39 protein-coding genes are annotated in these 41,103 nt (G+C 61.6%); 22 read left to right on the forward strand and 17 right to left on the reverse strand.

Annotated features, from left to right (window positions below; genetic code table 11):
- Positions 1-244 precede the first annotated feature (244 nt).
- The 6 genes from adk (at position 245) to DTP52_RS12805 (ending at position 4,770) form a co-directional block, all read left to right on the forward strand.
- Entirely contained in the window at positions 245-892 is a 648-nt protein-coding gene (gene adk / locus DTP52_RS12780; protein ID WP_109753681.1) for an adenylate kinase, read from the forward strand.
- 93 nt (positions 893-985) lie between these two features.
- The gene (tsaB, locus tag DTP52_RS12785) at positions 986-1,663 is read left to right on the forward strand and encodes a tRNA (adenosine(37)-N6)-threonylcarbamoyltransferase complex dimerization subunit type 1 TsaB (protein ID WP_109753682.1); all 678 of its coding nucleotides are present in this window, start codon (positions 986-988) and stop codon (positions 1,661-1,663) included.
- A 370-nt stretch (positions 1,664-2,033) separates the two neighbouring features.
- Complete coding sequence (locus DTP52_RS12790; RefSeq protein ID WP_109753683.1) at positions 2,034-2,342, forward strand: hypothetical protein; 309 nt, start codon at positions 2,034-2,036, stop codon at positions 2,340-2,342.
- Entirely contained in the window at positions 2,342-3,202 is an 861-nt protein-coding gene (locus tag DTP52_RS12795; protein WP_109753684.1) for a DUF72 domain-containing protein, read from the forward strand. Before DTP52_RS12790 ends, DTP52_RS12795 begins: the two co-directional genes overlap by 1 nt.
- A gap of 31 nt (positions 3,203-3,233) precedes the next feature.
- Positions 3,234-4,055 carry an oxaloacetate decarboxylase gene (locus DTP52_RS12800; RefSeq protein ID WP_109753685.1) on the forward strand — a complete coding sequence of 274 codons (822 nt, stop codon included), beginning with the start codon at positions 3,234-3,236 and terminating at the stop codon, positions 4,053-4,055.
- Positions 4,056-4,071: 16 nt separating this feature from the next.
- Positions 4,072-4,770 carry an extensin family protein gene (locus DTP52_RS12805; RefSeq protein WP_109753686.1) on the forward strand — a complete coding sequence of 233 codons (699 nt, stop codon included), beginning with the start codon at positions 4,072-4,074 and terminating at the stop codon, positions 4,768-4,770.
- Positions 4,771-4,783: 13 nt separating this feature from the next.
- On the opposite strand, the gene DTP52_RS12810 is transcribed toward DTP52_RS12805, so the two are convergent.
- Positions 4,784-5,404 carry an energy transducer TonB gene (locus DTP52_RS12810; protein ID WP_109753687.1) on the reverse strand — a complete coding sequence of 207 codons (621 nt, stop codon included), beginning with the start codon at positions 5,402-5,404 and terminating at the stop codon, positions 4,784-4,786.
- 92 nt (positions 5,405-5,496) lie between these two features.
- Here DTP52_RS12810 and DTP52_RS12815 point away from each other — a divergent pair, with 92 nt between their 5' ends.
- Positions 5,497-6,279, forward strand: a complete 783-nt coding sequence (locus tag DTP52_RS12815) for a class I SAM-dependent methyltransferase (RefSeq protein WP_109753688.1) — start codon at positions 5,497-5,499, stop codon at positions 6,277-6,279.
- A gap of 144 nt (positions 6,280-6,423) precedes the next feature.
- Here DTP52_RS12815 and DTP52_RS12820 read toward each other — a convergent pair whose 3' ends face one another.
- Complete coding sequence (locus DTP52_RS12820) at positions 6,424-7,059, reverse strand: TetR/AcrR family transcriptional regulator (protein ID WP_109753689.1); 636 nt, start codon at positions 7,057-7,059, stop codon at positions 6,424-6,426.
- 94 nt (positions 7,060-7,153) lie between these two features.
- Between DTP52_RS12820 and DTP52_RS12825 the strand changes: the two genes are divergently transcribed.
- The gene (locus DTP52_RS12825; protein WP_109753690.1) at positions 7,154-8,254 is read left to right on the forward strand and encodes an efflux RND transporter periplasmic adaptor subunit; all 1,101 of its coding nucleotides are present in this window, start codon (positions 7,154-7,156) and stop codon (positions 8,252-8,254) included.
- 6 nt (positions 8,255-8,260) lie between these two features.
- Positions 8,261-11,326 carry an efflux RND transporter permease subunit gene (locus DTP52_RS12830; protein WP_109753691.1) on the forward strand — a complete coding sequence of 1,022 codons (3,066 nt, stop codon included), beginning with the start codon at positions 8,261-8,263 and terminating at the stop codon, positions 11,324-11,326.
- 136 nt (positions 11,327-11,462) lie between these two features.
- Here DTP52_RS12830 and DTP52_RS12835 read toward each other — a convergent pair whose 3' ends face one another.
- The 4 genes from DTP52_RS12835 to plsB all read right to left on the reverse strand — a co-directional run bounded on the left by DTP52_RS12835 (position 11,463) and on the right by plsB (position 15,742).
- Positions 11,463-12,152: a DUF4197 domain-containing protein gene (locus tag DTP52_RS12835; protein WP_109753692.1), complete on the reverse strand. Its 690-nt coding sequence runs from the start codon at positions 12,150-12,152 to the stop codon at positions 11,463-11,465.
- Between the two features lie 33 nt (positions 12,153-12,185).
- Positions 12,186-12,587 (reverse strand): YbaY family lipoprotein, encoded by a 402-nt coding sequence (locus DTP52_RS12840; RefSeq protein ID WP_109753693.1) that lies wholly within the window; start codon positions 12,585-12,587, stop codon positions 12,186-12,188.
- A gap of 93 nt (positions 12,588-12,680) precedes the next feature.
- Complete coding sequence (locus DTP52_RS12845) at positions 12,681-13,055, reverse strand: hypothetical protein (protein ID WP_109753694.1); 375 nt, start codon at positions 13,053-13,055, stop codon at positions 12,681-12,683.
- 188 nt (positions 13,056-13,243) lie between these two features.
- A complete protein-coding gene (gene plsB, locus DTP52_RS12850) occupies positions 13,244-15,742 on the reverse strand; it encodes a glycerol-3-phosphate 1-O-acyltransferase PlsB (RefSeq protein WP_109753695.1) in 2,499 nt (832 codons plus the stop codon).
- Between the two features lie 234 nt (positions 15,743-15,976).
- On the opposite strand from plsB, the gene DTP52_RS12855 reads away from it, so the two are divergent.
- Positions 15,977-16,186 (forward strand): cold shock domain-containing protein, encoded by a 210-nt coding sequence (locus DTP52_RS12855; protein WP_003198198.1) that lies wholly within the window; start codon positions 15,977-15,979, stop codon positions 16,184-16,186.
- Positions 16,187-16,334: 148 nt separating this feature from the next.
- Here the strand turns inward: DTP52_RS12855 and DTP52_RS12860 are convergent, their stop codons facing one another.
- The 3 genes from DTP52_RS12860 to dapE form a co-directional block, all read right to left on the reverse strand.
- The gene (locus DTP52_RS12860) at positions 16,335-16,712 is read right to left on the reverse strand and encodes a hypothetical protein (protein WP_109753696.1); all 378 of its coding nucleotides are present in this window, start codon (positions 16,710-16,712) and stop codon (positions 16,335-16,337) included.
- 83 nt (positions 16,713-16,795) lie between these two features.
- Complete coding sequence (locus DTP52_RS12865) at positions 16,796-17,605, reverse strand: putative RNA methyltransferase (RefSeq protein WP_109753697.1); 810 nt, start codon at positions 17,603-17,605, stop codon at positions 16,796-16,798.
- Positions 17,605-18,756, reverse strand: coding sequence for a succinyl-diaminopimelate desuccinylase (gene dapE, locus DTP52_RS12870; RefSeq protein ID WP_109753698.1), 1,152 nt, complete (start codon positions 18,754-18,756; stop codon positions 17,605-17,607). Before dapE ends, DTP52_RS12865 begins: the two co-directional genes overlap by 1 nt.
- A gap of 376 nt (positions 18,757-19,132) precedes the next feature.
- Here dapE and tcdA point away from each other — a divergent pair, with 376 nt between their 5' ends.
- On the forward strand, positions 19,133-19,945 hold the full coding sequence (gene tcdA, locus DTP52_RS12875) for a tRNA cyclic N6-threonylcarbamoyladenosine(37) synthase TcdA (RefSeq protein WP_371925588.1): 813 nt from the start codon (positions 19,133-19,135) through the stop codon (positions 19,943-19,945).
- A gap of 141 nt (positions 19,946-20,086) precedes the next feature.
- Here tcdA and DTP52_RS12880 read toward each other — a convergent pair whose 3' ends face one another.
- From DTP52_RS12880 to DTP52_RS12895, 4 genes are all read right to left on the reverse strand, one after another.
- Positions 20,087-20,491, reverse strand: coding sequence for a SufE family protein (locus tag DTP52_RS12880; RefSeq protein ID WP_109753700.1), 405 nt, complete (start codon positions 20,489-20,491; stop codon positions 20,087-20,089).
- A complete protein-coding gene (locus DTP52_RS12885; protein ID WP_109753701.1) occupies positions 20,488-21,693 on the reverse strand; it encodes an aminotransferase class V-fold PLP-dependent enzyme in 1,206 nt (401 codons plus the stop codon). Before DTP52_RS12885 ends, DTP52_RS12880 begins: the two co-directional genes overlap by 4 nt.
- 76 nt (positions 21,694-21,769) lie before the next feature.
- On the reverse strand, positions 21,770-22,804 hold the full coding sequence (gene dapD, locus DTP52_RS12890) for a 2,3,4,5-tetrahydropyridine-2,6-dicarboxylate N-succinyltransferase (protein ID WP_109753702.1): 1,035 nt from the start codon (positions 22,802-22,804) through the stop codon (positions 21,770-21,772).
- A gap of 32 nt (positions 22,805-22,836) precedes the next feature.
- Positions 22,837-23,199 (reverse strand): ArsC family reductase, encoded by a 363-nt coding sequence (locus DTP52_RS12895; protein WP_109753703.1) that lies wholly within the window; start codon positions 23,197-23,199, stop codon positions 22,837-22,839.
- Positions 23,200-23,375: 176 nt separating this feature from the next.
- Between DTP52_RS12895 and DTP52_RS12900 the strand changes: the two genes are divergently transcribed.
- A complete protein-coding gene (locus DTP52_RS12900) occupies positions 23,376-24,695 on the forward strand; it encodes a type III effector protein RopAA (RefSeq protein WP_109753704.1) in 1,320 nt (439 codons plus the stop codon).
- Between the two features lie 183 nt (positions 24,696-24,878).
- A complete protein-coding gene (locus tag DTP52_RS12905) occupies positions 24,879-26,525 on the forward strand; it encodes a Na+/H+ antiporter (RefSeq protein ID WP_109753705.1) in 1,647 nt (548 codons plus the stop codon).
- Between the two features lie 9 nt (positions 26,526-26,534).
- Here DTP52_RS12905 and DTP52_RS12910 read toward each other — a convergent pair whose 3' ends face one another.
- The 4 genes from DTP52_RS12910 to map all read right to left on the reverse strand — a co-directional run bounded on the left by DTP52_RS12910 (position 26,535) and on the right by map (position 32,498).
- Positions 26,535-26,930, reverse strand: a complete 396-nt coding sequence (locus DTP52_RS12910) for a type II toxin-antitoxin system PemK/MazF family toxin (protein ID WP_109753706.1) — start codon at positions 26,928-26,930, stop codon at positions 26,535-26,537.
- 716 nt (positions 26,931-27,646) lie between these two features.
- Complete coding sequence (dapC, locus tag DTP52_RS12915) at positions 27,647-28,846, reverse strand: succinyldiaminopimelate transaminase (protein ID WP_109753707.1); 1,200 nt, start codon at positions 28,844-28,846, stop codon at positions 27,647-27,649.
- A gap of 122 nt (positions 28,847-28,968) precedes the next feature.
- Positions 28,969-31,671: a [protein-PII] uridylyltransferase gene (locus DTP52_RS12920; RefSeq protein ID WP_109753708.1), complete on the reverse strand. Its 2,703-nt coding sequence runs from the start codon at positions 31,669-31,671 to the stop codon at positions 28,969-28,971.
- 44 nt (positions 31,672-31,715) lie between these two features.
- Complete coding sequence (gene map / locus DTP52_RS12925; protein WP_030139491.1) at positions 31,716-32,498, reverse strand: type I methionyl aminopeptidase; 783 nt, start codon at positions 32,496-32,498, stop codon at positions 31,716-31,718.
- A 375-nt stretch (positions 32,499-32,873) separates the two neighbouring features.
- Between map and rpsB the strand changes: the two genes are divergently transcribed.
- The 9 genes from rpsB to DTP52_RS12970 form a co-directional block, all read left to right on the forward strand.
- Positions 32,874-33,611, forward strand: coding sequence for a 30S ribosomal protein S2 (gene rpsB / locus DTP52_RS12930; protein WP_003198231.1), 738 nt, complete (start codon positions 32,874-32,876; stop codon positions 33,609-33,611).
- Between the two features lie 195 nt (positions 33,612-33,806).
- Positions 33,807-34,670, forward strand: coding sequence for a translation elongation factor Ts (tsf, locus tag DTP52_RS12935; protein ID WP_109753709.1), 864 nt, complete (start codon positions 33,807-33,809; stop codon positions 34,668-34,670).
- 257 nt (positions 34,671-34,927) lie between these two features.
- Positions 34,928-35,671: a UMP kinase gene (pyrH, locus tag DTP52_RS12940; RefSeq protein WP_003198235.1), complete on the forward strand. Its 744-nt coding sequence runs from the start codon at positions 34,928-34,930 to the stop codon at positions 35,669-35,671.
- Complete coding sequence (frr, locus tag DTP52_RS12945) at positions 35,668-36,225, forward strand: ribosome recycling factor (RefSeq protein ID WP_109753710.1); 558 nt, start codon at positions 35,668-35,670, stop codon at positions 36,223-36,225. The genes pyrH and frr overlap by 4 nt, the downstream gene beginning before the upstream one ends.
- A 13-nt stretch (positions 36,226-36,238) precedes the next feature.
- Positions 36,239-36,994 carry a polyprenyl diphosphate synthase gene (gene uppS, locus DTP52_RS12950; protein WP_109753711.1) on the forward strand — a complete coding sequence of 252 codons (756 nt, stop codon included), beginning with the start codon at positions 36,239-36,241 and terminating at the stop codon, positions 36,992-36,994.
- Complete coding sequence (locus DTP52_RS12955; RefSeq protein WP_109753712.1) at positions 36,994-37,800, forward strand: phosphatidate cytidylyltransferase; 807 nt, start codon at positions 36,994-36,996, stop codon at positions 37,798-37,800. The genes uppS and DTP52_RS12955 overlap by 1 nt, the downstream gene beginning before the upstream one ends.
- A complete protein-coding gene (gene ispC, locus DTP52_RS12960; RefSeq protein WP_109753713.1) occupies positions 37,797-38,987 on the forward strand; it encodes a 1-deoxy-D-xylulose-5-phosphate reductoisomerase in 1,191 nt (396 codons plus the stop codon). Before DTP52_RS12955 ends, ispC begins: the two co-directional genes overlap by 4 nt.
- A gap of 52 nt (positions 38,988-39,039) precedes the next feature.
- The gene (rseP, locus tag DTP52_RS12965) at positions 39,040-40,392 is read left to right on the forward strand and encodes a sigma E protease regulator RseP (protein WP_109753714.1); all 1,353 of its coding nucleotides are present in this window, start codon (positions 39,040-39,042) and stop codon (positions 40,390-40,392) included.
- Positions 40,393-40,466: 74 nt separating this feature from the next.
- Positions 40,467-41,103, forward strand: a 637-nt coding sequence (locus DTP52_RS12970; RefSeq protein WP_305887896.1) for a POTRA domain-containing protein, incomplete at its 3' end; no start/stop codon positions are given.

The following is a 41,103-nucleotide window of genomic DNA, read 5'->3' on the forward strand; positions in this document are numbered from 1 at the left end:
TGTCCGGTGGGGGAGGGAGCAGGTCGGCCAGGCGACAGTTTGTTGCCCGGTTGCGACTCTCGCTACCCCCTCCGAAGGTCGTATCGGGCGCGGGTTCCTCCGACTTTCGGCGGCTTGTGTGGGTCGGGCCTGCTGTGTATCTTGATCAGCCTTTGGCCGTTTGGGCGGTCACGATCCTGTTTTCCGCGATTGGCCCCACGAGGCGAATCCGAGCGTTTACATAAAAAAATTGAGGAGCACATCGATGCGCGTCATTCTGCTGGGAGCTCCCGGGGCCGGTAAAGGTACTCAGGCAAAGTTCATCACCGAGAAATTCGGTATCCCGCAAATTTCCACTGGCGACATGCTGCGTGCCGCAGTCAAGGCGGGCACCGAGCTGGGCGTCAAGGCCAAGAGCATCATGGATGCCGGCGGCCTCGTGTCGGATGACCTGATCATTGCCCTGGTCAAGGATCGCATCGCTCAGCCCGACTGCGCCAAGGGGTTCCTGTTCGACGGTTTCCCGCGCACCATTCCCCAGGCCGAAGCCCTGGTGACTGCTGGTGTCGAGCTCGATGCGGTGGTTGAAATCGCCGTCGAAGACGAGGAAATCGTCCAGCGTATCGCCGGTCGACGCGTTCATGAGCCTTCCGGTCGTGTTTATCACACCGTCTATAACCCGCCGAAAACCGAAGGCAAGGACGATGTGACGGGTGAAGACCTGGTGCAGCGCAAGGACGACACCGAAGAAACCGTGCGTCATCGCCTGTCGGTCTACCATTCCCAGACCAAGCCGCTGGTGGATTTCTACCAGAAACTGTCGGCTGCCAATGGCAAGCCGAAGTACAGCCATATCGAAGGCGTCGGTTCGGTTGAAGCGATCACTGCCAAGGTGCTTGCAGCCTTGAGCTGAAAAGTCTGATCAGTTGCACTAACTACGGCCCGCTTGCGGGCCGTAGTTGTTTATACTGGCGCACTTTTTTCCACCTGATTTACGGACACATCGATGAGTACCTTGCTGGCCCTGGACACCGCGACTGAAGCTTGCTCCGTTGCCTTGCTGCACGACGGCACGGTCACGAGCCATTACGAGGTGATCCCGCGCCTGCACGCGCAGAAGCTGTTGCCGATGATCCAGCAATTGCTCAGCGATGCCGGGACGACCTTGCAGGCCGTGGACGCGATTGCTTTTGGCCGCGGGCCGGGGGCTTTCACCGGCGTGCGCATCGCCATTGGTGTGGTGCAGGGGCTGGCGTTTGCGTTGGAGCGGCCGGTGTTGCCGGTGTCGAACCTGGCGGTGCTGGCCCAGCGTGCCTTGCGCGAACAGGGAGCGCGCCAAGTCGCGGCGGCCATCGATGCGCGCATGGACGAGGTGTATTGGGGCTGCTATCGCGAAACCGACGGTGAGATGCGCCTGGTCGGTGCTGAGGCAGTACTGCCACCCGAAGCCGCGGCTTTGCCGAGCGGGGCCGACGGTGACTGGTTCGGCGCCGGTACCGGTTGGGGTTATGGCGAGCGGATTGCCGTCAGCCTGACCGGCCAGGACGCCTCGATGCTGCCCCATGCCGAAGACCTGCTAACCCTGGCCCGCTTCGCCTGGGCGCGTGGCGAAGCCATCCGGGCTGACGATGCGCAACCGGTGTACCTGCGGGACAAGGTCGCAACGCCCAAGTCCGAGCGGTAAAAAACCTCACCCCATTTCTCAAGTGAGCACACTGTGGCGAGGGGATTTATCCCCGCTCGAGTGCGTAGCACTCGCCATGTGTGCATGGCACATAGATGTCGGGGGGGCGCTTCGCACCCAGCGGGGATAAATCCCCTCGCCACAAAGGCATTCCCCACCCTCAGCCCCCAAGTCAGTCGCCCTGCAACAAAATCATTCCGCTTAAAAAAGTCATTTCCTCACCCAAAAGTCACGCCTGATATTGCCAGTCGTCACTTTTTCAGCCCGTTTTTAAACCTTTTAGGCTTTATGTGTTCTAGTTATCACTTGCGCATTTGCGCGGCTGCGAAAGTGCCGCTAAATTGCCATCATTGATACCGAGCATTCTGTTATGCGTATAGACGGCGTTTCATCCCAGTCCTACCCCATCAAGCGCAAGCCTCGTGCAGGCAAAATCGCTGAGCAGGAGTCCTTCGATGATATCGATGGCGAACTGGAGTTTCCGTCTGAAGAGCAACTGGCCGCCCGTGCCGCCAAAGCCTCCGCGCAACGCCTGAGCAATCTTCCCGCCCGTCAGCAAGACATGCTTTATCACCGTGCGATGAGCCGCAGTGTCGCCACGGCCCTGGCCAGCTACCTGAGCACCGCCGGTTTCGTCGATTGGGATATGGAAGTGCTGGGACTCGATCTCTACATCTGATGGTATTGCCTTACTACCTGGGCTGCCCCTCCTGGAGCGAAAACGCCTGGCGCGATTATCTTTATCCCCAGGACGCCAAAAGCACCGACTTCCTGAATCTCTATTGCCAAGTGTTCAATGCCGTGGAAGGCAATACGACCTTCTACGCCAGCCCATCTGCGGCCGTCGTGCAGCGGTGGGCAGAAACCATGCCCGAGCACTTTCGCTTCACCGCCAAGTTTCCCGGTGACATCAGCCACAACGGTGATTTGCGTGAGCGCCTGACGGCCACCGAAACCTTCCTGCAACTGCTCAGCCCTTTGGGCGAGCGTGTCTCGCCGTACTGGCTGCAACTGTCCAAGGCCTTTACCCCGAATCGGTTGCCGGAACTGGCGGGGTTCATCGACGCCTTGCAGCGGCCCTTGGCCGTGGAGGTCCGTCATGATGAGTTCTTCGCCAAGGGCGATGCCGAACGACGTCTCAATCGCCTGTTGCTCGATCGCGGTGTCGAACGCATCTGCCTCGATCCCCGGGCCTTGTTCAGTTGCACTTCGCCCGATCCCGCCGTGCTCCACGCACAATCGAAAAAGCCCCGGGTACCGCCCCGGCCTGCGGCGTTCACCCAATGTCCGCAAGTGCGCTTCATCGGCCATCCGGTGCTGGAAGCCAACGAGCCGTTTCTGACGCCCTGGGTGGAAAAAATCGCCGGGTGGATCGAAGAAGGGCGCACGCCCTATATTTTCCTGCACACCGCCGACAATCTGCTGGCGGCCCGGCTCGCGCAACACTTCCACAGCCGATTGATGCGTCGATTGCCTGGCTTGCCGGCCCTGCCTGAGCTATATAGAGAGCCCGCCGCCGAGCAACTGGGTTTGCTCTGAGGCCACTTCCTCTCTGCTCAGGAGCGAACTCATGGATGCGCAAACCCGTCGAGCCCAGGCGTTCAAGGCCTTGCACGAACGCGAAGGGGCTTTTGTCATTCCCAACCCATGGGATGCCGGTTCGGCCAAAATGCTGGCCAGCCTCGGCTTTGAAGCCCTGGCGACCACCAGTGCCGGCCATGCCTTTTCCTTGGGACGGCCCGATGGTGCACTGGGCCTGGATGACACATTGGCTAACGTGCGAGCGATTGTGGCCGCTACTGATCTGCCGGTGGCCGTCGATCTGGAGAACGGTTTTGCCGATGCGCCCGAGGAGTGTGCGCGTAACTTGCTCCGTGCGGCGAAGGCCGGTGCGGTGGGTGGTTCGATCGAGGATGCCACGGGGCGCGAAGACAGCCCGATCTATTGCTTCGAACATGCCGTGGCGCGGGTCAAGGCCGCTGCCGACGCCGTACGCGGTTTGCCGTATCCCTTCCTGCTGACGGCCCGGGCGGAAAACTTCCTGCACGGCAATCCGGACCTGGATGACACCATTGGCCGCCTGAAGGCCTTCGCGGACGCGGGGGCCGACGTGTTGTACGCCCCGGGGCTGAGCAGCGCCGAACAAGTACTTGCGGTGGTGCGGGCCGTGGCGCCGAAACCGGTGAACGTGCTGATGTCCGGGGCGCTGGACCTGTCCGTCGCGCAGTTGAGCGAATTGGGCGTCAAGCGCATCAGCGTTGGATCGGCGTTGGCCCTGGCCGCGTATGGTGAGTTCTTCCGCGCCGCCGAGGAAATCCAGCAACAGGGCACGTTCACTTTCACCCGCCGCTCGATGCCGTTCAAGCAGGCCAATCAATTATTCAAGGGTTGATGCCCGAGGCATTGTCGTGCGGTTTTGGAAAGCTCTTGCGGTAGTGGCACTGATTGTTGGTTTCGCAGGGCTGGGGGTATGGCGCGGTTGGGTGGCGCTGCCGCCGCAATGGAATCCCTGGGCGCCCCTGGACGTCAATCTCGCGCCCAACCTGCTGACCCGCTTCAAGCTCATGGCCCTGCGCAACGACCCGCAGCTGTGCGATCAGGCCCTCGCCACCTCGGGGCTGCGCACCGCTCGCCAGGCGGACAGCGGCGCCAGCTCGACGTGCCCGCTGACCAATGTGCTGAGGGTGCAGGGTGGTGAGGTGGCGCTGAGCAGCAGTTTCCTCGCCAGTTGCCCGTTGGCGGTAGCGTTCGCGCTGTTCGAGCGCCATGGGTTGCAGCCGGCGGCAATGGCGGTCTACGGGCAGAAAGTGACGCGGGTCGATCACCTGGGCAGTTTCGCCTGCCGCAACATGTACGGGCGTGAGAGCGGCGCGCGCAGCCAGCATGCTACCGCCAGTGCGTTGGACATCGCCGGGTTTCGCCTGGCCGATGGCCGCACGGTCAGCGTGCTCAGGGACTGGCCCAAGGACAATGCCGATGCACGGTTTCTACGCCAGGCCCGGGACGGCGCCTGCGATATGTTCAGTGTGGTGTTGAGTCCGGATTACAACGCGGCGCACCGCAACCATTTTCATCTGGATGTGGGTCCATGGTGGATCTGCCGCTAGTGTCCTGAGCGGGTCAGGCGGCGATACGCAGGTTCTGCAGCACGATCGGGCGTGCCCAGCGGATGTCGAAGTCCAGTTGCTTCTGTTGCGCCACCAATTCCTCTTCCGGGAAGGGCGGGAACGGCTTGTCCAGCAGGTCGAGTTCGAACTCGGCAATCGGCAGGTGCAATGGGCGCGGTTGCGGTGCCGGGCCGGGTTCCGGCAGCGGTTGGCCAGCGGCGAGGACGAGTGGGCGAACCCAGTTGCTCTCGAAGGTCTGCTGTTTTTGCTGGGCAGCGATTTCTTCCTCTGGGAAGGGCGGGAAGGGCTTGTCCAGCAGGTCGAGTTCGAATTCGGCGATGGGCAGGAACAACGGCTCAGGCGGCTTGACCGGTGTTTCGGTCACTTCGCAGGTGCGTTGGCTGACGATGTGCTCCAGCAGCTCAGCGCCGAGGGTCGGTTCAACAGCCTCATCGAGGGCTACTGGCTGGTAGCTGCCAGGCGCCGGTGCGTTATCCCCCAGTTGATCGGCCAGGGCCCGGGCAAAAAAGTCCTGCCACAGGTGACTGACGCCGCTCAGCGCTTGGGTGTTACGCAGGCTGTAATCGCCGTAAGGGGAGATAACGCCTATCGATGTGGATTGAATGTCTGACATTTTTCTCGGTCGACGCTCAGCTCTGGCAAAATGCCGTTCACCTTTGTTATCGGCCATTTTTGCCGATCATTAATTTTTTGAGCGTGTTTTTCATGAGTGAGCAACCTGTGGCCTGCCGCATCCATGTCGAAGCCCTGGCCCCGGCCTTCCAGCCGCAGGCCGAGCGTTGGGCGCAGCGGCTTGGCCTGCCTTTGCAGGTGGACGATGGCGAGTTTGCCTTGCAGGTCGGCGAGCAGGGCCTGCAACTGCAGCAACTGGGCCCGGACGCGCCAGGACCGGTGCGGGTGGACTTCGTCGAGGGCGGGGCGGCTCATCGTCGGTTGTACGGCGGTGGCAGTGGTCAGATGATCGCCAAGGCCGTCGGGGTCGCCCAGGGTGTGCGCCCGCGGGTGCTGGATGCCACGGCCGGGTTGGGCAAGGACGCGTTCGTGCTGGCCAGCCTGGGCTGCGAAATGAGCCTGATCGAGCGTCAACCGCTGATCGGGGCCCTGCTGGAGGATGGCCTGGCCCGTGGGGCGGAAGACTTCGACGTGGCGCCGATCGTGGCGCGCATGCGTTTGCTCCAGGGCAACTCCATCGAAGTGATGCGCAACTGGGAAGGCGAACCGCCCCAGGTGATCTACCTGGACCCGATGTTTCCCCATCGTGAGAAAACCGCCCTGGTGAAGAAGGAAATGCGCCTGTTCCGGCCCCTGGTGGGCGATGACCCGGACGCCCCGGCACTGCTCGCCGCCGCCTTGGCGCTGGCGACTCACCGGGTGGTGGTCAAGCGTCCGCGCAAGGCCCCGTGCATCGAAGGGCCGAAGCCGAGCCATGGGCTTGATGGCAAGTCCAGTCGCTACGACATCTACCCCAAGAAAGCGCTCAAGGCCTGAGACCGCGGCGCCTGCATCGCGAGCAGGCTCGCTCCCACAGGAATCGCTGGTGAACACAGACTCTGTGAGCCTTCTCGATCAAACTGTGGGAGCGAGCCTGCTCGCGATGAGGCCCTCCCAGCTAGCGAAGGGCCATTGGTCGAGCTAAGGCCGATAAGCCCGCATAAACAACCCCACCACTTCCTGCACATGACTCTCGGCCGCTTCAGGCTCCAGTGGCGTGCCGCAGCCATACAATAGGCGAAAGTTCGCCGCGCCCTTGATCAGACAGAAGAAATGCTCGGCAGCATTGCGTGGTTTGTCGATGCTCAGGGCGCCGCTCTGGTTGACCTTGGTCAACAGGCGTTCCATGCCTGAGAGCATCCGTTGCGGGCCGGCTTCGTAGAAAATCGCCGAGAGTTTCGGATCCTGGCTACCCAGGGCCATGATCACTCGATGCAGGTTCACCGATTCCTCGCTGCTGACGAGCAGGTGAAAACCACGGGCAATGTTCAGCAACACGTGTTCGATCAGAACGCCGTCCGGCCATTCGAAAAACAGCGGCGGCACCTGTTCTTCGCACTTGGCGATCACGGCAGCGGAAAACAACGTTTCCTTATCGGTGAAGTGGCTATAGACGGTCAGCTTCGACACCCCCGCCTCGGTGGCGACGGCGTCCATGCTGGTGCTGGCGTAACCCATGCTCACGAATAGCCGCTTCGCCGCGTCGAGAATGGCCTGGCGCTTGGCCAGATCCTTCGGGCGACCGGGGCCGCTGGGGGGTGAAAGATTGTTCGACATTTCTTCGCTTTAATACTGGACTGGTGAGTTTGCTATTAATAACATACTCGTCAGTATAATTATTCCAAGCACCATTAGCGAAAGGTCACTCGCCATGTTCCGCTATGCCCTGCCCCTCGCCGTGCCAGTCACCCTGGCTTTTTTATTGTCTGCGTGTGGTCATGACGAGCCGGTGCCCGTCGCCGTGCGCCCCGCCATGGTGGTCAAGCCCGAGCCGTCGGCCCAGGCGATGGACAGTTACCCTGGCGAAGTGCGGGCCCGATTCGAGCCCGACCTGGCCTTTCGCATTGGCGGCAAGGTGAGCCGACGGCTGGTCGAAGAGGGGCAGCGGGTCAAGGCCAATCAACCGCTGGCCGAGCTCGATCCCGAGGATGTGCGCCTGCAACTGGAAGCGACCCGTGCCCAGGTCGCCGCCGCCGAGGCCAACCTGAACCTGGTCCGCGCCGAGCGTGATCGCTACAAGACCTTGATGGAGCGGCAGATGGTCAGCCGTTCCCAGTACGACAACGCCGAAAACCTTTACCGCTCAGGCACTGCGCGGCTCAAGCAGATCAAGGCCGAGTTCGATGTCGCCAACAACCAGGCCAGTTATTCGGTGCTGCGTGCGCCCCAGGATGGCGTGGTCGCCCGGCGTTCGGTGGAGGTTGGGCAGGTGGTGTCGGCCGGGCAAACCGTCTTCACCCTGGCCACCGATGGCGAGCGTGAAGTGTTGATCAGCCTCCCGGAACAGGGGTTTGGCCGGTTCAAGATCGGCCAGCCGGTTTCGGTCGAACTGTGGAGCCAGCCCAACCAGCGTTTCAGCGGACGCATTCGCGAACTGTCGCCGGCCGCCGACCCCAGGTCCCGTACCTTCGCCGCCCGGGTGGCCTTCACTGCCGGCAGTGTTCCGGCCGAGCTGGGCCAGAGTGCCCGGGTATTTATCCAGACCGCCGACAAGGTGCCGCTGTCGGTGCCGTTGTCGGCCCTGACGGCTGAAAATGGCGCGACCTATGTCTGGGTCGTCAACGCCGACAACACGCTGAAAAAGGTCCCGGTCCGAGTCGGCGCCTTCGGCGAAAAGACCGTTCCGGTGCTTGAAGGCCTCAGCCCCGATGACTGGGTGGTGGCGGCCGGCGTGCATGTGCTCCTCGACGGCCAGCAGGTGCGGCCGGTGGATCGCTCCAACCGCGTGGTCAACCTGACGGCGAAGGAGTAATCCACGATGGGTTTCAATCTTTCCGAATGGGCGCTGCGCAACCGCCAGATCGTACTGTTCCTGATGCTGTTGCTGGCCATCGTTGGCGCGCTTTCCTACACCAAGCTCGGCCAGAGCGAAGACCCGCCATTCACTTTCAAGGCCATGGTGATCCGTACCAACTGGCCGGGCGCCACGGCCGAGGAAGTCTCGCGCCAGGTCACTGAGCGCATCGAAAAGAAGCTGATGGAAACCGGCGATTACGAAAGGATCGTTTCGTTCTCCCGGCCGGGGGAGTCCCAAGTGACTTTCATGGCGCGCGACTCCCTGCATTCGGCGCAGATCCCGGAGCTGTGGTACCAGATCCGCAAGAAGATCAGTGACATCCGCCATACCTTGCCGCCGGGTATCCAGGGGCCATTTTTCAACGATGAGTTCGGGACTACCTTCGGCAATATCTACGCCTTGACCGGCGATGGTTTCGACTACGCCGTGCTCAAGGACTACGCCGATCGCATCCAGATCCAGCTGCAGCGGGTCAAGGACGTGGGCAAGGTCGAACTGATCGGTTTGCAGGACGAGAAGATCTGGATCGAGCTGTCGAACGTGAAGCTGGCGACCCTTGGCCTGCCCTTGGCGGCGGTACAGCAGGCCCTGGAGGAGCAGAATGCGGTATCGACCGCGGGCTTCTTCGAAACCGACAGCGAGCGATTGCAGCTACGGGTTTCGGGGAATTTCCAGAGCGTGGAAGAGATCCGCAACTTCCCGATCCGGGTCGCCGATCGTACGTTCCGTATCAGTGATGTGGCGGATGTGCGCCGGGGTTTCAACGACCCACCGGCGCCACGCATGCGTTTCATGGGCGAAGACGCCATCGGCCTGGCCGTGGCGATGAAGGACGGTGGTGACATCCTGGTCCTGGGCAAGGCCCTTGAGGTCGATTTTGCCCGTATCCAGGATACGCTCCCGGCCGGCATGCAATTGCGCAAGGTGTCGGACCAGCCGGCGGCGGTGAAGACCGGGGTCGGTGAGTTCGTCCAGGTGCTGGTGGAAGCGCTGACGATTGTATTGCTGGTGAGCTTCTTCTCCCTGGGCCTGCGCACCGGGATGGTGGTGGCCCTGGCGATTCCGCTGGTGCTGGCGATGACCTTCGCGGCGATGTATTACCTGGGGATCGGCCTGCACAAGATTTCCCTCGGCGCGCTGGTACTGGCGCTGGGGCTGCTGGTGGACGATGCGATCATCGCGGTGGAGATGATGGCGATCAAGATGGAGCAGGGCTTCGACCGGATCAAGGCCGCCAGTTTTGCGTGGACCAGCACGGCGTTCCCGATGCTCACCGGTACGTTGATCACGGCGGCGGGGTTCTTGCCGATCGCCACCGCGCAATCGGGCACCGGCGAGTACACCCGTTCGATTTTCCAGGTCGTGACCTTGGCATTGCTGGCGTCCTGGGTGGCTGCCGTGGTGTTTGTGCCGTACCTGGGGGAAAAACTCCTGCCGGACCTGGCGAAAATTCACGCGGCCAAACATGGCACGGCTGACGGCCAGACCGACCCTTACGGCACGCCGTTTTATCAGCGTGTCCGGCGGATGGTGGAGTGGTGCGTGCGTCGTCGCAAAACCGTCCTCACCCTGACCGTGCTGTTGTTCGTGGGCTCGGTGGTGTTGTTCCGTTTCGTGCCGCAGCAATTCTTCCCGGCGTCGGGACGGCTGGAGTTGATGGTGGACCTGAAACTGCAGGAAGGTGCCTCCCTGAGCAACACCGCCGAGCAGGTCAAGCGCCTTGAAGCGCTGCTCAAGGACCACGCCGGCATCGACAATTACGTGGCTTATGTCGGCACCGGTTCACCGCGTTTCTACCTGCCGCTGGATCAACAACTGCCAGCGTCCAGCTTCGCCCAGTTCGTGGTGCTGGCCAAGACCATCGAAGATCGCGAGCCGTTGCGCAGTTGGCTGATCACTACCCTGAACGAACAGTTCCCGACCCTGCGCTCGCGGGTCACACGCCTGGAAAACGGCCCGCCGGTCGGCTACCCGGTGCAGTTCCGCGTTACTGGTGAACACATCGAAGTGGTCCGGGCCCTGGCACGCAAAGTGGCGACGAAAGTTCGAGAAAACCCTTACGTGGCCAATGTGCATCTGGACTGGGAAGAGCCGAGCAAGGTGGTGTACCTGAACGTCGACCAGGACCGTGCCCGGGCCCTGGGTGTCAGCACCGCCAATCTGGCGAGTTTCCTGCGCAGCTCCCTCACGGGCTCCAGCGTCAGCCAGTATCGCGAAGACAATGAGCTGATCGAAATCCTGCTGCGCGGCACGGTGCATGAGCGCACCGAATTGTCATTGCTGTCGAGCCTGGCGGTGCCGACCGACAACGGCAGGAGCGTTGCCCTGTCGCAGATCGCGACCTTGGAATACGGTTTCGAAGAGGGGGTGATCTGGCACCGCAACCGTCTGCCGAGCGTGACCGTACGGGCCGATATCTATGGCAAGGAGCAACCGGCGACCCTGGTGCAGCAGATCTTTCCGACCCTGGACCCGATTCGTGCCGAACTGCCGTCCGGTTACTTGCTCGAGGTGGGCGGTACAGTAGAGGATTCGGCTCGCGGCCAGAAATCGGTGAATGCCGGTGTGCCGCTGTTCATCGTGGTGGTGTTGACGTTGCTGATGCTGCAGCTGCGCAGCTTCTCGCGCACGGCCATGGTGTTTCTCACTGCGCCCTTGGGGCTGATCGGCGTCACCCTGTTCCTGCTGGTGTTCCGCCAGCCGTTCGGTTTCGTCGCCATGCTCGGCACTATCGCGCTGTCGGGGATGATCATGCGCAACTCGGTGATCCTGGTGGACCAGATCGAACAGGACATCAAGGCGGGGCTGTCGCCCTGGCAGGCGATCATCGAAGCGACGGTCCGCCGCTTCCGCCCGATCGTACTCACCGCGCTGGCGGCGGTGCTGGCCATGATCCCGCTGTCGCGCAGCCTGTTCTTCGGGCCGATGGCCGTGGCAATCATGGGTGGCTTGATCGTGGCGACGGCGTTGACGCTGTTGTTCCTGCCGGCGTTGTATGCGGCGTGGTTCAGGGTCAAGAAGACTTGACGCGATTCGGATAACACTGAAGATCAAATGTGGGAGCGAGCCTGCTCGCGATAGCGATGTAACAGCCAACAGAGATGCTATGGCTGATACCGCAATCGCGAGCAGGCTCGCTCCCACAGGTGTTTTGCGCGCAATCCTAGAGCGTACCGAAAACCTTCTTCGCCAAACTGGTCGCTGCAGCTGCCGGGTTCTGGCGAATGGCGGCTTCCTGCTTGCCGATCATCTCGAACAATCCGTCCAGCGCCTGCTCGGTCACGTAGTTTTCGATGTTGGCGCTTTTGGTGTCGAGCACGCCGAAGGTCGCGGCCTGGCCGGCGAAGGCGTTGTACTTCTGCGCCAGGCCGACCTTGTCGGTGGCTTGCTTGACGATGGGCAGGAACTTGGCGCGGATCTGTTCGCGACTGCTCTTGTTCAGGTATTGCGTCGCCGAGTCGTTACCGCCGCTCAAGATCCCCTTGGCATCGTCCACGCTCATGTTCTTCACGGCATTGACCAGGATCGGCTGGGCCTGGACCACGGCGGCTTCGGCGGCCTGGTTCATGCTGGTTTCCAATTGATCGACCTGGTCTCCCATGCCGAAGGCTTTCATCTTGCTGGCGACTTTGCCCAGCTTGCCTGGCAGTTCGATCTTCACATCCGGGTTGTTGCTGAAGCCGCCGGGTGTACCCAGTTGCTTGACCGCAACCTGTGCGCCTTGGGTCAAGGCATCCTTGAGGCCGCCCGCGGCGTCTTTTTGCGACAGGTCGCCCAGGGACAGGGCCATGGCATTGGCGCAGATCAACAGGCCTGCGCACAGGCCGGTGAAACGGAGGGTAGAGCGAAGCATGATGGCGTCCTTGAAGAAATTTGGAAAAAGCGATCAGCGTGCGGCGTTGACGCGGACCTTCAACGGCTGCGGATCCTTGCCATCGAGTTGTACGGCGTGCTGTTCGGTAGTGATGAACATCAACTGGCCGTCCACTTCGATGCGGGCGCTCACGGCATAACGATGGCCGGGCTTGACCTGGGCGGGATCATAACTGAGGTGGAACGGCAGCGGGACCTGGCCTTTGATCGGGCCGCTCTGCTCATCGAGCACCACGGCGGGGGCGTCGGCCAGGGAAACGTCCTGCAGGCTCACGCTCAAGGTAGCGTTGGGCGGCAGGGCGATGCGTTGCAGGTAGAACACTTCGCCATCCAGGGATGCGGTGGTGGAGGGTGGCGTTGCCGATTGGCAAGCGGCCAGTAACGCCATGGATGCAAGCAGAGCTATTTTTTTCATTGGAAGCACCTTGCCCATTGACGCCAGCAACACACAGGCGTCAATGGGCATTTAGCGGGTTTGCGTCCAAGCACCCATTCGCAACGTTGCGGCTCAGGAGCCGAACGCGGGCGCTTGAACAGTTTCAGCCAGCGATGCTGGCGCCAGGCTCAGGGGGATGTCAACGTGTTGATTGCCGCCATCCCAGGTGAAGGCCTGTTCGGCCTCAAGAAAAAGAGCGGTGTCGGCTCGGTACACTCGTGCCTTTACCAGGAGCTCTTCCCCTACACGCGTCGTCTTGGAATCGACAAGAAAGCGATATTGCCAAGGCTGCTGGGCCCCCGGTTCCTTGGGTGCCACGTTGGAGCCCTGGCCGCCGCTGACGCTGATCTGCGCACCGGCTGCATTTAGAACACTGACTTCGGTGCGGCCGGCTTCGGGAAGTTGATGGCCTTCGGGCAGTTGCATGGTTAGCGTGATGATATTCATGCTGAATTCCTTTTCAGTACGTCGACATTGACGTGGCCTCATCCTAGAAGCCTGCTCCAAAGTTCTCTGTAGGTCTTTTCCTCGTTTGACGTCGCTTTAGCCGCTGCGCAGCGTCGGAGTAAGTTCCTTGATGCCCCCATCAGCTCACCGGAACCGCTCCATGGTTCTGGGTGAGTGATCGGAAAGTTTCAAACGCCAGGACTGGCGGCGACCTCCGCCGCATCTTCACTGCGATGCAGCGCCACCTGGCGGATCGACAGGCGAATTTCCGCCGGCAGCACCCGCTTGGCCGCGCCTTCGGCCAGTTCGCCCAGCAGCTCGTGGTAGCTGAGTTTGCCGGCTTCGTCGCGGCGCAGCACATCGAGGTCCAGCATCGTCTGGATGAAGTGGCGGAACAGGCTCTTGTCGAAGAACTCCGGCGCGTTCAGGCCATGCAGGATCGACAGGCGCTGGGCCATGACGGTGCAGAGGTCCTCCAGCTCTTCGGCGCTGATGGTGTTCTGGCCGCTGTTGAGCAGCAGCGAGACGGTCATGTAGAAGCGCTGCAAGGTCTGGGCGATGCTTTTGGACAGCAGGGTCAGCAGCACGAAGTGCCGTGAGCTCGGCGCTGGACGCAGGTACAGGTCATTTTCGAAACGCAACAGGCCCTGTTCGACGAACGCTTCGAGCCATTGGTCGACCACACCATCCAGTTCTTCCAACGACCAGCGAATGAACAACTCCGATTGCAGGTACGGGTACAGCGCATGGGTGTAGCGCAGGATCTGTTCGCGGCTCATGCGCGAGCTGCTCTGGAAGAAACTCGCCAGCAACGCCGGCAGGGCGAAGATGTGCAGCACGTTGTTGCGGTAGTAGGTCATCAGTACCGCGTTCTGCTCGTCCAGGTACAGAATCTTGCCCAGGGCATCACTCTGTTCCGACAGCAGGTCCATGCCCTTCACGTGCTCGATCAGCGCCTGGCCATCGCCTTCGGGCAGGGTGGTGTGGGGCGAGTACGGGACTTTTCGCAGCAGCGCCAGGTACAGGTCCAACACCCGGGCCATGGCGCGGTCGTCCAGGGCTAGGCGACTGGTTGACAGCAGCGCCAGGGCGACGAGGTTGACCGGGTTGATGGCCGCGGCCTCGTTCAGATGTCGGGCCACGCGCTCGCCGAGGCGGTGGGTGGTCGCGTTGAGCCAGGCCGGTTTGAATTGCGGGCCCAGTTCCTGTTGGCGCCAATCCGGCTGTTCGCCGTCGAGGAATTCCGCCAGCTTGATCGGTTCGCCGAAGTTCACCGCCACCTGGCCGAAGCGTTGCTTGAGGGCGCCGATGACCTTGAAGATGTCGAAGATCGATTCCTTTTTCTTGCTGGCCCCGCGCAATTCGCCCAGGTAGGTACGGCCTTCGAGTACACGCTCATAACCGATGTAGACCGGCACGAAGACGATGGGCATGCGCGAAGAGCGCAGGAAGCTGCGCAAGGTGATGGCGAGCATGCCGGTCTTGGGTTGCAGCATGCGCCCGGTGCGCGAGCGACCGCCCTCGACGAAGTACTCCACCGGGAAGCCTTTGGTGAACAGCGTGTGCAGGTATTCGTTGAACACGGCGGTGTAGAGCGGGTTGCCCTTGAAGGTGCGGCGCATGAAGAACGCCCCGCCACGGCGCAGCAGGCCGCCGATCACCGGCATGTTGAGGTTGATGCCGGCGGCGATGTGCGGTGGGGTCAGGCCGTTGCGAAACAGCAGATACGACAGCAGCAGGTAGTCGATGTGACTGCGGTGGCACGGCACGTAGATGACTTCGTGGCCCTGGGCGATGTTCTGCACGCCTTCGATGTGGTTGACCTTGATGCCGTCGTAGATTTTGTTCCAGAACCAGCTCAGCACCACTTCCAGGAACCGGATCGCGGTGTAGGTGTAGTCCGAGGCGATCTCGTTGCCGTAGCGCAGGGCCTGGGCCTTGGCTTTTTCCGCGGAGATTTTTTCCCGCTCGGCTTCCTCGGCAATCGCCTGCTTGACCAGTGGCTGGTTCAGCAGGCCCTTGACCAGGTTGCGGCGGTGGGAAATGTCCGGGCCGATGACCGCTGCTTTCAAATTGCGGAAGTGCACCCGCAGGATCCGCTGGGCCATGCGCACGGTGCGTTCGTGGCCCTTGTCGTGTTCGATCAGTTCGCGCAGATGGATCGGCGCGGAGAACTGCACGCGGGTCTTGCGTCCCAGGATCATGATGCTCAACAGGCGGCGCAGACGCCCGGTGACGGCCCAGCTGTCGGCGAACAACAGCTTCCAGGGGCTCGATTCGCTGTCGGGCGACTGTCCCCAGAACACGCTGACCGGGATGATCTGTGCATCTTCGGCGGCGTTGTGGGTCAGGGCATTGACCAGCCGCGTCAGGGTCGGTGGCGCGCCGCGCTTGTCCTGGCGCCCGATCCAGTCCGGTGCTGGCGTCAGGTAGAAAAACGCCGCCGGTTCCAGCAGGTTACCCACCGAGACTGGCAGCACCGGACGGGGCAGGCCGGCCTTGGTGCACTCGGTGTCGAGCACCGCCAGGTCGGTGAGCGAAGGATCTTGCAGGACGTAGAACACCGGACGACTGCGGTCGAGGTTGAGGGTGAAGGACGACTGGTTGATGGTCTCGGAGCGAACCCAGAGGTACAACAGTCGGCGCAGGGTGCCAAACACAAGACGGCGGAACGGGGAGCGGGTCATACGGCTTCTGCATGAGTGGATAAAACCGAGCGGCTGCTCGGGCTGGCTAGTGTGCCGGATTCATCGAAAATCGGCAAAAAAGCACCGAAGTAAAGTCAGTTGAGAGTTTTTACGTGTGTCATATACTCGGCCAGTGACTGCCACGGCCACCTTTGGACGGCTGGACGGCAGCTAACGTTCGTACGGCTTTCCTTCGAAAAGCCGACTTAAAAAATAAAAATGGGAGTGAGCATCATGGCAGCACGGGAAACCGGCAGTGTGAAGTGGTTCAACGACGCCAAGGGCTACGGCTTCATCCAGCGTGAAGGCGGTGCGGATGTGTTCGTGCATTACCGCGCCATCCGCGGTGAAGGCCACCGTTCACTGACCGAAGGCCAGCAGGTCGAGTACGCGGTTGTGGAAGGGCAGAAGGGCTTGCAGGCTGAGGATGTGGTGGGGTTGTAACCCGCCCTTGCAGTCACCATGAAGACCACTGTGGGAGCGAGCCTGCTCGCGATAGCGGTGTATCGGGCGATACCTAATCGACTGTCACACCACTATCGCGAGCAGGCTCGCTCCCACAGTTGGATCTAGGCTGAAGCTGAGACGGGCGTTACGCCGTCTTCCAGGTAATCTCTTCTTCCCCATCGGCGCTGATGCGAATCCAGCGATCCGCCGACTCTTCACCTTCTTCTTCCACCCACGACCCAGGCGCGCAGCGCACTTCGACATTCAGGGCGGCGAAGGCGGCGCGGGCGCAGGCGATGTCGTCTTCCCACGGGGTCTGGTCACTTTCCAGGTACAGGCTGTTCCATTTGCCCACGGCCTTGGGCAGCCAGGTCACCGGGATGCTGCCGGCCTTGCACTTGTAGGTCTGGCCTTTCTGTACCCATTCGCTGCATGGGCCCAGGGCCTGGCCGAGCCAGGCGGCGATGGCCTTGTGGTCGACGTCGGCGTCCTTGAGGTAAATCTCGATATCGGGTTGGCGCATGGATGTCCTCACTGCGGTCTTGAAAAATCCATTCGCGGATTTAACTGGCCCCGGACGGTTGCCCGGGCCCGGAAACAAAAGGGTTATTGAAGAACGAAATAATCGTAGCGCATCGACACCGTGACTTCGAACGGCTCGGCCTGCTCGATCACGCTGGCACGGCGTTCGGCACTGGCACGCCAGCCGTGGGGCGTCATGGCCAGCAGGTTGGCGCGGTCCTGGCCGCTGTCGAGCGTCAGCTTGAATTCGAGGGTTTCGCTGTGATCGAGCGCCATGCCCGAAGGCACCAGGGCCAGGTGCTTGTCATCGGTGTACTGGCGAACTTCGTCGTACAGGCGTTCGCGCAATTCCATCAGATGGCCGGCGGTGGGGCCGACTTTCATCAGGCCGCCACCGGGGCTGAGTAAACGCTTGGCTTCCTGCCAGTCCAGCGGGCTGAACACGCTGGCCAGGAACTGACAGCAGCCGTCCGCCAAGGGCACGCGGGCCATGCTGGCGATCAACCAGGTCAGTTGTGGGTTGCGTTTGCAGGCACGCTTGACCGCCTCTCGGGAGATGTCCAGGGCATAACCATCGGCATTGGGTAACGCTTCAGCGATTTGCGCGGTGTAGTAGCCCTCGCCACAGCCGATGTCCAGCCAGCGTCCGGGCGCACGTTCGGCGGCCAGTTCCGCCAGACGCCGGGCGACGGGGGCGTAATGCCCTGCGTTGAGAAAATCGCGGCGGGCTTCGACCATCGCCTGGTTGTCGCCGGGGTCGCGGCTGTTCTTGTGCTGCACCGGCAGCAGGTTCAGGTAACCCTGCCGCGCGCGGTCGAAGCGGTGGCCGGCCGGGCACACCACACCGTTGTCCACCGCGTTCAGCGGCTCACTGCAGATCGGGCAGGCGAGCATCAGGCGAGCAACTTGATCAGCGTCTTGTAGTAGATCTCGGTCAGCACCTCGAGATCGGCTGCCAGCACTCGTTCATTGACCTGGTGGATGGTCGCGTTGACCGGCCCCAGCTCTACCACTTGCGTGCCCATGGTGGCGATGAAGCGACCGTCGGACGTGCCGCCGCTGGTAGACGCCTGGGTCTCGCGACCGGTGACGTCCTTGATGCTCGACGACACCGCGTCGAGCAATGCACCCGGTTCGGTGAGGAACGGCAGGCCGGACAACGCCCAGTCGATGTGCCAGTCCAGTTGATGTTTGTCGAGAATGTCGGCGACGCGCTGTTGCAGGCCTTCGACGGTGGACTCGGTGGAAAAACGGAAGTTGAACACCGCCACCAGGTCACCGGGGATCACGTTGGTCGCGCCGGTGCCAGCGTTGAGGTTGGAGATCTGGAAACTGGTCGGCGGGAAGAAGTCGTTGCCGTGGTCCCAATGCTCGGCGGCCAATTCAGCCAGCGCCGGGGCAGCCAGGTGAATCGGGTTCTTCGCCAGGTGTGGATAGGCCACGTGGCCTTGCTTGCCACGCACGGTCAGCTTCGCGCCGAGGGAACCGCGCCGGCCGTTCTTGACCACATCGCCCACCAAGGTGGTGCTCGATGGCTCGCCGACGATGCACCAGTCCAGCCGCTCCTGACGGGCCTTGAGACGTTCGACCACGGCCTTGGTGCCGTGGTGGGCCGGGCCTTCTTCATCGCTGGTGATCAGGAAGGTGACCGAGCCCTTGTGGTCCGGATAGTCGGCGACGAACCGTTCGGCCGCCACCACCATCGCCGCCAGACTGCCCTTCATGTCCGCTGCGCCACGGCCACAAAGCATGCCGTGCTCATCAATGACCGCGTCGAACGGGTCGAGCTGCCAGGCCTGCACCGGGCCGGTCGGCACCACGTCGGTGTGCCCGGCGAAGCACAGCACCGGACCGTCATGCTTGCCATGGCTGGCCCAGAAGTTATCCACATCCTCGATGCGCATCGGCTCGAGCGCAAAACCCGCATTACCCAGGCGCTGCATCATCAGTTTCTGGCAATCAGCATCCACCGGCGTCACGGACGGACGGCGGATCAGGTCGCAGGCGAGTTGCAGGGTCGGCGAGAGGTCGGCGTGGGCCGTCATGGAAAACTCCGAAAGCTGGAAAGGAGATCACAGTCCATGTGGGAGCGGGCTTGCTCGCGAAGCTTTTAGCGTCAGTGATGACGCCTTCGCGAGCAAGCCCGCTCCCACAGGTCCTGAGTTCGACCGTTGGATTGTATTCGGTCGAGGCTTACAAAATGGCGGTTATCTTATAGCAAAACGACTGGCATGGGCCCCTGGTGCTGGTCAGTTGGAGCACAAAACCTGTGGGAGCGAGCCTGCTCGCGATGGCGGTGTGTCAGTCAACATCACTGCCACTGATCCACCGCCATCGCGAGCAGGCTCGCTCCCACAGAGGTTTTGCTTAAATTGCCGAGACAAAGCCCTATAATGCGCGCCGGTTTTTGGGGTAATGGTCATGAGTACAGAAGATCCACGGTTTGCCGGTATCGCCCGTTTGTATGGCATCGAAGGCCTGGAGCGCCTGCGGGCGGCCCATGTGGCGATCGTCGGCGTGGGTGGGGTCGGTTCCTGGGCGGCGGAAGCCATTGCCCGTTGCGGCGTGGGTGAGATTTCGCTGTTTGACCTGGACGATGTCTGTGTCAGCAACGCCAACCGCCAGTTGCACGCCCTGGACAGCACCGTCGGCAAGCCCAAGGTCGACGTGATGGCCGAGCGGCTGCGGGGGATCAACCCCGACTGCAGGGTGCACGCGGTGGCGGACTTCGTCACCCGCGAGACCATGGCCGAATACATCACGCCGAACATCGACTGTGTTATCGACTGCATCGACAGCGTCAACGCCAAGGCTGCGCTGATCGCCTGGTGCAAGCGCCGCAAGATCCAGATCATCACCACGGGCGGGGCGGGTGGGCAGATCGATCCGACGCTGATCCAGGTCTGCGACTTGAACCGCACGTTCAACGATCCCCTGGCCTCGAAAGTGCGCTCCACCTTGCGCCGCGACTATGGTTTTTCCCGCACCGTGACCCGCCACTACAGCGTGCCCTGCGTGTTCTCTACCGAACAACTGCGCTACCCCAAACCGGATGGCAGCATTTGCCTGCAGAAGAGTTTTGTCGGCGACGGCGTCAAGCTCGACTGCGCCGGTGGGTTTGGCGCGGTGATGATGGTCACGGCGACGTTCGGCATGGTCGCGGCGACCAAGGCTGTGGATAAGATCGTGGCGGGTGTGCGGCGGCCGGCGGATCGGCTCAAGGGCGGGCAGTAACGGCCTTTGTGGCGAGGGAGCTTGCTCCCGCTGGGTCGCGAAGCGGCCCTGAAACCGGGCAACGCGGTATGTCAGACAGATTGAGTTGACTGCTTTTGGGACTGCTGCGCAGTCCAGCGGGAGCAAGCTCCCTCGCCACGGTTATTGTGTCAATTCGCGCATCCGCTTTAACACCGCATTCAAGCCATTGCTACGCGACGGCGACAACTGTCGCGACAATCCCAGCTGATTGAACCAATCCGGCAAATCCACCTGCTGCAACTCGTCAGCGGACAATCCATTGACCCGCGCCAGCAGCAACGCCACCAGCCCACGAATCAACCGCGCATCGCTGCTGGCGGCAAACTGCCAATGTCCGTCGTGCAACTGGCCCACCAACCACACCTGGCTCTCACAGCCATGAACGAGGTTGGCGTCGCATTTGTCTGCGTCGCTCAGGGGCGGCAGGCGCTCGCCCCATTGCATCAGCAGCCGGGCGCGTTGTTCCCAGCCCGAGGCGTCCTGGAAAATCTGCAACGCTGCGGCGGCATCGGCGGGTAGATTCATCGAAGCATCTCCAAGGCCTGATCCAGCGCTTCGAAGAAGCGTTCGATATCGGCGGAGTCGTTGTACAGCGCCAGTGACACCCGAATCGCCCCGGACAGCTTCAAATGCTTGAACAGCGGCATGGCGCAGTGATGCCCGGCGCGCACGGCGATGCCTTGTTCGGTCAGCAGATGGGCCAGGTCGGCGTTGTGCACGCCTTCAACCACGAAGCTGGCCAGGGCCAGCCGTGGGTTGCCTACCAGGCGCACGCCGTTGCGAGCCAACAAACCATGGAGCAGGTAGTCATGCAGCGCCGCCTCATGGTCAATGACCGCTTGCGGATCAAGAGTGGACAGGTAGTCCAGGGTCGCGCCCAACCCGATCACGCTGGCAATCGGCGGCGTGCCGGCCTCGAAGCCCAGCGGCGCCGGGCGGAACGTGGCGTTGTGGTAATCGGCCTGTTGCACCATTTCGCCACCGAACTGCCAATGGCGCAGGTTGCCAAGGGCCTCGGTACGACCAAACAGCACGCCCAGCCCGTCGGGGCCGTAGAGTTTGTGGCTGGAAAACACATAAAAGTCGCAGCCCAGTGCCTGAACGTCGTGGCGACCATGGACCACGCCTTGGGCGCCGTCGATCACTGTCAGTGCGCCCTGGGCCTTGGCCAGCGCCAGCAGCGTAGGCACTGGCTGCCAGGCTCCCAGCACATTGGACAACTGGCTCACCGCCAGCAAGCGGGTACGCGGGCCGATCAGTTCGGCGGCGGCGCCAGGATCGATCACCCCGTCAGCGTCTAGCGGCAACACCACCAGCGTCAACGAGCGGCGCTCGGCCAGTTGCTGCCACGGCAACAGGTTGGCGTGGTGTTCCAGGGCGCTGATGACGATTTCATCGCCCGGGTTGAACAGATGTTCCAGCCCGTAGGCCAGCAGGTTCAGCGCCGAAGTGGCGCCATGGGTGAAGACGATCTGCCCGCAATCCCCGGCGTTGAGCCATTGCGCCACCTTGAGGCGGCTGTCTTCGAACGCCTGGGTGGCGTGGGCGCCCGGTAGGTGTTGTGCACGGTGCACATTGGCGGCGCCATTGGCGTAGTAATGCGTCAGGGCATCGAGCAGGGCTTGGGGTTTTTGCGTGGTGGCGGCGCTGTCCAGGTAGGTCTGGCCTTGCCGTTGCAGGGCGGCGATGGCCGGGAAGTCGGCGCGCCAAGGGGATGGGATCAACATGCTTTCGGGCCCTGCTGGAGTTACGCCGGACCCTGTGGGAGCAAACTTGCTCCCACAGGTGAGGGAGTGAAGCGACTTAGTTGTGGGCGTGCAGCGCTTCGTTCAGCTCGATGGCCGATTTGTGGGTCTTGCATTCCACCGCGCCAGTCTCGGAGTTGCGGCGGAACAACAGGTCGGGTTGGCCAGCCAGGTCACGGGCCTTGACCACTTTGACCAGTTGGTTGTTCTCGTCCAGCAGCGCGACCTTGGTGCCGGCGGTCACGTACAGGCCCGACTCCACGGTGTTGCGGTCGCCCAGCGGGATACCGATGCCGGCGTTGGCGCCGATCAGGCAGCCTTCGCCAACCTTGATCACGATGTTGCCGCCGCCCGACAGGGTGCCCATGGTCGAGCAACCGCCGCCCAGGTCCGAACCCTTGCCGACGAACACGCCAGCCGACACGCGGCCTTCGATCATGCCCGGGCCTTCGGTGCCAGCGTTGAAGTTGACGAAACCTTCGTGCATCACGGTGGTGCCTTCGCCCACGTAGGCGCCCAGACGGATCCGTGCGGCATCGGCGATCCGTACGCCAGCCGGCACCACGTAGTCAGTCATTTTCGGGAACTTGTCCACCGAGAACACTTCCAGCAACTCGCCACGCAGGCGGGCTTCGAGCTGGTGCTCGGCCAGTTCGCTCAGGTCGATCGCGCCCTGGCTGGTCCAGGCCACGTTCGGCAGCAGCGGGAAGATGCCAGCCAGGTTCAGGCCATGGGGCTTGACCAGGCGATGGGACAGCAGGTGCAGCTTGAGGTAAGCCTCAGGCGTGGAGCTCAGTTGGGCATCTTCGGCCAGCAGCGTGGCGACCAGCGGTTTGTGGCTTTCGGCCAGGCGGGTCAGCAGCGCGGCTTGCGCGGCATCGACACCCTTGAGCGCTTCAGCCAGTTGCGAGGCCTGGGCGGTGGTGAAGGTGATGGCCTGGTTGCCGTCGCTGTAGCCAAGGATCGGCGCGATGGCTTTGACGATGTCAGCCGACGGGTTGAGCAGCGGCTGTGCGTAGAACACTTCCAGCCAGGCGCCTTGACGGTTTTGAGTGCCGACACCGAAGGCCAGGCTGAACAGGGTAGTGGACATGAAATTACCTCTACAGAATGGACTGGGCAGGTTTACTTGATCTCTGCCGTATAAATATCTGGCTTGAAGCCAATCAGGGTTCGGTCACCGAGATCGAGCACCGGGCGCTTGATCATCGAGGGTTGGGCGAGCATCAGTTCGATGGCTTTCGTCTGGTCGAGATCGGCTTTGCGTTCGTCGTCGAGTTTGCGAAAGGTCGTACCGGCACGGTTCAACACCACTTGCCAGCCATGTTCGTTGCACCATTGGGTCAGGTGCTCACGGTCGATGCCGGCAGTTTTGTAATCGTGAAAGTCATAGCGCACCGCGTGCTCATCGAGCCAGGTACGCGCTTTTTTCATCGTATCGCAGGCTTTGATGCCGAAAAGCTGTAAGTGCTTGTTTTCCCTGGGCATGAATGCTCCTCCAAAACGTTCCCGGTATCGTCCTGAAAATCAGCGGACGATTATGCCACGTCGTTCCTTTCAGTGCCTTGACTGTCGCGACGGATCGGACAAGGCGGAACCGATAGAAAAGAGGCGACCACACAGCACAGGTAAACCCAACACTTTTGCGCACGAGAGAGCAGCCCATGGATCCTATTTCCCTGACCCCCCCGCTCCATTCAACGACATCGACCACCGGGACCGCCGCAGCCGTCCCGATCGGTCCTGTCACGGCTGAACAGGACCTGGCAAATCGCACTGGTGCAATCAAGGCCCAGCTCACCCGGGTATTCGAGCCGCATATAAACGGTGCCAATCGCGAGGCCTTCGAAGCACTGATCGACGATCGTTCGCGCACCTTGGCCAATGACGGGGAAACCGCGGAAAGCGTCGATGCCGTACTGACCAAAGGCTCGCGGCTGGATCGCGCGGCCCATGACACTGTTGGATTCGTTCGTTCGGTTCCCTTCGGCGTGGCGTCCATTGCGCTGGACTTCGTCCCGGCGGTGACCGGCAATGGCTCGATTACCTCGCCGTTGGCGCTGTCGGCGATTGCCGGCCTGGTCAGCAGCGCCGCCGACACGGTCGGCAATGGCCTGATCCAGCGCGCCACCAGCGACACCCAGTGGCTGGTGGCCGAAGATGCCGATCTGGAACCGGTCATGCGGGAATCCGCCCAGGCGGCGAAGCCGAGCCTGACGACCCGGGCTATCGAAGGCAGCCTGACTTTCCAGACCTTCAGCGCGCGAAACGCGTTGCGCACGGTCGTCCAACCCGTCGTGACGCATCTCGTCGATGCGCAAACGGGCAGCAGGGTGGACTCTGTGATAGCTGCCGTCGGTTCTCCGCTTTCAGGCATGGCCGCCTATGACCTGCAACATTCCATCGATAAATCGAAACACCGGATTGGCCCGCAATACCTGTTGGGGCGTCAAGACTGGCACCAGCGTTACAAGGATCTCAAGAATTATGGCGTAGGAAGTGCTGCGATGGGCATTGCGAAGCGGGTCGGCAGCCTGCCGCTGGACGCGATGCGCGATGGCAGCAAATCGCTGCAAGCCCTGGTTACGCCGACCGGCTTGACCAGTGGTCTTGGAGCGTTGGCCGGCGGGATTACCGCGATCGGCATGGCCCAGACCGCCGCTGTCAATGCAGCCAGGAACGCCGGGATTTCGCCTGCGGGTGTTGCGGCGGCTGGCAAGGCGACGGTTACGGCCACGATGGCCCCGGTGCTCGCCGCCTGGGTGACGACGGGAGTGATGACCCAGCCGTTGGCGGACGAGGCCTCCGCCGCGTTGGACAGGCTATCTGCCGGTCCCGCTCATCCGGATGAGCTGCAGGGAATGTTGCCCTTGGTCGAAATGTCGGCGGCCGAACAGATCGGGGAAGACAGCGACAATGAGGGTGACGGCGTCGATGTTGTCTCGGGCCGCCCGACCCTCAATGCCGCTGAGCGAGCTGTTTAGCTTCGGATAGTCGCCGGTCGCTCCTGCCGCGTGGAGGTTGGGAGCGACCAAGGGGCGACTGCGCATTGACGCCGCTCAGGTGCGACCAATGTGCAACGGCGGCGGTTCACCTTGGCAGTTAATATGGCACTTCACCGGCCAGCTGTTGCCGCAGATGTGTATGGCTGTCATTGGAAGTCCGTTATGCAAAGCGCCTATACCGTCCTGATCCTGTTGATGCTGGTGGGCGTGTCGCGCCTGATCGGACGGTTGATTCCGCTGCCGTTGCCCCTGGTGCAGATCGGCGCCGGCGCCGTGCTGGCCTGGCCCTCACTGGGGCTGCATGTGGCGCTTGATCCCGAGTTGTTTCTGTTTCTGTTCCTGCCGCCACTGCTGTTCTCCGATGGTTGGCGCATGCCCAAGCGCGAATTCTGGCGCCTGCGCGGGCCGATCCTGACGCTGGCGGTAGGGTTGGTGCTGTTTACGGTAGTTGGGGCGGGGTATTTCATTCATTGGCTGCTGCCCGGTATCCCGTTGCCGGTGACCTTCGCCCTGGCGGCTGTCCTGTCACCGACCGACGCCGTGGCGGTCTCGGCGATTGCCCGGGACCGCTTGCCCGCGCCATTGATGCACATGCTCCAGGGCGAAGCGTTGATGAACGATGCGTCGGGCCTGGTGACCTTCAAGTTCGCCCTGGCGGCGGCGATCACTGGCGTGTTTTCCCTGGCGGGGGCGAGCCTGGCCTTTGTCCTGGTGGCGGTCGGTGGCCTGTTGGTGGGCGTGGTGTTGAGTTGGCTGGTGGGCCGCTTGCGGGCCTGGATGATTGCCCGGGGCTGGGACGATCCGGCCACCCACGTGGTGTTCATGTTGCTACTGCCATTCGCAGCCTATGTGCTGGCTGAACGCTTGGGCGCCTCGGGGATTCTCTCGGCGGTGGCGGCAGGCATGATGCAGAGCTGGCTCGACCTGCTGCCGCGCCAGACCGGCACGCGATTGCTCAATCGCAGTGTCTGGTCGCTGTTGGAATTCGCCTTCAACGGCTTGATCTTCCTGCTGCTGGGCTTGCAATTGCCGGACATCATCAAGGCCGTGACCAGCCATGAGCCGACGTTGTGGCCTACGTTGTTCTATCGCTGCCTGGACGTGGTGGCGATTTTCCTGGTGTTGTTGGTGCTGCGGTTTGTCTGGGTGCAAAGCATCTGGCGCGTGTCCGGGCTGTTGCGCCGCTGGCGCGGCAAGGGCGAGTTGACCCTGGTGCCGACGGCGCGTTCCTGCTGGTTGCTGACCTTCGGCGGTGTGCGCGGGGCGGTGACGTTGGCAGGTGTGTTGTCGGTGCCATTGTTGCTGGGGGCGGGGGAGGCATTTCCCGAGCGGGACTTGCTGATCTTCATTGCCGCCGGGGTGATTCTGCTGTCGCTGATTGCGGCCTGCATCGCCCTGCCACTGCTGCTGCGGGGTATCGAGAAGAGCCCCGACGACAAGCGTCGCAACGAAGTTCGCGAGGCTTGGCGCAAAACCGCTGAAGCGGCGATCCATGCGCTGGAAGTGGAGGAGCCGACCGAAGCGACCAGTACGCCGGATGCGGCCCAGGCGGCGTTGGCGACCGAGGTCAAGGCGCGGTTGATGTCTGAATATCGCCATCAGTTGGAGGTGTTCAACGACTCCGCCGAAGCCCAGGCGTTGGCGTTCGAGATGGACCTGCTGGAACGCCGGCTGCGCTTGAAGGCTTTTCGGGCGCAGCGGCTGGAGCTGTATCGCCTCAGCCGTCATCACCAGATTGGGGATGACGTGTTGCGTGAGGTGCTGGGGGAGTTGGATCTGGCGGAGGCGAATTTGGGGTTGGGTAAATAACGGTTGGGGTTAGAGCGGAAGGTAGGCCTTCACACCGGCGATCACGCCTTGCATGTCTTCAGAGCCCAGGCGAGGAACGAAGTACTCTCGGCCCTTGGATCGAGTCTTTCTGTGCAGCTTGTCCAGACGTTCAAAACTCACGGTATAAATCATGTCGCACTTCACCCAAAGCTCTTTGTAGCCATCGGACTGGAGGGGGTTGGTGCGGAGCAGGTGGTGCCAGTCCTGCTGAGTTTGTGGAGTTGTGGAGGAAATCGGCACTACGGTACAGAGCTTGCGACTGTGTGTGGCGGTAGGGGAGATCACTACCACCTTGCGGATCTTCAGCATTTCAGGTGCAACAAAGCCCCGCGTGAAGTCGCAAAGAAGAACATCGCCTTGCTTGGAATGGTAATAGAGAGGCATTCCTTATCCTCATAAAAAGCAAAGCCGCCCGAAGGCGGCTTCAATCGACACGCAGTTGAGCTTGCTTCGCCCTTTCTGCGCCGCTGGGTCAACCTCGAGAGGGACCCAGACTCCTGCCAGCTTTCGCTGGTGACGGGGAGGATTATGGCTACAGGGGATAGCGAATTCAAGCCAGCTTGAACCCTCGCAACAGGGTTGAATGAGATATTTCGGTGTACAAAGTAAGCGAAATCAACGGCTTGGCGTTCGCGGTACGTTTTATGTCTTTTCTTGTCTGAGCAGACAGACCGTGGTCTGTCAGACGCGCCGAAGTTTCCGACAAGTTTTTAAGGTTGTCCGTCGGAAGCGAGGGCTCTAGCCTCTGGGTGTCGCTGCCCAAGGCTTTGGATCGGGTAGAGCTTCGGACTTGATGCAATAAATGCCGGCCTCATCGCGAGCAAGCTTTGCTCCCACAGGATCCGGTATCGATCACAGGTTGTGAGAGCCACACAAGTCCACTGTGGGAGCAAAGCTTGCTCGCGATAAATCGAAAGGCAAACACAAAAATACCTGTGAAGCACTGGACCTGTGGCGAGGGGATTTATCCCCGCTGGGCTGCGCAGCAGCCCTAAAGCAGTGAACTCAATCTTCCTGGCGCACCGAGTTGGCTGGCTTGGGGGCCGCTTCGCAGCCCAGCGGGGATAAATCCCCTCGCCACAACAGCCCCGATACAGTCATTAACCCCGACGCTGAATGAACGCGCGAATCCGCTCCGCCGCTTCCACACATTCGGCCAGCGGCGCGACCAGGGCCATGCGCACACGCCCGGCGCCTGGGTTGACGCCATCCACATCGCGAGACAGGTACGAGCCCGGCACCACGGTCACGTGTTCCTGTTCGAACAGGTCACGGCAGAAGGCTGCATCATCGCCCGCCACATTCGGCCACAAGTAGAAGCTGCCATCGGGACGCTGTACATCCAGTACCGGGCTGAGGATTTCCAGCACCGCGTCGAACTTTTCCCGGTACAGCGCGCGGTTGGCGCGCACGTGCACTTCGTCGTTCCACGCCGCGATGCTTGCCAGTTGGGTCTGAACCGGCATCGCACAGCCGTGGTAGGTGCGGTACAGCAGGAAACCCTTGAGGATGTCCGCGTCGCCAGCGACGAAACCGGAGCGCAGGCCGGGCAGGTTGGAGCGTTTGGACAGGCTGTGGAACACCACGCAGCGTTTGAAATCCTTGCGGCCCAGTTCGACGCAGGCGCTGAGCAGCCCCGGCGGCGGGGTCTGCTCGTCGAAGTACAGTTCGCTGTAGCACTCGTCCGCGGCGATGACGAAGTCATATTCGTCAGCCAGGGCGATGAGTTTCTTCAGCACATCCACCGGGATCAGCGCGCCGGTCGGGTTGCCAGGTGAGCACAGGAACAGGATCTGGCAGCGTTTCCAGATGTCCGGCGAAACCGCGTCGAAATCCGGGTTGAAGCCATTCGCGTCCAGGCACGGCAGGTAGTGCGGCTTGGCCCCGGCCAGGAACGCCGCGCCTTCGTAGATCTGATAGAACGGGTTGGGGCTGACCACCAGGGCATCGTCGCCACGGTTGACCACGGTCTGGGTGAAGGCGAACAAGGCCTCACGGGTGCCGTTGACCGGCAGCACATGGCGCGCCGGGTCCAGCCAGCCGTTCGGCACGTTGAAACGGCGCTCGCACCAGCCGGTGATGGCTTCACGCAACTCCGGGATACCGAGGGTGGTCGGGTACACGGCCATCTTTTCCAGATTGCTGGCCAGGGCCTCGGCCACGAAGCTCGGCGAACGGTGCTTGGGCTCGCCGATGGACAACGCGATCGGGCGCTTGTCGGGGTTGGGCGTGACGCTGCCGAGCAAGGCGCGGAGCTTTTCGAACGGGTAGGGCTGGAGCTGGGACAGGGCGTTGTTCATCGGGGGCCTCGTTCAATGTGGGAGCGAGCCTGCTCGCGATAGCGGTATGGCAGGAACATCTGTGCTGGATGTTCCGCCGTCATCGCGAGCAGGCTCGCTCCCACAGGGGGAAATTTGTTCGTTCAGATGCTGATGCGTGTCAGGTGGGCATCGGGTTCCTGGTTGACGCTCAAATGCCGCACGATCGCTTCCTGCAGGCGGCTGCACAACTGTGGGTCGGAGAGCGGTTGGCCATGGGCGTCGGTGATGAAGAACACGTCTTCCACCCGTTCGCCGAGGGTGGCGATCTTGGCGTTCTGCAGCGACAGGTCGAACTCCAGGAAGATATGCCCGATCCGCGCCAGCAGGCCGGGACGATCCGGGGCGCTGAGTTCCAGCACTGTGATCTGACGCTGGGCATCGTTGTGGATCGTCACCTGGGGCGCAAAGGCGAAATGCTTGAGCTGGCGTGGCACCCGGCGCTGGATGATGGTCGGGTAGTCCGCCGGGTTGCGCAGGGCCTCGGTGAGGCCGTCGCGGATCTGCTTGACCCGTGCCGGGTTATCGCCAATCGAATCGCCGTCGGTGTCGAGCACGATATAGGTGTCGAGGGTGAACTGGCTGCTGGAGGTGATAATCCGCGCATCATGGATGTTGAGGTTGAGCTGGTCCATCGCCGCCACGGTCACGGCGAAGAAGTCGTGCTGGTCCGGGGCGTAGATGAAGATCTGCGTGCCGCCTTCGAACTCGCGTTGGGTGGTTTCCTTGATCAGCACCAGCGGCCCGCCGTCGGCCGGTTGCTGGAGGATCGCGTCGCTGTGCCAGGCCACGTCGCCGGCGGTATGGCGCAGGAAATAGTCGTCGCCCAGTTGTGACCAGAGTTGCTCGACATCGTCCGGGTCGGTACCGCCACGCACCAGGATGTCCAGGGCTGCGCTCTGGGTCCGGCGGATCTGTTCTTCGCGGTCCACCGGGTTTTCCAGGCCACGGCGCAAGGCCCGTTTGGTCTCGGTGTACAACTGGCGCAACAGGCTGGCGCGCCAGGAGTTCCACAGGGTCGGGTTGGTGGCGTTGATGTCGGCCACGGTCAGCACGTAGAGGTAATCCAGGCGCGTTTCATCGCCAACGATCTGGGCGAAGTCGTGGATCACCTGCGGGTCGGACAAATCCTTGCGCTGGGCGGTGGTCGACATCACCAGGTGGTTCTGCACCAGCCAGACGATCAGCCGGCTGTCCCATACCGGCAGTTGATGGCGCTGGCAGAACGCTTCGGCATCCACCGCGCCGATCTCGGAGTGATCGCCCTGGCGGCCCTTGCCGATGTCGTGGTACAGCCCCGCCATGTAGATCAGCTCGGGCTTGGGCAGTTTGCCCATGAGCTTGCTGGCCAGCGGGAATTTCTCCGAGACCTGGGTGTACTGGAGTTTACGCAGGTGCTTGATCAGGTTCAGGGTGTGGGCATCGACCGTGTAGATATGGAACAGGTCGTGCTGCATCTGTCCGACGATGAAGCCGAACTCCGGCAGATAGCGCCCGAGGATCCCGTAGCGGTTCATGCGCCGCAGGTTGCGGTGCACGCCGATCTTGCACTTGAACAGCTCGATGAACAGGCTGGTGTTGCGGATGTCGTGGCGGAAATCCTCGTCGATCAGATGACGGTTTTCCCGCAGCAGGCGAATGGTATCGGCGCGCACGCCCTTGATTTCCGGCTGCTGGGCCATGAGCACGAAGATTTCCAGCATGGCGAACGGCGTGCGGCGGAACACATTGGCGTTGCGAGCTTCGATGTAGCCGTCGTGGAGCTGGAAGCGAGAGTTGATCGGCTGCGGCGGCTCTTCGTCTTCTGGGGCGAGGATGACCTCCTCGAAGTGCTGGATGATCAGTTCGCTGAGCTGGGCGATACTCATCACCACCCGGTAATACTGCTGCATGAAGTTTTCGATGGACTGCTTGGCGTCTTGGCCCTCGAAGCCCAGCAGGCCGGCGATGGAGCGCTGGTGATCGAACAGCAGGCGGTCTTCGGCACGCCCGGCCAGCATGTGCAGGGCGTAGCGAACCTTCCACAGGAACTCCTGGGACGAGGCCAGCAAGGCGTTTTCGCTTTCCACCAGGAACCCTTCGCCAGCCAGGGCCCGCAGGTTCAGCGTGCCGTACTGGCGGCGGGCAACCCAGAGGATCGTCTGGATGTCCCGCAGCCCACCGGGCGAGCCCTTGACGTTGGGCTCCAGGTTGTACTCGGTGTCGTTGTACTTGTGGTGACGGGCCTTCTGCTCGGCGTGCTTGGCCAGGAAGAAGTCCTTGCTCGGCCACATGTGCTCCGTGCTGGTGACATCGAGCATGCGCTGGCGCAGGCGTTCGGGGCCGGCGATGGTGCGGCTTTCCATCAGGTTGGTGATCACCGTCAGGTCGGCGCGGGCTTCGTCGGCACATTCCTGCACCGAGCGCACGCTCTGGCCGACTTCCAGGCCGATGTCCCACAGCAGCGTCAGGAACCGCTCGATGGAGTCGCGGAAAACCTCATGATCGGCGCTGTCCAGCAGGATCAGCAGATCGATGTCGGAGTAGGGGTGCAGCTCACCGCGCCCATAGCCGCCGACCGCCACCAGGGCGATGTCGGCGTCTTCGCTCCAGTCGAACTGCTCCCAGGCCTTTTGCAGGATGTTATCGACGAACCAGGCGCGGTCCTCGATCAGCCGACGAATGTCCCGGCCATTGCGAAAGCGCTGGTCGAGCACTTCGTGGGCCTGGCGGATCGCCTTCTTGAACGCCGAGATGGGGCTTGCCTTCAGGGCCAGTTCAGCCTGGAACTGGCCGCGGTCGAAGAGTTCGGGGTCCACCTGCGGCATTGAATGGCTTTCCTTTCTATCTATAGCTATAGGCTGGGTTCGGATCAGGCGGAAACGCGCGGGATGGTGTCATCGCTGCGCAGGGTGAAGATCTCGTAGCCGGTCTCGGTGACCAGCAAGGTGTGCTCCCACTGGGCCGACAGCTTGCGGTCCTTGGTGATGGCGGTCCAGCCGTCGCCCAGCACCTTGGTGTCGGCGCGGCCCTGGTTGATCATCGGCTCGATGGTGAAGGTCATGCCCGCTTGCAGCTCCATGCCGGTGCCGGCACGGCCGTAGTGCAGGATTTGTGGCTCTTCGTGGAACACCTTGCCGATACCGTGGCCGCAGAACTCACGCACCACCGAAAAGCCGTTCTTCTGTGCGTGCTTCTGGATCACTTCGCCGATGTCACCCAGGCGGCAGCCCGGTTTCACCAGTTCGATGGCCATGTACATGCATTCCTGGGTGACTTTCGACAGGCGCTCGGCCCACTCCGGCACGTTGCCGACATGGAACATGCGGCTGGTGTCGCCGTGGTAACCGTCCTTGATGACGGTGACGTCGATGTTCAGGGTATCGCCATCCTTCAACGGTTTTTCGTTGGGGATGCCGTGGCAGACCACGTGGTTGATCGAGGTGCAGATCGACTTCGGGAAACCTTTGTAGTTGAGCGGGGCAGGGATGGCCTTCTGCTCGTTGACGATATAGTCGTGGCAGATGCGGTCCAGCTCTTCGGTGGTCACGCCAGGCTTGACGTAGTCGGCGATCATCTCCAGCACTTCGGCGGCAAGTTTGCCGGCGACACGCATTTTGGCGATGTCCTCGGGGGTCTTGAGGGTAACGGTCATACAGGCTCTCTCTGCGCCCGACGGCGCTGTTCAAAGCGAAATGGGCGGCGGATGATGATTCACGTGGCCCTGAAAGAGGCGATTCTAACAGACGATCAGCGCAAATCCGCGTCCACATGCATCGCTTCTCTCTATAAGGGTGTGCATTCATTGCCCATGAAAGGGCTGTGGGAGGGGGGCTTCACCAGGATTTCAGAATCCGTGTTCCGTTTTCGCCCTTGCTGTGGTATAAAATGCGCCGCTTTCCGGGGATGACCCCGTAAGCTTAAATCCACACACGTGTCGACACGATGACCTGGGTGCCTCGGCTTATATAAGCCGCTGGTTGGTCATTGGGATACGTGGAGGCCAAACCCGACTTATCAAGGAACTATCATGTCCCAAGTCAACATGCGCGATATGCTGAAGGCCGGTGTGCACTTCGGTCACCAGACCCGTTACTGGAACCCGAAAATGGGTAAATACATTTTCGGCGCGCGTAACAAGATCCACATCATCAACCTTGAAAAAACCCTGCCGATGTTCAACGAAGCACTGACCTTCGTAGAGCGCCTGGCCCAGGGCAAAAACAAGATTCTGTTCGTCGGCACCAAGCGTTCCGCTGGCAAGATCGTTGCTGAAGAAGCAGCACGTTGCGGTTCGCCGTACGTCGATCACCGCTGGTTGGGCGGCATGCTGACCAACTTCAAGACCATTCGCGCTTCCATCAAGCGTCTGCGTGACCTTGAAGTCCAGTCCGAAGACGGTACTTTCGCCAAGCTGACCAAGAAAGAAGCGCTGATGCGCACTCGCGATCTTGAGAAGCTGGACCGCTCCCTGGGCGGTATCAAGGACATGGGCGGTCTGCCTGACGCACTGTTCGTGATCGACGTTGACCACGAGCGCATCGCGATCACCGAAGCCAACAAGCTGGGTATCCCGGTCATCGGCGTTGTCGATACCAACAGCAGCCCGGAAGGCGTTGACTACATCATCCCAGGCAACGATGACGCCATCCGCGCCATCCAGCTGTACATGGGTTCGATGGCCGACGCTGTTATCCGTGGTCGCAACAACGTGAACGGCGGCACCGAAGTCTTCGCTGAAGAAGCTCCGGCAGCAGCCGCTGAGTAATCGACGCCCCTGGCGTTGACTCAGTAAGCAAAAAGGGGGCTTGGCCCCCTTTTTGCCACCTCGAAAACCATTTGCCGCCAGCGCAGTGACCTGTTTGTAACCTGCCGCGGCCTATAAGCAGTGGTTTTCCAGGAAGAATTGATCGCCCGTTCGATCGGGTGGAATGGTTGAAAACCTATCCAAGAGGATTTTGAAATGGCAGAGATTACTGCAGCGTTGGTCAAAGAACTGCGCGAGCGTACCGGCGAAGGCATGATGGACTGCAAGAAGGCCTTGACCAAGGCTGGCGGCGACATCGAGAAAGCCATTGATGACATGCGTGCTTCGGGCGCCATCAAGGCTGCCAAGAAAGCGGGCAACGTTGCCGCTGAAGGCGCCATCGCCATCAAGGACGACGGCAAGGCAGCCGTGCTGCTGGAAGTCAACTCCCAGACCGACTTCCTGGCTTTGCAGGATGACTTCAAGGCATTCGTCGCTGCCAGCGTCGAAAAAGCCTTCGCTGACAAACTGACCGACGCAGCTCCGCTGATCGAGTCTCAGGAAGAAGCGCGCCTGGTCCTGGTTGGCAAGACCGGCGAGAACGTCAACATCCGTCGTCTGGTTCGCGTTGAAGGTGACGTGGTCGGTACCTACCTGCACGGCAACAAGATCGGTGTTGCGGTTGTCCTCAAGGGCGGCGATACCGAGCTGGCAAAAGACATCGCCATGCACGTTGCAGCGACCAACCCTGAGTTCCTGCTGCCTTCGGACGTTTCGGCTGAAGCGATCGAGCGCGAGAAGAGCGTCTTCCTGCAGCTGAACGAAGAGAAGCTCAAAGGCAAGCCTGCTGAAATCGCAGAAAAAATGGTCAGCGGTCGTATCTCCAAGTTCCTGGCCGAAGCCAGCCTGGTTGAGCAGGCTTTCGTCAAGAACCCGGAAATCAAGGTCGGCGACCTGGCGAAGAAAGCCGGTGCTGAAATCGTTTCTTTCACCTACTTCAAGGTAGGCGAAGGCATCGAGAAGCCGGTCGACAACTTCGCTGAAGAAGTTGCTGCCCAATTGGCTGCTGCCAAGCAATAAGACGGTTCTTACAACTGTCGCCCTGAAGAGGCTGCCCGCTTAACGCGCGCAGCCTCTTTTTGGATGGGGATGCCGATTTTTATTGGTTTCCTGTCGGAACTGGCTTACAAAGCCGTGTTCCGATGGCGCTGTGTCAGCGTCAAACCAGGCTTTGAACGAAAAGGCGCGCAGGCACTTTTCGTTCAAAGCCTAGAGTAGATGCAGGCTGCAAACAGCCTGCAAAAATTTTCGAAAATACGCCGCAGGAGAGATTCGCAATGGCTCAGCAGGGCAGTGGTTATCAGGCTCGCTATAAACGCATTCTACTCAAGCTTAGCGGCGAGGCCCTGATGGGCTCGGAAGAGTTCGGGATCGATCCGAAAGTGCTGGATCGCATGGCCCTGGAAGTTGGCCAGTTAGTCGGGATCGGCGTGCAGGTCGGCCTGGTCATCGGCGGCGGCAACCTGTTCCGCGGCGCAGCGCTGAGCGCGGCCGGCATGGATCGGGTCACAGGCGACCACATGGGCATGCTGGCCACTGTGATGAACGCCCTGGCTATGCGTGACGCGCTGGAGCGTGCCAATATCTCGGCCATCGTGATGTCGGCCATTTCCATGGTTGGCGTGACCGATCACTACGACCGCCGCAAAGCCATGCGCCACCTCAACTCCAAGGAAGTGGTGATTTTTGCCGCCGGTACCGGTAATCCGTTCTTCACCACGGATTCGGCCGCCTGCCTGCGAGCGATCGAGATCGATGCCGATGTCGTGCTCAAGGCAACCAAGGTCGATGGCGTCTATACCGCTGACCCGTTCAAGGACCCGCATGCCGAGAAGTTCGATCATCTGACCTACGATGAAGTGCTGGATCGCAAGCTGGGTGTAATGGATCTGACGGCTATCTGCCTGTGCCGCGACCACAAGATGCCGTTGCGCGTCTTTAACATGAACAAGCCCGGTGCCCTGCTGAATATCGTCCATGGTGGCGCCGAAGGAACACTGATCGAGGAAGTTCAACAATGATCAACGAAATCAAGAAAGACGCTGAACAGCGCATGCAGAAATCCCTGGAGTCCCTGGCGCACAACTTCGGTCGCATCCGCACCGGCCAGGCACACCCGAGCATCCTTGAGGGCGTGATGGTGCCGTACTACGGCGCTGACACCCCGATCAAGCAGGTGGCCAACATCACCGTCAAGGACGCTCGTACCCTGCAGGTCGTAGCCTTTGAACGCAATATGCTGGGCGCGGTCGACAAGGCCATTGGCAGTGCCGGCCTGAACCTGAACCCGACCAACCTGGGTGAACTGCTGCTGATCTCCATGCCGGCCCTGACCGAGGAAACCCGCAGGGGCTTCACCAAGCAGGCACGTGATGTGGCTGAAGATGCCCGTGTTGCCGTACGCAACATCCGTCGCGATGCCAACAGCCAGCTCAAGGACCTGGTCAAGGAAAAGGAAATCAGCGAAGACGAAGAGCGCCGCGCCACAGGTGAGATTGACGACCTGACCAAGAAATACGTGGCTAAGATCGACGCGGATTTGGCGCAGAAAGAAAAAGACCTGATGGCCGTATAAGGGTCTCGTTTTCATGGAAAAGACCAAGCAGGCCGTGCCGTTCGCGGTGCCGCGCCACGTGGCGATCATCATGGACGGCAACAACCGCTGGGCCAAGAAGCGCTTTATGCCTGGCGTTGCCGGGCACAAGGCGGGGGTCGATGCGGTTCGTGCGGTCATCGAGGTGTGCGCCGAGGCAGGGGTCGAGGTGCTGACCCTGTTCGCCTTCTCCAGCGAGAACTGGCAGCGGCCGGCCGATGAAGTCAGCGCCTTGATGGATCTGTTCCTCAAGGCCCTGCGTCGTGAGGCCAAACGCCTCAACGACAACAAGATCAGCTTGCGCATCATCGGCGATCGTTCGCGTTTCCATCCCGAGTTGCAGGCTGCGATGCGCGAAGCCGAGGCCGCGACAGCGGGTGCCGATCGCTTTGTCCTGCAGATCGCCGCCAACTATGGCGGTCAGTGGGACATTGCCCAGGCTGCCCAGCGGTTGGCGCGGGAAGTCCAGGCTGGGCACCTGCGTCCGGAAGACATCACGCCGCAACTGTTGCAGACCTGCCTGGCGACCGGCGACCTGCCGTTGCCGGACCTGTGCATCCGTACCGGTGGCGAGCATCGCATCAGCAACTTCCTGCTCTGGCAGCTGGCTTATGCCGAGCTGTACTTCTCCGACCTGTTCTGGCCGGACTTCAAACACGAAGCCATGCGCACCGCGCTGGCCGATTTCGCTTCCCGTCAGCGTCGCTTCGGTAAAACGAGCGAGCAGATCGAAGCTGGAGCCCGGGTTTAATGCTCAAACAACGAATCATCACTGCCCTGATCCTGTTGCCCATTGCCCTGGGTGGTTTTTTCCTGCTCGAAGGCGCCAGTTTTGCGCTGTTCATCGGCCTGGTCGTGACCTTGGGGGCGTGGGAGTGGGCGTGGTTGGCGGGTTTTCCTGCGCAGTCGGCCCGCGTGGCTTACGCCGTGGCCGTGGCGGCCATGCTGTTCATCATGTACGTGGTGCCCGGCCTCGCGCCTTGGGTGCTGGGCGCTGCGGTGCTGTGGTGGGCGACAGCGACCTTCCTGGTCCTGACTTATCCGCGCACGACCCATCATTGGGCCAACGCAGCGACCAAGCTGGTGATCGGCCTGTTGATCCTGCTGCCGGCCTGGCAAGGGCTTATCTGGATCAAGCAAGGCCCACTGGGTAACTGGCAGATCATGGCCGTGATGGTGCTGGTCTGGGGGGCCGATGTTGGCGCCTATTTCTCCGGCAAGGCCTTCGGCAAGCGCAAGCTGGCGCCGAAAGTCAGTCCCGGCAAGAGTTGGGAGGGCGTCTATGGTGGCCTAGCCTTGAGTCTGGTGATCACCACCGTGGTCGGCTTCGTGCGGGACTGGACGGTGGCGCAACTGCTGATGGGGCTCATTGGTGCAGCCCTGATCGTATTTGTGTCCGTGGTCGGCGACCTGACCGAAAGCATGTTCAAGCGCCAATCCGGGATCAAGGACAGCAGTAACCTGTTGCCCGGTCACGGTGGCGTGCTGGACCGTATAGACAGTCTTACCGCCGCGATCCCGATCTTTGCCGTGCTGTTGTGGATGGCGGCATCGTGAGTCGCCCCCAACAGATCACCGTCCTTGGTGCGACCGGTTCGATCGGCCTGAGTACGCTTGACGTCATCGGCCGGCATCCGGAGCGTTACCAGGTGTTCGCCCTCAGCGGCTTCACGCGCTTGAGTGAATTGCTGGCATTGTGCATACGCCACACGCCACGGTTTGCCGTAGTGCCTGAGGTCGGCGTGGCGCGGGCGTTGCAGGACGATCTGCGCGCAGCCGGTTTGCACACTCGCGTGCTGGTGGGGGAGGAAGGGCTCTGCCAAGTGGCCTCAGACCCTGAAGTCGACGCCGTGATGGCGGCAATCGTCGGTGCGGCGGGCTTGCGTCCGACGCTGGCGGCGGTGGAGGCCGGCAAGAAGATCCTGCTGGCCAACAAAGAGGCGCTGGTGATGTCCGGCGCACTGTTCATGCAGGCCGTGCGCAAAAGCGGTTCGGTGTTGCTGCCCATCGACAGCGAGCACAATGCGATTTTCCAGTGCATGCCGCAGGACTTTTCCCGTGGCCTCGGTGCGGTGGGGGTCCGGCGGATTTTGCTGACAGCCTCCGGTGGTCCGTTCCGGCAGACGCCGCTGGAAGAATTGATGCATGTTTCACCCGAGCAGGCCTGTGCGCACCCGAACTGGTCCATGGGGCGCAAGATTTCCGTGGATTCGGCCAGCATGATGAACAAAGGCCTGGAGCTGATCGAGGCCTGCTGGCTATTCGATGCCAAGCCGTCCCAGGTCGAGGTGGTGATTCATCCCCAGAGCGTGATTCACTCCCTGGTGGACTACGTCGACGGTTCGGTACTGGCCCAGTTGGGCAACCCGGATATGCGCACCCCGATCGCCAATGCCCTGGCCTGGCCAGAGCGCATCGATTCGGGCGTTGCGCCGCTGGACCTGTTCGCCATCGCCCGCCTGGATTTCCAGGCCCCCGATGAGCAGCGTTTCCCTTGCCTGCGTCTGGCGCGCCAGGCGGCCGAGGCGGGCGACAGTGCCCCGGCCATGCTTAACGCCGCCAATGAAGTGGCGGTTGCAGCGTTTCTCGATGGACGTGTCCGTTACCTCGAGATCGCGAGTATCATCGAGGAAGTCTTGAATCTCGAGGCCGTGGTTTCGGTCGATGACCTCGATACAGTGTTTACGGCGGATGCCAGGGCTCGTGAGTTGGCGGGCCAATGGCTGCAGCGCCACGGGCGTTGAAGCTGCGATACGTTAGCCAGGGCTACCCTGGACAGGATTGCGGAGAAAACAGATGAGCGCGCTCTATATGATTGTCGGCACCCTGGTTGCCTTGGGGGTGTTGGTCACATTTCACGAATTCGGTCATTTCTGGGTCGCGCGTCGCTGTGGCGTCAAGGTCCTGCGTTTTTCCGTGGGCTTCGGCATGCCCTTGCTGCGCTGGCACGACAAGAAAGGCACCGAGTTCGTCGTGGCGGCCATCCCGCTGGGCGGCTACGTGAAAATGCTCGACGAGCGTGAAGGCGAAGTGCCTGCTGATCAGCTCGACCAATCCTTCAATCGCAAGACCGTCCGTCAGCGCATTGCCATCGTCGCGGCGGGGCCGATTGCCAACTTCCTGCTGGCCATGGTGTTTTTCTGGGCCCTGGCCATGCTGGGCAGCGAACAAGTACGTCCGGTTATCGGTGCGGTGGAGGCTGGCAGCGTTGCCGCCCGCGCCGGGTTGGGTGCCGGGCAGGAAATCGTCGCTATCGACGGCGAGCCGACGTCGGGCTGGGCTGCTGTCAATCTGCAACTGGTGCGGCGCCTGGGTGAGAGCGGTTCGTTGCAATTGATGGTGCGCGAGCAGGGCTCCACGGTGGATTCACCTCGCGAACTGGCATTGGATAACTGGCTCAAAGGTGCCGACGAGCCCGATCCGATCCGATCCCTGGGGATTCGGCCATGGCGGCCAGCGTTGCCACCGATACTCGCAGAACTCGACCCGAAAGGCCCGGCCCAGGCTGCTGGCCTGAAAACCGGCGATCGGTTGCTGGCACTCGATGGCCAGCCGGTCAGCGATTGGCAACAGGTGGTCGATTCGGTTCGCGTACGTCCTGATACCAAAATTGTGCTGCGCATCGAGCGCGACGGTGCTCCAATCGACGTCCCGGTGACCCTGGCCGCCCGTGGCGAAAGCAAGGCGCCGACCGGTTACCTGGGGGCGGGTGTCAAGGCGGTCGACTGGCCGCCGGAAATGATCCGCGAGGTCAGTTTCGGCCCTGTGGCGGCGATTGGCGAGGGTGCGCGTCGTACCTGGACCATGAGCGTCCTGACGCTGGACTCGCTCAAGAAAATGTTGTTCGGCGAGCTCTCGGTAAAAAACTTGAGTGGACCGATAACCATTGCTAAAGTGGCGGGCGCTTCTGCCCAGTCGGGCGTCGCTGATTTCCTGAATTTCCTTGCTTATCTGAGCATTAGCCTGGGGGTTCTGAATTTGCTGCCTATCCCGGTACTGGATGGGGGGCATCTGCTGTTTTATCTGATCGAGTGGGCGCGTGGTCGTCCCTTGTCGGATCGGGTGCAAGGTTGGGGGATACAGATCGGCATCAGCTTGGTGGTCGGGGTCATGTTGCTTGCCCTCGTCAACGATCTGGGTCGTCTGTAACGCTTCGCTGAATTGCGAATCTGCCGCATTTTGCGGCAGTTTGTTTATTGCCAGTTGGAATAAGAAAGGACTTCATGAAACGTCTGCTGCTAACTGCGGTTCTCACCGTATTGATGATCGCCGAAGTTCACGCCGAGTCCTTCACTATCTCTGATATTCGCGTCAATGGCCTCCAGCGGGTCTCCGCGGGTAGCGTCTTTGGTGCCTTGCCGTTGAACGTCGGCGAGCAGGCGGATGATCGGCGCCTGGTGGAATCCACTCGTGCGCTGTTCAAGACCGGCTTCTTTCAAGATATCCAACTGGGCCGTGACGGCAATGTCCTGGTCATCACTGTTGTCGAGCGTCCGTCGGTCGCCAGTATCGAGATCGAAGGCAACAAGGCGATCTCCACTGAAGACCTGATGAAGGGCCTCAAGCAGTCCGGCCTGGCCGAAGGCGAGATCTTCCAGCGCGCCACCCTCGAAGGTGTGCGTAACGAGCTGCAACGCCAGTACGTTGCCCAGGGCCGCTACTCGGCCACTGTCGACACCGAAGTGGTGCCGCAGCCGCGCAACCGCGTCGGCCTGAAGGTCAACATCAACGAAGGCACCGTGGCGGCCATCCAGCACATCAATGTGGTGGGCAACACGGTTTTCCCGGATGAAGACCTGATCGACCTGTTCGAACTCAAGACCACCAACTGGCTGTCGTTCTTCAAGAACGACGACAAGT

Origin of the sequence: Pseudomonas sp. 43mfcvi1.1, from assembly GCF_900115935.1 — a bacterium.
Lineage (GTDB): Bacteria > Pseudomonadota > Gammaproteobacteria > Pseudomonadales > Pseudomonadaceae > Aquipseudomonas > Aquipseudomonas bijieensis.

Excerpts from the sequence above, each read along its gene's own strand:
- DTP52_RS12790 (WP_109753683.1), top strand. The coding sequence starts at position 2,034 with ATGCGTATAGACGGCGTTTCATCCCAGTCCTACCCCATCAAGCGCAAG.
- tsf (WP_109753709.1), top strand. The coding sequence starts at position 33,807 with ATGGCAGAGATTACTGCAGCGTTGGTCAAAGAACTGCGCGAGCGTACC.
- DTP52_RS12865 (WP_109753697.1), bottom strand. The coding sequence starts at position 17,605 with ATGCTCGCCTGCCCGATCTGCAGTGAGCCGCTGAACGCGGTGGACAAC.
- tsaB (WP_109753682.1), top strand. The coding sequence starts at position 986 with ATGAGTACCTTGCTGGCCCTGGACACCGCGACTGAAGCTTGCTCCGTT.
- DTP52_RS12855 (WP_003198198.1), top strand. The coding sequence starts at position 15,977 with ATGGCAGCACGGGAAACCGGCAGTGTGAAGTGGTTCAACGACGCCAAG.
- rseP (WP_109753714.1), top strand. The coding sequence starts at position 39,040 with ATGAGCGCGCTCTATATGATTGTCGGCACCCTGGTTGCCTTGGGGGTG.
- adk (WP_109753681.1), top strand. The coding sequence starts at position 245 with ATGCGCGTCATTCTGCTGGGAGCTCCCGGGGCCGGTAAAGGTACTCAG.
- DTP52_RS12820 (WP_109753689.1), bottom strand. The coding sequence starts at position 7,059 with ATGTCGAACAATCTTTCACCCCCCAGCGGCCCCGGTCGCCCGAAGGAT.
- DTP52_RS12920 (WP_109753708.1), bottom strand. The coding sequence starts at position 31,671 with ATGCCGCAGGTGGACCCCGAACTCTTCGACCGCGGCCAGTTCCAGGCT.
- DTP52_RS12880 (WP_109753700.1), bottom strand. The coding sequence starts at position 20,491 with ATGAATCTACCCGCCGATGCCGCCGCAGCGTTGCAGATTTTCCAGGAC.
- DTP52_RS12800 (WP_109753685.1), top strand. The coding sequence starts at position 3,234 with ATGGATGCGCAAACCCGTCGAGCCCAGGCGTTCAAGGCCTTGCACGAA.
- DTP52_RS12910 (WP_109753706.1), bottom strand. The coding sequence starts at position 26,930 with ATGCCTCTCTATTACCATTCCAAGCAAGGCGATGTTCTTCTTTGCGAC.
- DTP52_RS12795 (WP_109753684.1), top strand. The coding sequence starts at position 2,342 with ATGGTATTGCCTTACTACCTGGGCTGCCCCTCCTGGAGCGAAAACGCC.
- DTP52_RS12835 (WP_109753692.1), bottom strand. The coding sequence starts at position 12,152 with ATGCTTCGCTCTACCCTCCGTTTCACCGGCCTGTGCGCAGGCCTGTTG.
- DTP52_RS12830 (WP_109753691.1), top strand. The coding sequence starts at position 8,261 with ATGGGTTTCAATCTTTCCGAATGGGCGCTGCGCAACCGCCAGATCGTA.
- DTP52_RS12840 (WP_109753693.1), bottom strand. The coding sequence starts at position 12,587 with ATGAAAAAAATAGCTCTGCTTGCATCCATGGCGTTACTGGCCGCTTGC.
- DTP52_RS12825 (WP_109753690.1), top strand. The coding sequence starts at position 7,154 with ATGTTCCGCTATGCCCTGCCCCTCGCCGTGCCAGTCACCCTGGCTTTT.
- DTP52_RS12905 (WP_109753705.1), top strand. The coding sequence starts at position 24,879 with ATGCAAAGCGCCTATACCGTCCTGATCCTGTTGATGCTGGTGGGCGTG.
- DTP52_RS12815 (WP_109753688.1), top strand. The coding sequence starts at position 5,497 with ATGAGTGAGCAACCTGTGGCCTGCCGCATCCATGTCGAAGCCCTGGCC.
- DTP52_RS12885 (WP_109753701.1), bottom strand. The coding sequence starts at position 21,693 with ATGTTGATCCCATCCCCTTGGCGCGCCGACTTCCCGGCCATCGCCGCC.
- DTP52_RS12900 (WP_109753704.1), top strand. The coding sequence starts at position 23,376 with ATGGATCCTATTTCCCTGACCCCCCCGCTCCATTCAACGACATCGACC.
- DTP52_RS12810 (WP_109753687.1), bottom strand. The coding sequence starts at position 5,404 with ATGTCAGACATTCAATCCACATCGATAGGCGTTATCTCCCCTTACGGC.
- frr (WP_109753710.1), top strand. The coding sequence starts at position 35,668 with ATGATCAACGAAATCAAGAAAGACGCTGAACAGCGCATGCAGAAATCC.
- map (WP_030139491.1), bottom strand. The coding sequence starts at position 32,498 with ATGACCGTTACCCTCAAGACCCCCGAGGACATCGCCAAAATGCGTGTC.
- plsB (WP_109753695.1), bottom strand. The coding sequence starts at position 15,742 with ATGACCCGCTCCCCGTTCCGCCGTCTTGTGTTTGGCACCCTGCGCCGA.
- DTP52_RS12955 (WP_109753712.1), top strand. The coding sequence starts at position 36,994 with ATGCTCAAACAACGAATCATCACTGCCCTGATCCTGTTGCCCATTGCC.
- DTP52_RS12860 (WP_109753696.1), bottom strand. The coding sequence starts at position 16,712 with ATGCGCCAACCCGATATCGAGATTTACCTCAAGGACGCCGACGTCGAC.
- dapC (WP_109753707.1), bottom strand. The coding sequence starts at position 28,846 with ATGAACAACGCCCTGTCCCAGCTCCAGCCCTACCCGTTCGAAAAGCTC.
- DTP52_RS12895 (WP_109753703.1), bottom strand. The coding sequence starts at position 23,199 with ATGCCCAGGGAAAACAAGCACTTACAGCTTTTCGGCATCAAAGCCTGC.
- uppS (WP_109753711.1), top strand. The coding sequence starts at position 36,239 with ATGGAAAAGACCAAGCAGGCCGTGCCGTTCGCGGTGCCGCGCCACGTG.
- rpsB (WP_003198231.1), top strand. The coding sequence starts at position 32,874 with ATGTCCCAAGTCAACATGCGCGATATGCTGAAGGCCGGTGTGCACTTC.
- dapE (WP_109753698.1), bottom strand. The coding sequence starts at position 18,756 with ATGACGGCCCACGCCGACCTCTCGCCGACCCTGCAACTCGCCTGCGAC.
- DTP52_RS12845 (WP_109753694.1), bottom strand. The coding sequence starts at position 13,055 with ATGAATATCATCACGCTAACCATGCAACTGCCCGAAGGCCATCAACTT.
- dapD (WP_109753702.1), bottom strand. The coding sequence starts at position 22,804 with ATGTCCACTACCCTGTTCAGCCTGGCCTTCGGTGTCGGCACTCAAAAC.
- pyrH (WP_003198235.1), top strand. The coding sequence starts at position 34,928 with ATGGCTCAGCAGGGCAGTGGTTATCAGGCTCGCTATAAACGCATTCTA.
- tcdA (WP_371925588.1), top strand. The coding sequence starts at position 19,133 with ATGAGTACAGAAGATCCACGGTTTGCCGGTATCGCCCGTTTGTATGGC.